The sequence below is a fragment of the Nitratireductor basaltis genome (assembly GCF_000733725.1).
Taxonomy (GTDB): domain Bacteria; phylum Pseudomonadota; class Alphaproteobacteria; order Rhizobiales; family Rhizobiaceae; genus Chelativorans; species Chelativorans basaltis.
The window spans coordinates 739327-795236 of sequence record NZ_JMQM01000001.1; the positions used below are offsets into that span (position 1 = coordinate 739327).

The 55910-nt window shown below is 59.6% G+C and carries 55 protein-coding genes, 1 tRNA gene, 1 other RNA gene and 1 pseudogene (2 of these 58 only partly in view); 36 read left to right on the forward strand and 22 right to left on the reverse strand.

Translation table 11 applies throughout. The annotated features are described in order from the left end of the window. The 8 genes from ftsA to EL18_RS03550 all read left to right on the forward strand — a co-directional run. Positions 1–1048, forward strand: partial view of a cell division protein FtsA gene (gene ftsA, locus EL18_RS03515; protein WP_036479820.1) — the 3' portion only. The gene continues 260 nt to the left of window position 1, outside the view; 1048 of the gene's 1308 nt are visible here — the last part of the coding sequence; its start codon lies off the left edge, out of view; the stop codon is at positions 1046–1048. A 63-nt stretch (positions 1049–1111) separates the two neighbouring features. Further along, positions 1112–2818, forward strand: coding sequence for a cell division protein FtsZ (ftsZ, locus tag EL18_RS03520; RefSeq protein ID WP_036479823.1), 1707 nt, complete (start codon positions 1112–1114; stop codon positions 2816–2818). 274 nt (positions 2819–3092) lie between these two features. Further along, positions 3093–4043: a UDP-3-O-acyl-N-acetylglucosamine deacetylase gene (lpxC, locus tag EL18_RS03525; protein WP_036479826.1), complete on the forward strand. Its 951-nt coding sequence runs from the start codon at positions 3093–3095 to the stop codon at positions 4041–4043. A 212-nt stretch (positions 4044–4255) separates the two neighbouring features. Then, the gene (locus EL18_RS03530) at positions 4256–5065 is read left to right on the forward strand and encodes an outer membrane protein assembly factor BamD (RefSeq protein ID WP_425277144.1); all 810 of its coding nucleotides are present in this window, start codon (positions 4256–4258) and stop codon (positions 5063–5065) included. Positions 5066–5075: 10 nt separating this feature from the next. Next, positions 5076–6740 carry a DNA repair protein RecN gene (recN, locus tag EL18_RS03535; RefSeq protein WP_036479832.1) on the forward strand — a complete coding sequence of 555 codons (1665 nt, stop codon included), beginning with the start codon at positions 5076–5078 and terminating at the stop codon, positions 6738–6740. Positions 6741–6817: 77 nt separating this feature from the next. After that, a complete protein-coding gene (ligA, locus tag EL18_RS03540; RefSeq protein ID WP_036483892.1) occupies positions 6818–8929 on the forward strand; it encodes an NAD-dependent DNA ligase LigA in 2112 nt (703 codons plus the stop codon). 91 nt (positions 8930–9020) lie between these two features. Further along, on the forward strand, positions 9021–9749 hold the full coding sequence (locus tag EL18_RS03545; protein WP_036479835.1) for an AzlC family ABC transporter permease: 729 nt from the start codon (positions 9021–9023) through the stop codon (positions 9747–9749). Next, on the forward strand, positions 9746–10042 hold the full coding sequence (locus tag EL18_RS03550) for an AzlD family protein (RefSeq protein ID WP_036479838.1): 297 nt from the start codon (positions 9746–9748) through the stop codon (positions 10040–10042). The genes EL18_RS03545 and EL18_RS03550 overlap by 4 nt, the downstream gene beginning before the upstream one ends. Positions 10043–10075: 33 nt before the next feature. On the opposite strand, the gene EL18_RS03555 is transcribed toward EL18_RS03550, so the two are convergent. Continuing rightward, positions 10076–11899 carry an aminopeptidase P family protein gene (locus EL18_RS03555; protein WP_036479840.1) on the reverse strand — a complete coding sequence of 608 codons (1824 nt, stop codon included), beginning with the start codon at positions 11897–11899 and terminating at the stop codon, positions 10076–10078. On the opposite strand from EL18_RS03555, the gene EL18_RS17900 reads away from it, so the two are divergent. Together EL18_RS17900 and EL18_RS18030 are read left to right on the forward strand one after the other, a co-directional pair. Continuing rightward, complete coding sequence (locus tag EL18_RS17900; RefSeq protein ID WP_161781964.1) at positions 11887–12030, forward strand: hypothetical protein; 144 nt, start codon at positions 11887–11889, stop codon at positions 12028–12030. The genes EL18_RS03555 and EL18_RS17900 overlap by 13 nt on opposite strands. A 102-nt stretch (positions 12031–12132) precedes the next feature. Further along, positions 12133–12306, forward strand: a complete 174-nt coding sequence (locus EL18_RS18030; RefSeq protein ID WP_036479843.1) for a hypothetical protein — start codon at positions 12133–12135, stop codon at positions 12304–12306. A gap of 78 nt (positions 12307–12384) precedes the next feature. Here the strand turns inward: EL18_RS18030 and EL18_RS03565 are convergent, their stop codons facing one another. From EL18_RS03565 to EL18_RS17905, 3 genes are read right to left on the reverse strand one after another with little or no spacing between them, the layout of a single operon-like run. Then, a complete protein-coding gene (locus EL18_RS03565; RefSeq protein ID WP_036479845.1) occupies positions 12385–13257 on the reverse strand; it encodes a 50S ribosomal protein L11 methyltransferase in 873 nt (290 codons plus the stop codon). A 9-nt stretch (positions 13258–13266) separates the two neighbouring features. Beyond that, entirely contained in the window at positions 13267–13845 is a 579-nt protein-coding gene (locus tag EL18_RS03570; protein WP_036479846.1) for an SCO family protein, read from the reverse strand. 29 nt (positions 13846–13874) lie between these two features. Further along, a complete protein-coding gene (locus tag EL18_RS17905) occupies positions 13875–14033 on the reverse strand; it encodes a hypothetical protein (protein WP_161781965.1) in 159 nt (52 codons plus the stop codon). A 105-nt stretch (positions 14034–14138) separates the two neighbouring features. On the opposite strand from EL18_RS17905, the gene EL18_RS03575 reads away from it, so the two are divergent. Both EL18_RS03575 and EL18_RS03580 read left to right on the forward strand, forming a co-directional pair. Further along, on the forward strand, positions 14139–14771 hold the full coding sequence (locus EL18_RS03575; RefSeq protein ID WP_036479849.1) for a DapH/DapD/GlmU-related protein: 633 nt from the start codon (positions 14139–14141) through the stop codon (positions 14769–14771). A gap of 494 nt (positions 14772–15265) precedes the next feature. After that, positions 15266–15742: a hypothetical protein gene (locus EL18_RS03580; RefSeq protein ID WP_036479851.1), complete on the forward strand. Its 477-nt coding sequence runs from the start codon at positions 15266–15268 to the stop codon at positions 15740–15742. Between the two features lie 33 nt (positions 15743–15775). Here the strand turns inward: EL18_RS03580 and EL18_RS03585 are convergent, their stop codons facing one another. From EL18_RS03585 to EL18_RS03600, 4 genes are all read right to left on the reverse strand, one after another. After that, positions 15776–18265 carry an ATP-dependent helicase gene (locus tag EL18_RS03585; protein ID WP_036479853.1) on the reverse strand — a complete coding sequence of 830 codons (2490 nt, stop codon included), beginning with the start codon at positions 18263–18265 and terminating at the stop codon, positions 15776–15778. A gap of 141 nt (positions 18266–18406) precedes the next feature. Continuing rightward, entirely contained in the window at positions 18407–18598 is a 192-nt protein-coding gene (locus EL18_RS03590; RefSeq protein ID WP_036483895.1) for a hypothetical protein, read from the reverse strand. A gap of 154 nt (positions 18599–18752) precedes the next feature. Beyond that, entirely contained in the window at positions 18753–20384 is a 1632-nt protein-coding gene (locus tag EL18_RS03595) for a chloride channel protein (protein WP_036479856.1), read from the reverse strand. 5 nt (positions 20385–20389) lie between these two features. Next, a complete protein-coding gene (locus EL18_RS03600; RefSeq protein ID WP_036479858.1) occupies positions 20390–20839 on the reverse strand; it encodes a thioesterase family protein in 450 nt (149 codons plus the stop codon). Positions 20840–20999: 160 nt separating this feature from the next. Between EL18_RS03600 and EL18_RS03605 the strand changes: the two genes are divergently transcribed. Then, the gene (locus EL18_RS03605; RefSeq protein ID WP_425277145.1) at positions 21000–22409 is read left to right on the forward strand and encodes an FAD-binding oxidoreductase; all 1410 of its coding nucleotides are present in this window, start codon (positions 21000–21002) and stop codon (positions 22407–22409) included. Between the two features lie 81 nt (positions 22410–22490). Then, positions 22491–26339: an AsmA family protein gene (locus EL18_RS17225; RefSeq protein ID WP_280113663.1), complete on the forward strand. Its 3849-nt coding sequence runs from the start codon at positions 22491–22493 to the stop codon at positions 26337–26339. Here EL18_RS17225 and EL18_RS03615 read toward each other — a convergent pair. The 3 genes from EL18_RS03615 to EL18_RS03625 are packed head-to-tail and all read right to left on the reverse strand — an operon-like array spanning position 26333 to position 27284. Next, the gene (locus tag EL18_RS03615) at positions 26333–26560 is read right to left on the reverse strand and encodes a ribbon-helix-helix domain-containing protein (RefSeq protein ID WP_036479862.1); all 228 of its coding nucleotides are present in this window, start codon (positions 26558–26560) and stop codon (positions 26333–26335) included. The genes EL18_RS17225 and EL18_RS03615 overlap by 7 nt on opposite strands. Further along, positions 26557–26748 (reverse strand): DUF4169 family protein, encoded by a 192-nt coding sequence (locus tag EL18_RS03620; protein ID WP_036479865.1) that lies wholly within the window; start codon positions 26746–26748, stop codon positions 26557–26559. Before EL18_RS03620 ends, EL18_RS03615 begins: the two co-directional genes overlap by 4 nt. An 11-nt stretch (positions 26749–26759) precedes the next feature. Continuing rightward, the gene (locus tag EL18_RS03625; protein ID WP_036479867.1) at positions 26760–27284 is read right to left on the reverse strand and encodes an SspB family protein; all 525 of its coding nucleotides are present in this window, start codon (positions 27282–27284) and stop codon (positions 26760–26762) included. Positions 27285–27569: 285 nt separating this feature from the next. On the opposite strand from EL18_RS03625, the gene EL18_RS03630 reads away from it, so the two are divergent. After that, positions 27570–28778, forward strand: a complete 1209-nt coding sequence (locus EL18_RS03630) for a multidrug effflux MFS transporter (protein ID WP_036479870.1) — start codon at positions 27570–27572, stop codon at positions 28776–28778. A gap of 94 nt (positions 28779–28872) precedes the next feature. On the opposite strand, the gene ssrA is transcribed toward EL18_RS03630, so the two are convergent. Continuing rightward, positions 28873–29228: a transfer-messenger RNA gene (gene ssrA / locus EL18_RS17460) on the reverse strand. A 138-nt stretch (positions 29229–29366) separates the two neighbouring features. Here ssrA and EL18_RS03635 point away from each other — a divergent pair. From EL18_RS03635 to EL18_RS03675, 9 genes are all read left to right on the forward strand, one after another. Beyond that, positions 29367–29681, forward strand: coding sequence for a DUF2853 family protein (locus EL18_RS03635; RefSeq protein WP_036479872.1), 315 nt, complete (start codon positions 29367–29369; stop codon positions 29679–29681). 139 nt (positions 29682–29820) lie between these two features. After that, positions 29821–30615: a thymidylate synthase gene (locus EL18_RS03640; protein ID WP_036479874.1), complete on the forward strand. Its 795-nt coding sequence runs from the start codon at positions 29821–29823 to the stop codon at positions 30613–30615. 11 nt (positions 30616–30626) lie between these two features. Further along, complete coding sequence (locus EL18_RS03645) at positions 30627–31031, forward strand: HEPN domain-containing protein (RefSeq protein ID WP_161781966.1); 405 nt, start codon at positions 30627–30629, stop codon at positions 31029–31031. Further along, positions 31010–31405: a hypothetical protein gene (locus tag EL18_RS03650; RefSeq protein WP_152552951.1), complete on the forward strand. Its 396-nt coding sequence runs from the start codon at positions 31010–31012 to the stop codon at positions 31403–31405. Before EL18_RS03645 ends, EL18_RS03650 begins: the two co-directional genes overlap by 22 nt. Positions 31406–31419: 14 nt before the next feature. Beyond that, a complete protein-coding gene (locus tag EL18_RS03655; RefSeq protein WP_036479881.1) occupies positions 31420–31923 on the forward strand; it encodes a dihydrofolate reductase in 504 nt (167 codons plus the stop codon). 152 nt (positions 31924–32075) lie between these two features. After that, on the forward strand, positions 32076–33185 hold the full coding sequence (hflK, locus tag EL18_RS03660) for an FtsH protease activity modulator HflK (RefSeq protein ID WP_036479883.1): 1110 nt from the start codon (positions 32076–32078) through the stop codon (positions 33183–33185). Beyond that, positions 33185–34138: a protease modulator HflC gene (hflC, locus tag EL18_RS03665; protein WP_036479884.1), complete on the forward strand. Its 954-nt coding sequence runs from the start codon at positions 33185–33187 to the stop codon at positions 34136–34138. The genes hflK and hflC overlap by 1 nt, the downstream gene beginning before the upstream one ends. A gap of 18 nt (positions 34139–34156) precedes the next feature. Further along, complete coding sequence (locus EL18_RS03670; protein WP_036479886.1) at positions 34157–34342, forward strand: DUF2065 family protein; 186 nt, start codon at positions 34157–34159, stop codon at positions 34340–34342. 106 nt (positions 34343–34448) lie between these two features. Then, positions 34449–35930, forward strand: coding sequence for a DegQ family serine endoprotease (locus EL18_RS03675; protein ID WP_036479889.1), 1482 nt, complete (start codon positions 34449–34451; stop codon positions 35928–35930). 5 nt (positions 35931–35935) lie between these two features. Here EL18_RS03675 and EL18_RS03680 read toward each other — a convergent pair whose 3' ends face one another. Continuing rightward, positions 35936–36493, reverse strand: coding sequence for a GNAT family N-acetyltransferase (locus EL18_RS03680; RefSeq protein ID WP_036479891.1), 558 nt, complete (start codon positions 36491–36493; stop codon positions 35936–35938). After that, entirely contained in the window at positions 36490–37377 is an 888-nt protein-coding gene (serB, locus tag EL18_RS03685) for a phosphoserine phosphatase SerB (RefSeq protein ID WP_036479893.1), read from the reverse strand. The genes EL18_RS03680 and serB overlap by 4 nt, the downstream gene beginning before the upstream one ends. A 27-nt stretch (positions 37378–37404) precedes the next feature. Between serB and miaA the strand changes: the two genes are divergently transcribed. Both miaA and EL18_RS03695 read left to right on the forward strand, forming a co-directional pair. After that, entirely contained in the window at positions 37405–38301 is an 897-nt protein-coding gene (miaA, locus tag EL18_RS03690) for a tRNA (adenosine(37)-N6)-dimethylallyltransferase MiaA (protein WP_036479895.1), read from the forward strand. A 105-nt stretch (positions 38302–38406) separates the two neighbouring features. After that, on the forward strand, positions 38407–39198 hold the full coding sequence (locus tag EL18_RS03695) for a GGDEF domain-containing protein (RefSeq protein ID WP_036479897.1): 792 nt from the start codon (positions 38407–38409) through the stop codon (positions 39196–39198). A gap of 91 nt (positions 39199–39289) precedes the next feature. Here the strand turns inward: EL18_RS03695 and EL18_RS03700 are convergent, their stop codons facing one another. Next, on the reverse strand, positions 39290–41056 hold the full coding sequence (locus EL18_RS03700; RefSeq protein ID WP_081871079.1) for an ATP-binding protein: 1767 nt from the start codon (positions 41054–41056) through the stop codon (positions 39290–39292). Positions 41057–41383: 327 nt separating this feature from the next. Here EL18_RS03700 and EL18_RS03705 point away from each other — a divergent pair, with 327 nt between their 5' ends. The 3 genes from EL18_RS03705 to EL18_RS03715 all read left to right on the forward strand — a co-directional run bounded on the left by EL18_RS03705 (position 41384) and on the right by EL18_RS03715 (position 44489). Next, positions 41384–43186 (forward strand): acetolactate synthase 3 large subunit, encoded by a 1803-nt coding sequence (locus EL18_RS03705; RefSeq protein WP_081871080.1) that lies wholly within the window; start codon positions 41384–41386, stop codon positions 43184–43186. 59 nt (positions 43187–43245) lie between these two features. Further along, the gene (gene ilvN / locus EL18_RS03710; RefSeq protein WP_036479904.1) at positions 43246–43818 is read left to right on the forward strand and encodes an acetolactate synthase small subunit; all 573 of its coding nucleotides are present in this window, start codon (positions 43246–43248) and stop codon (positions 43816–43818) included. Between the two features lie 74 nt (positions 43819–43892). Next, on the forward strand, positions 43893–44489 hold the full coding sequence (locus EL18_RS03715) for a LysE family translocator (RefSeq protein ID WP_036479907.1): 597 nt from the start codon (positions 43893–43895) through the stop codon (positions 44487–44489). 12 nt (positions 44490–44501) lie between these two features. On the opposite strand, the gene EL18_RS03720 is transcribed toward EL18_RS03715, so the two are convergent. Next, entirely contained in the window at positions 44502–45452 is a 951-nt protein-coding gene (locus tag EL18_RS03720; protein ID WP_051913736.1) for a cation diffusion facilitator family transporter, read from the reverse strand. Next, a complete protein-coding gene (locus EL18_RS03725; RefSeq protein WP_036479910.1) occupies positions 45449–45928 on the reverse strand; it encodes a hypothetical protein in 480 nt (159 codons plus the stop codon). Before EL18_RS03725 ends, EL18_RS03720 begins: the two co-directional genes overlap by 4 nt. Positions 45929–45966: 38 nt before the next feature. Here EL18_RS03725 and EL18_RS03730 point away from each other — a divergent pair, with 38 nt between their 5' ends. Beyond that, positions 45967–47094, forward strand: a complete 1128-nt coding sequence (locus EL18_RS03730) for an ATP-dependent DNA helicase (protein ID WP_036479913.1) — start codon at positions 45967–45969, stop codon at positions 47092–47094. Here EL18_RS03730 and EL18_RS18150 read toward each other — a convergent pair. Further along, positions 47095–48065: pseudogene (locus tag EL18_RS18150) on the reverse strand (DUF3179 domain-containing protein). Between the two features lie 75 nt (positions 48066–48140). Beyond that, the gene (locus tag EL18_RS03740) at positions 48141–48542 is read right to left on the reverse strand and encodes a SpoIIAA family protein (protein ID WP_036479916.1); all 402 of its coding nucleotides are present in this window, start codon (positions 48540–48542) and stop codon (positions 48141–48143) included. A gap of 116 nt (positions 48543–48658) precedes the next feature. Here EL18_RS03740 and EL18_RS03745 point away from each other — a divergent pair, with 116 nt between their 5' ends. From EL18_RS03745 to ilvC, 3 genes are all read left to right on the forward strand, one after another. After that, on the forward strand, positions 48659–49405 hold the full coding sequence (locus EL18_RS03745; RefSeq protein ID WP_036479919.1) for a pyridoxine 5'-phosphate synthase: 747 nt from the start codon (positions 48659–48661) through the stop codon (positions 49403–49405). Between the two features lie 263 nt (positions 49406–49668). Then, positions 49669–50340: a TetR/AcrR family transcriptional regulator C-terminal domain-containing protein gene (locus EL18_RS03750; RefSeq protein ID WP_051913738.1), complete on the forward strand. Its 672-nt coding sequence runs from the start codon at positions 49669–49671 to the stop codon at positions 50338–50340. A gap of 52 nt (positions 50341–50392) precedes the next feature. Continuing rightward, positions 50393–51412, forward strand: coding sequence for a ketol-acid reductoisomerase (ilvC, locus tag EL18_RS03755; RefSeq protein WP_036479922.1), 1020 nt, complete (start codon positions 50393–50395; stop codon positions 51410–51412). Between the two features lie 123 nt (positions 51413–51535). Here the strand turns inward: ilvC and EL18_RS03760 are convergent, their stop codons facing one another. Then, complete coding sequence (locus tag EL18_RS03760) at positions 51536–51988, reverse strand: BA14K family protein (protein ID WP_036479924.1); 453 nt, start codon at positions 51986–51988, stop codon at positions 51536–51538. Between the two features lie 195 nt (positions 51989–52183). On the opposite strand from EL18_RS03760, the gene EL18_RS03765 reads away from it, so the two are divergent. The 3 genes from EL18_RS03765 (at position 52184) to EL18_RS03775 (ending at position 54493) form a co-directional block, all read left to right on the forward strand. Further along, a complete protein-coding gene (locus tag EL18_RS03765; RefSeq protein WP_036479927.1) occupies positions 52184–53308 on the forward strand; it encodes an endonuclease/exonuclease/phosphatase family protein in 1125 nt (374 codons plus the stop codon). A gap of 26 nt (positions 53309–53334) precedes the next feature. Next, a complete protein-coding gene (locus EL18_RS03770; RefSeq protein WP_036479930.1) occupies positions 53335–54252 on the forward strand; it encodes a PhzF family phenazine biosynthesis protein in 918 nt (305 codons plus the stop codon). A 165-nt stretch (positions 54253–54417) separates the two neighbouring features. Further along, a tRNA-Lys gene (locus EL18_RS03775) sits at positions 54418–54493 on the forward strand. Positions 54494–54535: 42 nt separating this feature from the next. On the opposite strand, the gene EL18_RS03780 is transcribed toward EL18_RS03775, so the two are convergent. Together EL18_RS03780 and EL18_RS03785 are read right to left on the reverse strand one after the other, a co-directional pair. Continuing rightward, positions 54536–54862: a hypothetical protein gene (locus tag EL18_RS03780; protein WP_036479933.1), complete on the reverse strand. Its 327-nt coding sequence runs from the start codon at positions 54860–54862 to the stop codon at positions 54536–54538. A 195-nt stretch (positions 54863–55057) separates the two neighbouring features. Beyond that, positions 55058–55910, reverse strand: the 3' portion of a protein-coding gene (locus EL18_RS03785) for a translocation/assembly module TamB domain-containing protein (RefSeq protein ID WP_051913740.1). Its footprint extends 3764 nt past the window's final position; 853 of the gene's 4617 nt are visible here — the last part of the coding sequence; its start codon lies beyond the right edge, outside the window — the gene reads right to left on this strand; the stop codon is at positions 55058–55060.

Here is a 55910-nt window from a genome sequence, read left to right on the forward strand (position 1 = left end):
CATGGCGGGCCTGACGGTCGATTCGCTGATCGTCAATGTTTCTGCCGGTCGTCTGAAGAGCGAAAGCGCGAGCGCCACAATCCGCCTTGGTGGCCATGAAGCAACCCAGTCGGATATCGACCGTGTGCTCGCAGCCGGTGCGCGCCAGGCGCTCAAGGCCGAGCGTGAAGTGGTGCATTCGCTGGCGGTCGGCTTCTCGCTGGATCTTGAGAAGGGCATTCGCGATCCGCGCGGCATGGTTGGTGAAACGCTGGGCGTGGACATGCATGTCCTCACCGCCGATTCGGTGCCGCTGCGCAATCTCGAACTGTGCATCAATCGCTCGCACCTGACTGTTGAACGACTGGTCGCGACCCCCTATGCCTCGGGACTTGCCGCACTGGTCGATGACGAGGCAGAGATGGGCGCGGCCTGCATCGACATGGGCGGCGGCTCAACGACGATTTCGGTCTTCATGGACGGCAAGTTCGTCCATGCGGATGCATTGCCGATTGGCGGCAATCACGTGACCATGGATCTGGCGCGCGGTCTTTCCACGCGCCTTGAGGATGCGGAGCGCCTGAAGGTCATGCACGCATCGGCGCTGCCGGCTACGGCGGATGATCGCGACATCGTCGCCATTCAGCCGATGGGAACGGATGAGAGCGAGCAGCCACTTCAGGTGCCGCGCGCGGTGATGACACGCATCGTCCGTGCGCGCATCGAAGAAACGCTTGAGATGGTTCGCGATCGGCTGAACCAGTCGGGCTACGGAAACATGGTCGGCCGGCGCATCGTCCTGACGGGTGGCGCAAGCCAACTTGCAGGGCTTCCCGAAGCCGCTCGCAGGCTGCTTGGACGAAATGTGCGTCTTGGTCGCCCGCTCGGCGTTGCCGGCTTGCCCGAGGCTGCGAAGGGGCCGGCCTTTGCTGCCCCGATCGGCCTGTTGATTTATCCGCAGGTTGCGGATTTCGAGAGCCGCGGTTCCAAGGGCGGCATATTCACACGTGCGACGGGCACCGGAGGGCGGTTCCAGCGCGTCAGTCAATGGTTGCGAGACAGCTTCTAGCAACCCCAACAAAAGGTGCGGCCGCATGGGCGAAGCGGCGGAGAAGGCGGAAAGGACGAGGAAATGAGCATCAACCTACAAAAGCCGGACATTACCGAGCTAAAACCGAGGATCACCGTGTTCGGTGTCGGTGGTGGTGGCGGTAATGCCGTAAACAACATGATCACCGCAGGACTGCGTGGTGTGGAGTTCGTTGTCGCGAACACCGACGCGCAGGCTCTGACGCAGTCCAAGGCCGAACGCCTCATCCAGCTGGGTGCCGCTGTCACTGAAGGTCTGGGCGCGGGCTCCCAGCCGGAAGTCGGCCAGGCCGCGGCGGAAGAATGCATCGACGAGATCATGGATCACCTGTCGAGCACCCATATGTGCTTCGTTACCGCCGGCATGGGCGGTGGCACGGGCACCGGTGCTGCTCCCGTCGTGGCACGCGCTGCCCGCGAGAAGGGCATCCTGACGGTTGGTGTTGTCACCAAGCCGTTCCACTTCGAAGGCCAGCGCCGCATGAAGACGGCGGATGCGGGCATCGAGGAGCTGCAGAAATGCGTCGATACGCTCATCGTCATTCCAAACCAGAACCTTTTCCGCATCGCCAATGACAAGACCACCTTCGCCGACGCCTTCGCGATGGCCGACCAGGTGCTCTATTCCGGTGTGGCCTGCATCACCGACCTGATGGTCAAGGAAGGCCTGATCAATCTCGACTTCGCCGACGTTCGCTCGGTGATGCGCGAGATGGGCAAGGCCATGATGGGCACCGGCGAGGCCTCCGGCGAGGGTCGCGCGATGGCTGCAGCCGAAGCTGCCATTGCCAATCCGCTGCTCGACGAAACCTCCATGAGGGGGGCGAAGGGCCTGCTGATCTCGATCACCGGTGGCCGCGATCTCACGCTGTTCGAGGTGGACGAGGCGGCAACCCGTATCCGCGAAGAAGTCGATCCGGAAGCAAACATCATCCTGGGTGCAACCTTCGACGAAGAGCTGGAAGGTGTCATCCGCGTCTCCGTCGTTGCAACGGGCATCGACAAGACTGCAGAAGAGATTTCCGCTCCGGCTTCCGCTTCGCGCGCCATCCAGCGTCCGGCTGCACCGCAGGCTTCACAACCTGCTCCCCAGCCGGCGGTCGAGAGCCGTCCACAGCAGCCTGCCGCGGCTCAGTCCGCGCCTGCAGGAGGCACCGTGGTGGGAAACGACCCAGTGGCTGAAGCAATCCGCAGTGCGTCGCAGGATGCACCGCAGATGCAGGCGGGCGCCTTTCAGCCACAGAGCAAACTCTTCAAGCCCGCAGCAGCACCTCAGCAGCCGGTACAGGCAACCCAGCCTGTCCACGGTCACGCGCAGGCCGCTGCAGCCGTAGCACGTCAGCCTGAGCCGGCACCGGCACCGCGTCCTGCTCCTGTTCAGCCGCAGGCGCAGCCTCAGCAGGCTCAGCCGGTTCGAATGCCGCGCGTGGAGGACTTCCCGCCGGTTGTTCAGGCCGAGCTTGGTGCGCAGAATTCGGAGCATGAAGAGCGTGGTCCGATGGGCCTGCTCAAGCGTCTGACGAGCGGTCTTTCGCGCCGTGAGGAAGAGGGGCATGCCGGTCAGCCGCCAGAGCCACGTCTGCGTCAGCAGGCTCCGGAAGCGCGTCGTGCGCCTTCCGAGGAGAGCCAGCTTTACGCACCGCGTCGCGGTCAGCTGGATGATCAGGGACGAATCACACCGCAGGTTCGCTCCAACCAGGAAGATGATCAGCTGGAGATTCCAGCCTTCCTGCGCAGGCAGGCCAACTGATTGCTCTCGCGATGTAACATCATGTAAGACAACGGGCGCGCAAGCGCCCGTTTTTGTTTAGCGAAATATTAGTAATAACAACGTTTTATTAGGGAAGTTTGAAAGCTGTGTGGCGTAACACAGGGTAACGAAGCGTGATTTGGCGCGGTGCGGGTGGAACATTATCTTTCAGCGCAATGAAATAGGCGCGGGGATGATTTGGGGCTTGTCTCCCGTGCTGGTTTAAGGGCCGTCCGCAGGCAGAAGCTAAAGGCAGAACGATACGGACGTGCTGATGGGGATCGATTTGCTCGAGTTTCAGACAACACTTTCTTCGGCTGTCAGCCTGAAGGGCATCGGCGTACATTCCGGCAAGTCTGTGACGGTGACGTTCCAGCCGGCAGAAGCTGATACCGGCGTAATATTCCAGCGTGTGGACCAAGACGCCCAGGGCCGTCTCATTCCCGCACTCGCATCGGAAGTTGGCGAGACCGATCTCAGCACCAGTCTTGGAAATCCGGCGGGCGACCATGTCGCCACGGTGGAGCATCTGATGGCAGCAGTGGCGGCCATGGGTGTCGACAACGTGCTGGTCGAGATCGACAGTCCGGAAGTCCCGATCATGGACGGCAGCGCGTCGGCTTTTGTGGAGGCATTCACTCAAGCAGGCATCCGCCAGCTGTCTGCAAAGCGGCGCTATATCCGCATCCTCAAGCCCGTTCGCATCGACAGCGGCAGTTCCTGGGCGGAATTCCGTCCCCATGACGGCACGCGCTTCGAGGTCGAGATCGACTTCGACAGCCCGGCGATCGGTCGCCAGGCCTTTGCTGCGGATCTGGATGCTGAATGCTTCTCGAAGGAGATCGCGCGGGCGCGGACCTTCGGTTTCATCAAGGATGTCGAGCGCCTCTGGGCTGCCGGTTATGCCTTGGGCTCTTCGCTCGAAAACTCGGTCGTGATCGGTGAGGACAACAAGGTCATCAACATGGAAGGCCTGCGTTATCCCAACGAGTTCGTGCGTCACAAGATGCTTGATGCCATTGGCGATCTTGCTCTTGCCGGTGCCCGCTTCATCGGTTGCTTCCGCTCATATCGTGGTGGGCACCGTCTCAATGCCGCAGCACTTCGTCACCTCCTGACCGACCGCTCGGCTTTCCAGATCGTGGAGACGACGCGGCGCGAGCGTGGACGTGCGGCGGAGATGATTGCGGTCAATGCGCCGGTTTTCGCACCCTGGGTGCTCTGATATTATCGGCCCACAAACTCTCGTAGATACTGGCAGTTTCTGCTGAAACTGCCATAAATTTGCGCCATTGCCAGCCGATAGCGTTGCCGCGCGCGGCCATAATGATTTATGAGTGCGTGCATATCGTGAACCGACTGCGCTTAAGGGGCGGATTTTTCATGACTTCAGGACGCATTGCCAGCCGAGGCCGCAAGCCGACCCTGCCGCTCATCATGAGCGCGGTTGCGCTTCCATTGGTGCTTGCTGGCTGCCAGGGGGAGAAGGATCTCGACCTTTCGACCTATGTCGAGACCATCGAACCTGCTGATGCGCTCTACAATCAGGGTCTGGCCAATCTGAACGCAGGGCGTCTGAAGGAAGCGGCAGCCAAGTTCGAAGCCGTTGATCGCCAGCATCCTTATTCTGAATTCGGTCGCAAGGCGCTTTTGATGAGCACCTTCACCAATTACCGCCAGGGCCGTTACTCGGAGGCTGTGAACAGCGGCCAGCGTTACATGACGCTTTATCCGACAAGCGAAGATGCAGCTTACGCGCAGTATCTGGTTGGCCTGTCCTATTTCCGCCAGATCAAGGAAGTGACGCAGGACCAGAGCGAGGCGCGCAAGACCATCGAGGCCATGAACCAGGTGGTCGAACGCTGGCCCGACTCTGAATATGTCGAGGATGCGCAGGAAAAAATCCGCTTTGCCCGTGACCAGCTTGCCGGCAAGGAAATGCAGATCGGCCGTTATTATCTAGAGCGTCGCGAATATATTGCCGCCATCCGCCGTTTCCGCGGTGTTGTCGAGAATTATGCCAATACCCGGCACGTGGAAGAGGCGCTCGCCCGTTTGGCCGAGGCTTATTTCGCCATGGGCATTGCACCGGAGGCTCAGACGGCGACCGCGGTACTCGGCCACAATTTCCCGGAAAGCAAGTGGTACAAGTCCTCCTATCAGCTTCTGCAGTCTGGCGGTCTGGAACCGCGTGAGAACAGGGCGTCCTGGATCTCGAAGGCTGCAAGCGTCATCGTAGGGGGCTGACGGCCGCGCGATGCTTTCGCATCTTTCGATCCGCGATATTGTCCTGATCGAACGGCTGGATATCGACTTTTCGGCGGGGCTTTCCGTGCTCACCGGTGAGACCGGTGCAGGCAAGTCCATTCTGCTTGACTCTCTTTCACTGGCGCTTGGCGCACGTGGCGACGCAGGCCTTGTCCGCCATGGCGCGGATCAGGGGCAGGTCACTGCAGTTTTCGACGTTTCGATGGGGCATCCTGCACGTGAGCTCCTTCGCGAGAATGCCATCGAGGATGAAGGGGACGTCATCCTCCGTCGCGTGCAGAACGCGGATGGTCGCACGCGCGTCTTCATCAATGACCAGCCGGCAAGTGTAGCGCTGATGCGTCAGGTGGGGCGCGTGCTTGTCGAAATTCACGGGCAGCACGACGAGCGAGCGCTTGTGGACACAGCAGCACATCGCGAATTGCTTGATGCATTTGGCGGACATGGCGGTCTTGCCCAGTCCGTTCGTGCTGCATGGAGAGAATGGCGCAAAGCCGAGCAGGAATTGCAGCGTCACCGTGCTCGCGTCGAAGCGGCTGCGCGCGAGGCCGATTTCCTGCGCGCCTCAGTCGAAGAACTGGCAAAGCTCGATCCGCAGCCGGGTGAAGAAGAGCAACTTGCCGAGGAGCGCGCGGCAATGATGCGCGCGGAGAAGACCGCTGCTGATATCGCCGACGCACAGGAGGTGTTGGGTGGGCAACAGTCGCCGATTCCAACGCTGGCAAGCCTGTTGAGGCGCCTGCAGCGCAAGGCAGATGAAGTGCCGGGGCTTCTGGACGATATCATCCAGTCACTGGACGAGGCGCTGTTGTCGCTTGATGGCGCGCAGAGTGCAGTCGATGCGGCAATGCGTGCCACCGAGTTCGACCCTCAAAGGCTTGAACAGGCCGAGGAGCGGCTCTTTGCGCTGCGTGCGGCGGCACGCAAGCACAATGTGATGGTGGATGATCTGCCCGCTCTGCGTGACCGCATGGACAATGATCTGGCCGATCTCGATGCGGGCGAGGAGCGTCTTGGTGCGCTTGAGCAGGAAACCGTGGAGCGTCGCGCCGCCTATGACCGCCTTGCGGCAGAGCTTTCGTCCGCGCGCAAGACGACCGCTGAGACACTCGCCGAGACGGTCATGGCCGAACTGCCGGCGCTGAAACTGGAGCGCGCACGCTTCATCGTGCAGATCGGCAGCAATGCGGACGAGCCTCTGGCCGAAGGCATTGATACGGTCGAGTTCTGGGTGCAGACCAATCCCGGCACTCGCCCGGGGCCGATGATGAAGGTTGCTTCAGGTGGTGAGCTTTCACGCTTTCTTCTGGCTTTAAAGGTCGCTCTGGCGGATCGTGGATCTGCACCAACGCTTGTGTTCGACGAGATCGACACGGGTGTGGGCGGGGCGGTCGCCGATGCCATCGGGCAGCGGCTGGCACGATTGGCGAGCCGCATACAGGTGCTTTCCGTCACGCATGCGCCGCAGGTGGCTGCACGCGCCAACACGCATTACCTCATCGCCAAGGCCGGCAGCCAGGAGCAGGTGACAACGCGTATTCGCGTGATGGAGCCGCAGGAGCGGCAGGAAGAAATTGCCCGCATGCTGGCCGGAGCCACCGTTACCGAAGAAGCGCGGGCTGCTGCGACAAGGCTACTTCAGGAGAATGTCTGAAGCATTCATTGCTGCGCTTGAGCGGGCAGGGGGCATGGCTCTATGTTGGCGCGCCAACGAATCCGGATATTCATGTCATGACCACTGCAGATATTCCCGTCGATGATCTGACGGAGGCTCAGGCCGCTGATGAACTCAAGCGGCTGGCGGAAGAGATTGCCGAGCATGACAGGCGCTATCACACGGAAGATGCGCCGACGATTTCGGATGCCGAATATGATGCGCTGCGGCGGCGCAATCTTGCGATCGAGCAGCTTTTTCCCGCGCTTGTGCGCCCCGATTCTCCTTCGGCCCGCGTCGGTGCACCGGTCTCGGAGAAGTTCGAGAAGATCCGGCACAAGGTGCCGATGCTCTCGCTCGACAATGCCTTCAACGATGGCGACGTGGTGGATTTCGTGGGGCGTATCCGCCGCTATCTGAAGCTTGACGCGGATGCTCCCATTGCAATGACGGCCGAACCGAAGATCGACGGGCTTTCGCTGTCGCTGCGCTACGAAAACGGCAGATTGGTGAGCGCCGCCACGCGCGGTGACGGGCAGGTTGGCGAAAACGTCACCGCCAATGCGCGCGCAGTGACCGACATTCCCAATGTGCTGGATGGCGATCCGCCCGGTATTCTGGAAGTGCGCGGCGAGGTCTACATGACCCATCGCGACTTCCTTGCGCTCAATGAGCGGCAGGCAAAGGAGGGCAAGCCGACCTATGTCAATCCGCGCAACACGGCGGCAGGTTCGCTTCGCCAGCTTGATGCGTCCATCACGGCACAACGTCCGCTGAAATTCTTCGCCTATGCCTGGGGGGAGGTGAGTGAACTCCCCGCCGATACGCAGTTCGAGATGGTGGAGAAACTTCAGGCCTTCGGCTTCAAGACCAATGACATGACCCGGCTATGCGAGAGCGCGGACGAGCTCATTGCGCATTACCGCAGAATAGAGGAAGGCCGTGGCGGCTTGCCCTATGACATTGACGGGGTGGTCTACAAGGTGAATGACCTCGCCTTGCAGCAGCGGCTGGGCTTCATCTCGCGCACGCCGCGCTGGGCGATTGCCCACAAGTTCCCGGCGGAGAAGGCGACGACCATTCTGCGCGGTATCGACATCCAGGTGGGCCGCACCGGCGCACTGACGCCGGTGGCGCGGCTTGAGCCGGTGACGGTGGGTGGTGTCGTGGTGACCAACGCCACTCTGCACAATGCCGAAGAGATCGAGCGTCTGGGCGTGAAGATCGGCGACACGGTGACGGTGCAGCGCGCCGGCGATGTCATCCCGCAGATTTTGGGTTATGTCGAGGACAAGCGGCCTGACGATGCGGTCGAGTTCGAATTCCCGCAGGTCTGCCCCTGCCATCTGAAAACGCCGGTGGTGCGCGAGGGCACGGCGGCAGGATCTGAAGGGGTGGTGCGTCGCTGTTCGGGCGAGTTTGCCTGTCCGTTCCAGCGCATCGAACATCTGCGCCATTTCGTTTCGCGCAAGGCCTTCGACATTGACGGCCTGGGCGAGAAGCAGATCGAGTTCTTCTTTCATGATGAGGACCTGCCGGTGAAGAGCCCGGCGGACATCTTCACGCTGAAAGAGCGCGATGAAGCCAATCTGAAGAAGCTGAAGGCCAAGGAAGGCTGGGGCGCGCAGTCCGCCGCAAAGCTTTTCGATGCGATCGAAGCGCGGCGTGAGATGCCGCTGGACCGGATGATCTACGGGCTTGGCATCCGCCATGTCGGCGAGCAGACCGCGAAGACGCTTGCGCGCGGCTATGGCTCCTGGAGCGAGTTTTACGACGCGGCACTTGCCGTAGCCGGTGGTGACCTTCAGGCGCGCGAGGAAATGGATGCGCTTGATGATGTCGGTGATGCCGTCATCGATGCGGTGGCCACCTATCTGGCGGAAGCGCACAATCGTGAGCTTGTCGACGCGCTTGCCGCACAGGTGAGGGTGGTCGACGCGGAGAAACCTGCCGCGAATTCGCCGGTTTCCGGCAAGACCATCGTCTTCACCGGTGCTCTTGAACGCATGTCGCGCGATGAGGCCAAGGCAATGGCCGAACGGCTCGGTGCGAAGGTCGCCGGCTCTGTTTCCAAGAAGACGGATCTTGTGGTAGCAGGGCCCGGTGCGGGCTCGAAGCTGAAAAAGGCGGGCGAGCTCGGCATCGAAGTGATCGACGAGGCCACCTGGTTTGATCGCTACATCGACTGAAACCCTGGTTCAGTTTTGCTCACACTTGGCTCAAAGCTTTTGATGTGACTGGTCAACATTGCTGACCTATGCTGGTCCTTTCGGAGGAACCATGACAATCGACAGCATCGCCATGGCCAAGGGGCCGGGCGAATTCATGCGAGGCGTGCAGCGGGGCATTCCCGTGCTCGTCGCGGCAGCTCCATTCGGACTGCTGTTCGGCACCATCGCCCATGAGAACGGCTTCAGCACCTTTGAAGCGGTGCTCATGAGCGCGACCATTTTTGCCGGCGCGAGTCAGATGGTGGGGCTTGATCTGTTCGGCACGAAAGTGGCGCCGTGGCTGATCGTATTGTCCATCTTCGCCGTGAATTTTCGCCATGTGCTCTATTCGGCAACCATTGGCCGGCATCTGTCACACTGGTCGCTGCCGGAGAAGATCATCGGCTTTTTCTTCCTGATCGATCCGCAATTTGCGGAAGCCGAGAGGCGCGTGGAAGAACGCAAGCCGATCACCTTTGCCTGGTATATGGGGCTGGGGCTGCCGATCTATCTTTCGTGGGTCATAGAATCCTGGCTGGGTGCATTGTTCGGGCGCTTCATCCCCGACCCTCATGCGCTGGGCATCGACTTCCTGTTGCCGATCTATTTTCTTGGCCTCGTGATGGGCTTCCGCAAGCGGGCGATGTGGCTGCCCGTGGTGGCCACGAGTGGCGTGGCTTCCATCGTGGCTTTCCATCTTGTCGGCTCGCCATGGCATGTCTCGATCGGAGCCATGGCCGGTGTGGTTCTGGCAGCCTTCATCACGCCCGCAAGGTCAAGCCAGGAGGACGAGACATGACCACGACCGTCTGGATCATCCTGGCCGGGGCTGTCATGACCTATCTCACCCGCGCCGGTGGGCACATGGTGCTGTCACGCTTCTCCCGCATCCATCCACGGGTTGAGGCGGGGCTGAATGCCGTTCCTGCAGCGGTTCTGACGACACTTGTAGCACCTGCTGCCCTGCAGGGCGGCGTGCCGGAGCTGACGGCGCTGGCCGTCGGTGTGCTTGTCGGCTGGTTCACCGGGCTGATGCCGATGTTCTTTACTGCCGCGGCGGTGCTCATTCTTCTGCGCAATGTAATGGGCTGAGACGTGGCGCTCTTGCGCCACCGCCCTTACGTCTCACAGCGGAGCAGTCGCCGCTTCAAGCCAGGTCCTTGTCTCTTCGTCAACGAGCGGCGCAATCTCCTGCATTACGCGGGCGTGGTACTCATCAAGCCAAGCGCGCTCCTCTGCACTCAATAGCTCCGGGGCGATCAATTTTCGATCGATCGGAGCAAGGGTCAGCGTTTCGAAACCGTGCATCGGAATGTCGCCACCTGCGATCTCTTCGGCAGGCGTGACGGCGATGAGGTTCTCGATACGGATGCCGTAGTGGCCGGGCTTGTAGTAGCCAGGCTCATTTGAGATGATCATGCCGGCATGAAGCTTTTCCGTGCCGCGGCGAGAAATGCTCTGTGGGCCTTCGTGGACAGCCAGATATGAACCAACGCCGTGGCCTGTGCCGTGGGCGTAGTCCAGACCATGCTGCCAGAGTGCAGTGCGCGCGAAAGCGTCAATATCAACGCCCCTTGTGCCTTCCGGGAAGCGCAGACGCGTGATGGCGATCATGCCCTTCAGCACCAAGGTAAAGCGCTGGCGTTGTTCGTCGTACGCCTGGCCAAGCGCGATGGTGCGGGTGATGTCGGTCGTGCCATCCTCGTATTGGGCTCCTGAATCCAGAAGCAGAAGCTCGTGGGACGAGAGCTTGCGGCTCGATTGCGTGTTCACCCGGTAATGGATGATAGCGCCATTCGGCCCGCTGCCGCTGATCGTGTCGAAGGAGATGTCCTTCAGCGGCATCTGGAAGTGCTCTCCGGTTTCGCGGCGAAATGCCTCCAGCTTCTCGACCACTGCGATTTCGTCCAGCTCCTCGGGCGTCTGCCGGTCGAGCCATGCAAGGAAGCTGGCAACAGCCGCACCGTCGCGGTGGTGCGCGTTGCGGGAGCCGACGAGTTCGACTGCGTTTTTGATCGCGCGAGGCAGGCGGGTAGGGTCTTTGAAATCCTCCACATTGCGGCCTGCAGCTTCCACAATTGCCCGTAGCTTTTCAGCGGCAAGCGCTGGATCAAGGCCGATGCTGGCTTCGGAAGAGGCGAGCGCGGTCAGCTCGCTTTCCAGCATTTCAGGCAGATGAAGGTCCGCCAGCTGCGTAAGATAGGCCTTTGTTTCGATGGAGAGCTTGCCGGGATGGAGAAACAGCTTTGGCCGACCGTGAGCAGACAGGATTGCAAATCCCAGCGCGAGCGGTGTGTGCGGCACGTCGCTGCCACGAATATTGAAGAGCCAGGCGAGTGAAGAAGGGTCGGTTAGCACCGTGTGTGCAATATTGGCCTCACGCAGAACCTCACCAATCCGGTCCAGCTTCTCGCCGGCCGTTTCACCAGCATATTGCAGCGGGTGGATGGTTAGAGGTTTCACCGGAGGAGCAGGGCGGTCCTGCCAGACCTTGTCCACCAGATTGGCAACGGGGACGAGTTCCACGCCACGTCTGACAAGTGCCTCGCGCATGGAACGCATCTCCCCGATGGTGTGAAGCCAAGGGTCGAAGCCAATGCGCGCATCACTCGGGAGACTCGCTTTCATCCAGGAGCGGGGCGGGTTTGTCACCAGACTTTCGATCTGGAAAATGTTGCCGTCCGTCTGTTCTGCTGCCTGCAGGGTGTAGCGCCCGTCAACGAAGAGGATGGCGCTGTCGCGCAGGATAAGGGCTGCGCCAGCCGAACCCGTGAATCCGGTCAGCCATGACAGGCGCTCGGAGCAGGGAGCCACATATTCGCCCTGATGCTCATCTGCACGCGGCACGAGGAAGCCCGTCAGATCGAGAGCTTCAAGCTGTTCGCGCAGGGCAGACACACGTGAGGCAGCCTGCGCGCTGTCGGATGCGGAATCGAATGTCTGAAACATGGTTTCCCGGTGATGACCTCAAAGAACGCGGCACCGTAAACCTGCTGATGCTTAGGGGCAATGCACCAGATGATGTTGGGAAGCTGGACTATATTGCAGCGCAACAATTGTCTTCGCATATGCAAAAATGAGATGGCTCCCATTCCCAATATGCGCTGGTGGGCCGACCGCGGAAACCTTACATTCCAAAGCGTGGAGGACAGAAAGTTTCTCTTAAGGATTGGAGACCTCACATGGCCAAGCGCAATTTCTTCCGTGGTGCAGTGGACGCACTGGTGGCTGCTCGTCAGAAGCAGGTCAGCCGCTACGTAAACGGTGCGCTGCTCATGCTCGACGACGACACGCTCAAGGCTCACGGCTACACCCGTGAAGAGCTTCGCCGCAACGGCAGCACCTACATGTACTAAGGCTCTATCAGCCTTTATACCTGATGCGATGGGCGGCTCGAGGCCGCCTTTTGCATTTCTGGTGGGGGCGTTTGTGCCTCAGCGCTTTAGATGAATCGTTACCCAACCTTCGCGATGTATCGTCGAGACATGGCGAAAGCCCTGGTTCACATATGCTGCAACGACATTGTTGCGCTGACGGTCCAGAATTCCGGAAAGGATAGCTGACCCGCCGGACGCAAGGTGGCGGGCCATCTGGGGCGCCAAGCCCATCAACGGACGCGCCAGAATATTTGCCACAATCAGGTCGAACGGTCCGCGTTGGGAAAATATGCGGTGGTGGAAGCCGGGTGCGGTGACCGTTTCAACCCGTCCGGCAACCTGATTGAGTCGGACATTCTCCGCAGCAACACGCGTTGCGATAGGGTCTATGTCGGTCGCGAGAACAGGAATGTGGCTGAGTTTGGCCATGGCTATGGCGAGAACCGCACTTCCCGTTCCCAGATCCAGCGCGTTGCGTGGGTTCTCCCGGCGCATTACCTGTTCGATGGTCTCCAGACAGCCCGACGTTGTGCCGTGGTGGCCCGTACCAAACGCCTGACCCGCCTCTATATGGACCCCGATTTCGCCGGGGCGCTTCTCGTCGCGATCGTGGGCACCGTGCACGAAGAAACGGCCGGCCCGCACGGCGTGGAGACCTTCCAGTGAATGCGAGACCCAATCTATGTCGGGCAGTTCCTCGCGGCTGATCGCGGGGATCTCGCCCAGTGAATGCAGCAGGGCGCGCATTTTTCCCTCCGCGCCATCCGCATCGCCATCTGCATATACCGAAACTTCCCAGATATCCTCGTCTTCACTGATCTCCATGATGGCAAGGGGAAGACCTTCCTCCTCCAGCCCCTGGTCGAGAAGCGCATAGATCTGTTCGAGGTCCTGCTTGGGACCGCGCAGGTGCAGGCGTGTCTGCGGCATGTCGTGTTATCAGCCTTCGTTTATGAGGCGGCGCAGCTTCGCGATCGCCGTTTCCGGGTTCTCCTCATAAGCGATGGTGCCGAAGAAATCACCCTTCCGGTCAAGAAGCATTACGGAGGCGGTGTGATCCATGGTGTAATCGCCGTCCTCAAGCTCGACCCTCCGGCTGAAAATGCGGAAACCCTTCACCATTTCGGCGACCTTTTCCGGTTCACCCGTGATTGCTTGGATGCGATCGGAGAAGTTGCCAACATAAGCCTTGAGGATCTCCGGCGTGTCGCGCTCGGGATCGACGGTCACGAAGTAAACATCAAGGTCCTCTGCTTCCGCGCCGAGTTGCTCGAGCCAGCTCTGCATCTCGAAGAGCGTGGTGGGGCAGACATCAGGGCAGTGCGTGAAGCCGAAGAACAAGGCCGTGGGACTGCCCTTGAAGGCTTCCTCGGTGACAGGTTCACCATCCTGGTTCACCAACTGAAATGGCGTGCCGAATGAAACCACTTCTGGTTCGCTGCGGTACCACTGATAGGTCATGTAGCCGACGGCTGCAGCCATGACCACGATTATGGCAATGAGAATCGCACGCATCATTTTTCAATTATCCGGAACAGTTTTTCAGGTCAGAAACAGAAGGGCAGGCCGTTCTGCGTGAGTGATATGAGCAGGGACTGGCCCTGGTTCTGCCAAAGCGCAACCCCGGCACCGCCAAGCGCTGCAAATGCGGTCAGCAGCGCGGCTGCACCGAGATAGTAAGAAGGGCGGGTGCCATCAGCGTTCATGGCGTGAGATTAGCCTTCGCCAATGATTATGCAAAGTAGCATTGTGTCGCGGCATATGCTTCAGCATTCACAGTTTGTTCAGTGGCCGCGAGGTGGGAAGCGTTGATGGAAAACGAGGATCTGAGATTTACCGATCCGCAGCCGAGGATACACAGCACGGCCACGCTGAAGGGCTGCAAGCTCGGGCGCTACAGCGCAGTCGGCGAGCGCGTGGTCCTGCGCGATGTGCAACTGGGTGATTTTTCCTATTTCGAGAGGCATGCCGAAGCGATCTATTCCACAATCGGCCGCTTCTGCTCGATTGCCGCAAATTCGAGGATCAACGCGCTTGAACATCCGATGGAGCGTGTAACCACCCACAAGATCACCTACCGGCCGAACGAATATTTTCGCTATCTGGGCGTTGATGGCGCGTTCAGGCAGAGGCGGCAATCGCGGTCCGTGAGCGTCGGGCACGATGTCTGGATAGGGCACGGGGCCGTAATCATGCCTGGCGTGAGCATAGGTCATGGGGCCGTTGTCGGTGCCAATTCGGTCGTGACCCGGGATGTCGATCCCTACACCGTCGTGGCAGGCGTGCCGGCGACGAAGCTGCGTGACCGATTCGCGCCTGATATCGCAGAGCGCCTTATGGCGCTTGGCTGGTGGGATTGGAGCGATGATCGCCTGTTCGATGCGGTGCCCGACATGCAGACGCTGGGGATCAGCCAGTTTCTGGACAAGTGGGAGAAGAACTGACCTTTGCCCGTCAGTTTTCACTGGGGGTCCCCTTCCGCCCGGAACGAGGCGAAAGGGGATTTCCTGGAGGCAGGAGTTCAGCCCGAAAATCTTGCTGAAGCGGGCAAAGACTATGATGCATATCGTAAATGAAATGTGAAGCCCGATTTCTACCCTAGGGTGTGTTTGGGGGTAGCCCTGCCAATCAACATCATCTTGTGGCAAGGGCAGAAAAACGCTGGGGTATATGACAGATAGGGTATGTGACAGAGCGAATTGCGCGTGTACGAGTTACCCGTCCGTTTACGCGTCTCCTTCGCGATGATCATCATGTATGCGCGATTGATAACTGATAAAAAACAGTTTCTTACGTGTTTTCTGAATGGCTTCTCCCAAAGCTGGAGAGGCGCAACTGTTGCCGCTGTTTATTCGCTTTTCGCGTGTGTTGACACCCGTGGCTCATATATTGCCATATATAATCAAAACCGCATGAGGCGGACTTGAGGGGACAAGACATGCACAAGCAGTTCGATGAGTTGAAGAAGCAACTTAACGAGCTTTCCGAGACCTTGAACCGCTTTGAATCCGAGGCGGTGCAACTGCGCATTGTCGAGCTTCTGTTCAAGCAGCAGGATGGTGATGGTCTGTCCGAAAACGGCAGTGTCTATCAGGCGGGGCCTGGCGCACAAGGCATCGAGTGGATCGGAGATCGCGGTGACATTCTGCATCGTGGCCGCCCACGGCGTGGGCGCAAGACCGCGCCAAGCGCCAGTGGTGCCGTGGCAGCGCTGAGCGATCTACTCAAAGGCGAATTCTTCAACGAACGTCGTACCATTGGTGACATTGTGAAGAGATGCGAGACCGAACTGGGCATGCGCTACAAGTCTAACGCCTTTTCAGGCCCGTTGTCCCGCTATGCCAAGAGTGGCGTCCTGCTGCGCGAGAAGAATGACGAAGGCAAGTTCGTCTACTTCAAGGCGCCAGCAGAGTAGGGAGGGGCTTTGCGGCCCTTTGCCTCGTAGATCCTATACGGGGCTCACGAAACCATCCAGAACGCGTTTCTGACCGGCTTTGTCAAAGTCGATGGTGAGCTTGTTGCCGTCGATCGCGGCGATGTTGCCGTTGCCGAACTTCATGTGAAAGACACGGTCGCCGACCTTGAAGGCAGAGGGGGTGTCGGAGACGGACTTCGCGACCAGTTCGCCCTCGATTGTCCGGCCTTTCACCGAGCCGCGCCCCGCGCCATAGCCGGAATCCGCCTCGCCATAGCCGATGCGCTCGACCTGATGGCCGGAGCGGGTGCCCCAGTTCCGGTCGGTCGCGCTGTTTCGGTTCTTCTGCGCCCGCTGCCAGCCCGGCGTTGCATAGGTGTTGGAGAAGCTGCCCTGATCATCGAAGCGGGAGCGGCCATAGGGATTTGGTCGGCCGATCTGGCCATCGGGCCGGCCATAGCCACCATAGGCGCTGCCGTCCTCGCAGACCTCGACATGGGCTTCCGGCAATTCATCCAGAAAGCGTGAGGGCATGGTGGTCTGCCACAGTCCGTGGATGCGCCTGTTGGAGGCGAACCACAGATGCAGGTTCTTCTTGGCGCGGGTCAGGCCGACATAGGCGAGGCGTCGTTCTTCCTCGAGCCCCGTCCGACCACCTTCATCAAGTGCACGCTGATGCGGGAACAGGCCTTCTTCCCAGCCGGGCAGGAAGACGGTGTCGAATTCCAGACCCTTGGCGGAGTGCAGCGTCATGATGCTGATTGCATCCATTTCTTCATCGCGCTCGGCGTCCATGACGAGTGCAACATGTTCGAGGAAACCGCGAAGACTTTCGTATTCCTCCATGGAGCGGATGAGCTCCTTGAGATTTTCAAGCCGACCGGGCGCTTCCGCGGAACGGTCATTCTTCCACATGTCGGTGTAGCCGGATTCCTCAAGGATCAGCTCCGCAAGCTCGGTGTGGGAGGTGCGGTCAAGCATGTCCTGCCAGCGCTCGAAATTTTCCACCACGGTGCGCAGTGCCGCGCGCGGCTTTGGCTTCATCTCTTCGGTGCCGACCAGGTCGCGGGCAGCCTGAAGCATGGGCACCTGACGCATGCGGGCAACGTCGTGGATCTGCCGGACGGCTGCTTCGCCAAGGCCGCGCTTGGGCACATTAACAATGCGCTCGAAGGCGAGATCGTCGGCTGGCTGTGCGACGACGCGGAAATAGGCCATCGCGTCGCGGATTTCCTGCCGCTCGTAGAAACGCGGGCCACCGATGACACGGTAATTCAGCCCGAGCGTGACAAAACGGTCTTCGAATTCGCGCATCTGAAAGGAGGCACGCACCAGGATCGCCATGTCGTTGAGTGCGTGCTTCTTGCTCTGCAGTGCCTCGATTTCCTCGCCGATGGCGCGGGCTTCCTCCTCGGAATCCCATGATGCGTGAACCTGCACCTTGGGTTCGTCGGGGTCTGCCTGTTCGGTGAAAAGCGTTTTTCCCAGCCGGCCTTCATTATGGGCGATCAGGTGAGAGGCAGCGCCGAGAATATGCGAGGTCGAGCGGTAATTGCGCTCGAGCCGGATCACGGTTGCGCCCGGGAAGTCCTTCTCGAAGCGCAGGATGTTGTCCACTTCTGCGCCGCGCCAGCCATAGATCGACTGGTCGTCATCACCCACGCAGCAGACATTGACAGACTGGCCTTGGCGCTGGGCGAGCAGGCGCAGCCACATATATTGGGCGGTGTTGGTGTCCTGATACTCGTCCACGAGGATGTAGCGGAAGCGCTTGTGGTATTCCTTCAGCACATCCGGATATTCGCGGAAGATGCGGATCGGATGTAGCAGAAGGTCGCCGAAATCCACCGCATTAAGCGTTAGAAGGCGGTTCTGATAGGCCGCATACAGCTCGCGGCCCTTGCCATTGGCAAAAGCGCGCGCATCGCCCTCCGGAATTTCCTTTGGCGTCAGGCCCTTGTTCTTCCAGCCGTCGATCATCTGCGCGAACTGGCGCGCGGGCCAGCGCTTGTCGTCCAGCCCTTCAGCCTGGATGAGCTGCTTGAGCAGGCGGATCTGGTCGTCCGTGTCGAGAATGGTGAAGGAGGATTTCAAACCCACCAGTTCGGCATGGCGGCGCAGAAGTTTCACACCGATCGAATGGAAGGTGCCAAGCCACGGCATGCCCTCGATCGCTTCACCCACAAAAACGCCGATGCGCGTCTTCATTTCGCGTGCGGCCTTGTTGGTGAAAGTCACAGCCAGGATCTGCGAGGGATAGGCCTTGCCGGTCGCAAGGATGTGCGCGATGCGCGTCGTCAGAACGCGGGTCTTGCCCGTTCCTGCACCCGCCAGCACAAGGACAGGGCCCTCGGTGGTCTCCACGGCCTGGGCCTGCTCGGGGTTCAGGCCATCGAGATAGGCCTGTCGGGGAGCGGCACGGGCCGCCATGGCGCGCGCGGCAATGCCGCCGGCACGGGGAGCAGGTGCGGGTGCTGCATCTTCTTCGTCGAAGAAGGGGATATCATCAGGTGAACCGGACATAGGCTCCGCATATGGTGATTCGAGGTGCCAAGGGCAAACGTTTTCCTTTTGTACCGGTTCAGGTGGCAAGGTTAAAGGGCAGTACGCAGCACGAATGGCCCGAATTTCACGCCCGGGCGCTCGTTCTTGTGGAGCGACGGGCTATTGGCGCAGTTGTGCTGCGCGCTGAATGATCGCGCGACCGTAGATCAGGTCCATGGGTATCGGAGCATTTGAACGGCTAAGCTGGTAGAGCTCGTCATCGAGGCGCTTGAAGGCGCGCCAGAAGTCGTAGCTCGAGAAGGCTGGATCGTGGGCCAGCCGCTCGGACATCTCCTTCACATCGATCCTCACGAATGCCTCCTGCCGGTGCAGTTCCCGCGCCGGATACGAATCATTAACCGCAAGGAGGAGGATCATGCCGTGAGGCGTTAACCATCAAGTTTCTGGCAAGCCAAAGCTGTGCAAAGGATTTCATGGTCAATGGCAGGTAAAGAAGCATCTTGCCTTAACGATGTTCTTCCTCGCTGGCCTGTACCAGGGCGCGGTTATAGGCCCGCAGGGCATGAATATGGGTTGCCCAGGCAATGATGCGGGTTTCATCCCTCGGATCCACAACCGGCAGACGGTTGTGTCCGCCCTTGTCGAAGGCGCGCAGAGCCGCCTCCAGCGTATCGGTGGGTTTGAGGCTGGGCGACTTGTCGGGATCATAACCTTCAGGTTCGGCGTCGTCGGGCAGGGGATCCATGAAATCCATGACGCGCTTGTTCTGACCGAGGGCGCGGTGCGGGCCTTGCTGCAGGAAAAGCCCACGGGTTTCCAACTGCCAGTGGAACCAGGAATGGCCATGGATGGCCTGAGTGATGCCGTGAGCAACCGCAACGCAAAGCAGGAGCGCGATGGAAAGCGTGTAGCCGCCGGTCAGTTCGAATACGATCACCGTGGTCGATATGGGAGCGCCAAGCACAGCGCCTGCGACCGCACCCATGCCGAGGATGGCGTAAAGGCCTTCGCTGGAGGCAAGCTCGGGAAAGACCGAGGCCGCGATTATGCCGAAGGAGCCGCCTGTCAGAGCGCCCAGATATAACGCGGGCGAGAAGATGCCGCCGCCAAAACGCGTCCCAAGCGTGATCGCGGTGGCGATCGTCTTGACCACAATGAGCGTGAGCATGGTGAGGAGTGGCAGCTTCCGCCAGAGCGCCATGTCGGTGACTTCGTAACCGACGCCCAGCACCTGCGGGAAGAAGACGGCAATGCCGCCAACCGCCAGACCGCCCAGCACCGGCAGGAGCCAATAGCGGATATGGAGGCTGCGCGCGAGGTAGTCGGCAAGGAAGAGTGCAAGCTGGAACAGGATGGCGACCACCGCAGCCGTTACACCGAGCAGTGCGAAGGCCGGAAATTCCCAGAATGAGGTGATCTGGTGATGGGGAATGAGAAATGCCGCAGCATCACCGAACCACAGGCGCGAGGCCACGCCCCCTGCCGTTGAAGCAATCACGATGGGCACGAAGGAGCGCATGGCGTAGTGCCCGAGTATGACCTCATGCGCGAAGAGCACACCTGCGATCGGCGCGTTGAACGAGGCGGAGATGGCGCTCGCCACGCCTGCGGCCAGAAGTGTGCGCCGGCACCATTCGGGCAGATTGGCACGCCAGGCGAGGGCCGTGGCCAGAACCGCTCCCAAATGCACGACGGGGCCTTCGCGGCCCGCACTGCCTCCAAAGCCAAGCGAAAGGACGGTTACGGCCGATGAAAGCAGTCCGTCGCGCAAATGAAGGCGGCGACCGGTAAGGGCGCGCGCCTCTATGACATCGGCAACGGCGCCGGTGCGGCGTGCGGTTAATAGTGGCAGGAGACCGCCGACGATCAGGCCGCCAATGACGGGACCGGCCATGATCCAGTACCAGGGAAGCGTGAGCGCTGCGGAATAGACGTGTTCGCTGCGGGTACCCAGCCACAGAAGCTGAACGAAACCGATGCCTTCGCGGAAAAGTATCGCGGCAACGGCTACGCCAAAGCCGATGATCAGGGCCAGCAGCCAGACATAGGGCTGGCGCGTGCCGGTAAAGGCATGGAGGTTGGGGGCCACCCAGGAATGCACGATCTTTGGCAGTTGCCTGATGATTTCCGGTGTCATGGCGATTACCGGCGCGCAATGGAAATGGAACGGCCCGCACGCTCGGGGGGCGGGAGGTCGGCATGCTCGCGCTGCATGGTTTCGATGATGCTGGCAATATCGTGGGGGAAGGGGCTTACCTTCGGCCCGTTCATGTCGACATGCAGGCTCATGCACTCGCACGCGGCTGCAAGCCAGCCGTCCTCGTGGTGAATTTCCTGATAGAGATGGAGGCGCTTTTCGTCGTGATCGAGCAGGCGGGAGCTCACGCGGACCCTATGGCCGAGATGCAGTTCGCGGATATAGCTGAGATGAATTTCCGCGGTGTAGATCGTCAGGCGGCGCTGCAATGCGTAGTCCGGCCCCATTTTCATTTCCAGAAACAGTTCGTCTGCCGCGCGGTCGAAGAGGACTGTATAATAGGCCATGTTCATGTGGCCGTTATAGTCGATCCAATCCTTCTCCACCTCGAACATGCTGGAGAGATGCGGGGCAGCCAATCTCGTTCTCCTTACCTGAACAAAAGGGCGATGCGTTGCCACATGGGGGCAGGATTGGGATTGAAAAGCAACAGCTTCGGCTCCACAAGGGCAGGTGTCGGATATAGCGGAGGAAATCATGGCCACTGCACAGGCAATGCCGATGCAAAGGGCAGTGAATGATGTGAAGGCGGTTTGCGAGGCCCTTGCGACGCGCTTTGGCGAACGTTTTCAGACCGGGCGGGCATTGCGTGAGCAACATGCCCACAGCACGACCTATATCGCAGCCGAGTTGCCCGATGGCGTTTTTTTTGCCGAGACTGCCGAAGAGATCCAGGATGTGGTGCGGCTGTGCGCGGAGCATCGCGTGCCTATCATCCCATTTGGGGTTGGCTCATCGCTCGAAGGCCATGTGAACGCGCCCAAGGGTGGCATTTCCATCGACATGTCGCGCATGAACCGCATTCTCGAGGTCAATGCCGAGGACATGGATTGCAAGGTCGAGGCCGGCGTCACGCGCGAAGAGCTCAACCACTATCTGCGCGATACCGGCTTGTTCTTCCCGATAGATCCGGGCGCCAATGCCACACTTGGCGGAATGGCGGCGACGCGCGCCTCGGGCACGAATGCCGTGCGCTATGGCACCATGCGGGAGAATGTCCTCTCGCTTGACGTGGTGATGCCGAATGGCGAGCTGATCCGCACTTCCTCGCGAGCGCGGAAATCGTCTGCCGGCTATGATCTGACGCGTCTGCTGGTCGGATCGGAAGGTACGCTCGGGATCATCACGGCGCTTTCGGTAAAGCTGCACGGCATACCGCAAGCGATTTCCGGCGGGGTTTGCCCTTTCCCCAGCGTGGAGGCTGCATGCCAGGCGGTGATCCTGACGATCCAGATGGGTTTGCCGGTCGCGCGCATCGAGTTCATCAACGCGCTGGGCATGCGTGCCCTCAACCAGTATTCCAAGCTCGACTATGCGGAAGGGCCGTGTCTCTTCCTGGAATTCCATGGCACGGATAGCGGCGTGGCCGAGCAGGCCGAGACATTCGGTGAAATCGCGGCGGAGTTCGCAGGCGGTCCGTTTCAGTGGACGAAGGCGGAGGAAGAACGCCAGAAGCTATGGAAGGCGCGGCACGACGCCCATTGGGCGTGTATCGCATTGCGCCCTGGTGCGAAGGCGCTGTCGACGGATGTGTGCGTGCCGATTTCACGCCTTGCCGAGTGCATCGTGGAGACCGAGGCCGATATCCGGGAAAGCGGCCTTGTGGCTCCGATCATCGGTCACGTGGGGGACGGAAACTTCCACGTGCAGGTGCTGATGGATTTGAGTGATGCCGAAGAGGTCGAACGCGCTAAAGCCTTTGTTTCGCGACTGAATATCCGCGCGCAGGACATGGGCGGCACCTGTACCGGTGAGCATGGGATCGGGCAGGGCAAGCGCGCTTATCTTGAACGTGAACATGGCAGAGGCGTGATGTTCATGCAGGTCATCAAGCAGGCGCTTGATCCGCTCGGCATCATGAATCCGGGCAAGGTGCTGCCGGATGACGCAGGACAGGATCGATAAAGAGCCACTTTATCGACGCACAAAAAGGCTTATCCTTACAATATCATAAGCCAATCATTCAGGAGCCTTGCACTGGCCCGTCTGTTCGTTGCCATCGGTGGTTTGATCGTGCTGCTTCTGACAGCCGCATTGTTCGCGCCGCTCTTCATTGACTGGGAGTCCTATCGCGCCGATTTCGAGCGTGAAGCGGGGCGCGTCCTTGGCCGTGAGGTGCGCGTGGCGGGTGAGGCTCGTGCCACCCTGCTGCCGTTCCCGTCGGTCACCTTTACCGATGTGCAGGTCTCGGGTGGGCCTGACGGGCAGCCTGCCATGACGGTGGATGCCTTTTCCATGGATGCGGAGCTTGCGCCATTTCTCAGCGGTGAGCTTCTCATCTTCGACATGCGGCTCGACCGCCCACGCGTGAATATCACGCTTCGGGAAGACGGACAGATCGATTGGGCCATTCGGCCCCAGACCCGTTTTGACCCGTCGCAGGTGACGCTTGAAAATGTATCGATCACCGATGGCAGCGTCGTTCTGAACCAGGCTGCCGGCGCGCGTTCGGTAACGCTGACCGAGATAGATGCCTCACTTTCTGCACGAACGCTGGCCGGACCCTGGCGCGTCAACGGCACGATGTCGGTCAACGATGTGCCGGTTGACATGTCGGTTTCGACGGGTCGGGCCGGTGAAGACGGTGCCATGCGACTGCGGGTGGTCTTGGAGCCGCAACAGGTGCCGATGGTACTTGAGGCAGATGGTCAGGCCGTTCTTGACGCTGGCGTGGGTCTCTACTCCGGCACGTTCCAGATGCGGGCAAGACCGCGCGACGACACGGTGGAGGAAGAACGTCGGGCGGCAGAAGCCAATCGCGTTGCAGGCGCGTTCGAGCTTCGCCACGACGAGCTTCAGATACCGGAATTCCGCTACGCCACCGGCTCCGTCTCCGATCCCTACACGGCCAGCGGCAATGCATGGCTGAAACTCGGCGAGGAGCCATCCTTCTATATCGCTGCCGATGGTGCGCAGATCCGGATTGGCAGCGGAGAGGCTTCGGCCGCCTCTGTCGAGGACATGACTCTGGCCGATCGGCTGGATGACGTCGTCGGATTCATCGAAGCTTTGCCGCGGCCGGAGATACCCGGGCGCATAGCCGTCAGCCTCCCTGCCATCGTCGCCGCGCAGACGACAATCCGCGAAGTGGAGGTAAGGGCTGAGCCGGCGCAGGAGGGATGGCAGCTTCAGTCTTTTGCAGCCACATTGCCAGGGCGCACGCGGATCGAAGCTGCCGGGCTGGTCCGTGTTGGCGAAGAGCCTTCGTTCAACGGGAACATGCTGCTTGCAATCGGGCAGCCATCCGGATTCGCCTCATGGCTTGCGCGCGATGTGGATGAGGCCATACGCCAGCTCCCATCTGCGGGTTTCAGTGCCAGTGTGAACCTTGATGCGCAGCGCCAGGAACTTGAGGACCTTGAACTCATTCTCGGATCCACGCGTTTCACGGGTGAAGCGAAGCGTCTCTCGCCTGAAGATGCGCGTCCTTCTCTTTCGCTCAACCTCAAAGGAGATGGGCTTGATGCAAAGGGACTGAGCGCGTTCACCGCGATATTCCTCCAGCCAGACGGCAGCAATCGCTTCAGCGAGCATGATGCGGATATGGAACTTGTTGCGGGTCCAATCGAATTTGGCGGCTTGGATCTGGAGGAGGTGGACACGGCTCTTCGCCTTCGTGAGGACCGGCTGGAGATTGATCGCCTTTCGGTGAGGGCAGATGGCGGATTGCGCCTCAGCGCGACAGGGCGCATCGAGGGGCTCGGCGCTGAAGCTTCCGGGAAGGTTGATGCCACCATACTGGCTGACGATCTTGCGCCATCGCTTGCAATGGTATCACAGCGATATTCCGAGGATTCACTCCTGCGGAAGCTGGCTGATCGCGTGCAGGCCAATCCGGGTCTACTGGGTGACAGTGAGATCGATCTCGTCGCTGTCCTGGCGCGCGATGGCGAGGGTCCGGGCCTGGCTTTGACCGCGAATGGTGAAGCCGGAGGAACCCGTTTCAGCGCATCTTATTCGGGGCGCGGAGAACTTGGCGATCCTCTGGGCATGGAGGTGGATGCCAGTCTTTCTGCGCGCAATGACGATGCGGCCGTGCTCTATGCGCTGGCAGGCCTGCCAGTCCTGCAGATCGATCCGATCGGGCGGGCGGAACTTGAGGCAACTGCGTCAGGCATTCCCGATGAACAGATGCGTACCCGGATCAGCTTGCGCGGGCAGGATCTCGAGGGGCTGTTCGACGGCAGTACGACACTGACGCGAGGCTCGGCAGACTATCGCGGGAAGCTGGTTCTGAAGGCGCAGGATCTTGAGCCCTGGCTTGCCACTGGTGGCATCGTTCTCCCAGGCTTCGGTTCGGGCTTGTCAGTCGAGCTTGCAAGTGAAGTTCAGGTTTCGGCAGAGCGGGCAGAGTTCATCGAACTCCAAGGAAGCATCGCCGGCGTTCCCGTGGGTGGTAACGTGACGGGCACGCTCCAGAACGGAAAGCCGAAATTCACGGGATCCCTGAAGGTCGGTGCGCTGGATCTGGTGAGTTTCGCGGAAATGCTGGCAGGAAGTGAAGCAGTCTTGCCTGATGAGGACGGCGGCTGGCCGAGCGCTCCACTGGCTCAGCAGACAAATATGCCTTTTCTGGCTGATCTGGAAATGCGCGCTGATAGCGCTTCCTTCGCACCGGGACATGAACTGGAGGCGGCCGAGCTTCGTCTGGGTCTGGACGAGGGCGGCATTACTCTTCGTGAGGTCGTCGCTGAATTTGCGGGAGGCCGACTGACCGGTCATCTGGACTTCCAGAACAATGGGGGCACCGGCCTGCTGTCTGCACAGTTTGCGCTTTCCGATGCTGATCTGCGGCAGTTGGCCGGGCAGGACGGCGTAGAAGGCATTGCCAGTATAAGCGCCACATTGAGCGCCAATGGCAAATCGATCGATGCCATGGCCGCCTCTCTTGCGGGGTCGGGCTCCGGCGCATTCAGTAAATTTGTGGTGCATGGTCTCAACCCCTCCGGTTTCGATGCTCTTGTCGCTGCCGCTGAGCTGGAGGGCCCTTCGATCACGGCTGATGCGGTTGCTTCTTTCGCGCCAGATGTTGTCCGCGATGGGAACTTCGATGCGGGTGAAGTCGAATTCGCTTTCAGCGTGGCCAATGGCAGCGCGCGCATACCGCCGGTCAGTGCCACGGATGGGGGAAGCGTGCTGTCGCTGGACGCCTTAGTGGATCTGGGCCAATGGCGTTTCGCGTCCGCCGGCTCGCTGAAGTATGAGCCTGGCCGCGAAGGCGTGGTGGGATCCGAACCATTGGTCGGCTTGAATGCGCAAGGTCGTCTGGGCAATGTCCAACTGTCGGTGGACAGCGAGCCGTTGGCGCAGTTTCTGACCCAACGCGCGCTGGAACGCGAACAGGCGCGCGTGGAGAACATGCAGGCCGTGTTGCTCGAAAAGCAGCGGCTCAGACGGGAAGTTCGCTTCTTCGAGGAACGCGAAGAGGAGCGTTTCGCGAGGGAAGCGGAGCGGCAACGGCTTGAGGCGGAAGCCCAAAGGGCCAAGGCCGAACGCGAGCGACAGGCATTGGAAGATCAGCGCCGCGCGGCCGAGGAAGCCGCGCAGCGTGCAGAAGAAGAGCGCGCCGCAGAAGAAGCGCGGCAACGTGCTGCCGAAGAGGCCGCCCGCGAAGCCGAGGAGGCTGCGCGCGCCGCTGAAGCGGAACGACAGCGCGAGCAAGAAGCCAAGCGGCGCGAACAGCAATCCCTGGATGTGGAAGAGGGGGGCGTCCAGCGTGAACCCCTTGCACCTCCCTCTGGCAGTGGGACGGATGCCGGGGGCGCCCAGATCTTCCAGGATGACCTTACGATAGATGGCTTTCTGAACATGCTGGAAGGCAAGGAAACTCAGTGAGCTGAAATTGCCTTGCGCAGTTCCTCCAGCACGAAAACGCGCAGGGCTGATGAGAGATTCGTGTCGCGCGGCCTGCCTGCATCGATCTCGGCAATCAATGTTGCAAGCGGCAGATCGCGCCTTGCCGCGATGCCTTCCAGCTCTTCCATGAAGGGTGCTTCAAGAGAGAAGCTGGTTCTGTGACCGTGAATGGTGACCGATCGTTTTCGCGGTCCATTCATGACTTTTCATCATCTGGTTCCAGGCGGTGACCATCCAGATCGGCCGCTTGTTTGCGCGACAGCTTCTCCTGCTCACGCCGCTCCGCCCTGGTGCGCCCGAAGCGAATGCGATTTTCCTGTGCCTGATCTTCACGCTGGGCGCGCGATTTCCGCTTGCGCACTGTCCTGAGATTGATGATCTCGGCCATCGAGGTGCCTGCTATTTCTTGCGGAATGCGTCCAGCGAAACGACCTCTGCGCCCTGACCATCGTTTTCAGCAGCTTCTTCCTCAGCGGCATCGCTCGCTTCGGCATCAACCTTGTGTGCGTGGTCTTTCTGGTCGGCGTGAAGTTCCGTCGGTGCAACGGCCTCACCATCGGCTTCCTCGGACTTCACATCAAATTCGAGTTCGAAATTGACCGATGGATCATAGAAGCCGCGGACAGCTGCAAACGGGATTTCCAGCTTTTCAGGTGTGTCCGCGAAGGAGAGCACGACCTCGAAGCCCTTTTCGTCCACCTTCAGGTCCCAGAACTGGTACTGAAGGACGATCGTCATCTGCTCGGGATAGCGCTCCTTCAGATTGCTGGAGATACGCACGCCCGGTGCATCGGTAAGGAAGGTGATGAAGAAGTGGTGGTTGCCAGGCATGCCCGTGCGCGCCACTTCCTGCAGCACCTTGCGCATGACGCCGCGCAGGGCTTCCTGGGCAAGAATGTCGTAACGGATGCGATCTTCGGGCATTTACTGTTTTTCCTGGGTGCTGCACTTGATATGCACATAGCTCTAATGCGGCGCGCCTGCCTCGTAAACCTGATAAAGGCGGTGCAGTTGCATCAATTATAGCATCAGTCGCTTTTCCATCCTCCTGCCATTGCGTGGCAGGATAGCTGAACAGTTGTGTTCCAGAAGCATTGACCAGTCTGGGTCGTGGAGGTTAATTGCGCCTCCCGCTTATCTGCAGAACCGGCACGGGGAGAGATGCCGGCAATCCCTTGAGCGGGTCCAGAAAACATCCGGAGACATCCTATGTCCGCACACTATTTCCGCACGGCGCTCGTGCTCGGCATTCTTACGGCTGTAGGCCCGTTTGCCATCGATATGTATCTCCCCGCCTTGCCGTCGATCGGTTCGGATCTGGACGCATCCACGGCTGCGGTTCAGCTGAGCCTGCTCATCTTCTTCCTGTCCATGGGAGCATCGCAGATCATCATCGGTCCGCTTGCCGATATTATGGGGCGCAAACCGCCAATCTACTGGGGGCTTGTCATCTTCGCCGTGGGCAGTGTCGGTGCGGCACTCGCCCAGACGGTGGAAGTGCTCATCGCCTTCCGTTTCCTGCAGGGTATCGGTGCTTCTGCGGGAATGGTCATTTCCCGTGCGGTCGTGCGCGACCTGCACACAGGGACGGAAGCCGCCCGCCTTATGTCACTTCTGATGCTCGTATTTTCCGTGTCGCCGATCCTGGCGCCACTGACGGGCAGCATCATCATCGAGCTTGCAGGCTGGCGCGCGGTTTTCTGGACGGTCACCGTGATCGCCGTGCTGGCCATTGTGCTTCTGGCGTTGTCGCTTCCGGAGACCAGACCCGCGCATCAGCGCGGCGGAAGCTCGCTTGCCAGTGCAATGCTTGGCTACGGCTTCCTCCTGAAGCAGAAGCGCTTCATGGGGCTGACTGCGATTGGCGGCTTCGGCATTTCAAGCTTCTTCGTCTATCTGTCGAGCTCGTCCTTCGTGCTGATCGAGCATTATGGGCTGACACCAACGCTCTACAGCGTTTTCTTCTCGATCAATGCGGTCGCCTTCTTCACCATGTCGCAGCTGACGGGCTACATGACCGAGCGCTTCGGGCTTCGCCGCGTGGTGCGCGTGGCGGTCAGCGGTTTCGCGGCGGTCATGGTCACGCTTTGCGCGATCATGTGGAGCGGCTTCCAGCCGCTGTGGCTCATGGCTGCCATGCTCTTCGTGGGATATGGCTTCCTTGGGCTCGTGATACCCACGACCTCGGTACTGGCCATGGATGACCATGGCGAGATTGCGGGTACTGCATCTGCACTCATGGGGACGTTGCATTTCGCCATCGGGGCAGGGGCCATGGCAATTGCAGGGCTGTTCTTCGACGGCAAGCCTTTTCCAATGATTGCGGCAATTGCCAGCTGTGCAGTGCTGGCAGTCCTTCTGACGCAACTGACGCTGGGACGGCCGGAACCGGCGGTAGTTCAGCCGGCCGGCGAATGAGTCCTCTAAGAAGGCGGGAGCGATCCCGCCTTTTTTCATACGCGCAGACTGGTTGGATGCACAGTTTACAATCAGGAAGATCAAGCGGGAGGAAAGTGGAGGCTTCTGTTGCCAGGTGCCTCCGGACCCCGCTTAAGCCTGCGAAGGCTTAAGACTTAATTTGAAGCTGTCGCACTGCTTACGCAGCGAGACGTGCTTCCGCATAGTTGTCGTTTGCAACTACTAGGTTAGCCCGATAACGGTGGTACAATGCCGAGCGAAAGTCCGATCTTTACACCCTCGTCGATCCTGTTTCGCCCCCAGCAAAAGCCGCTTTGGTCGAGCGGTTTTTGGTGGAGGCGCCGGGTACCGCCCCCGGGTCCGATAGGTTTATTGCATCGGCAGTTTATCGCCATAGTCGGTCAAGCCGACGGCGTGAATATAGAGATATGTGACAGGCAATTAAAGGGCTTGGCAGGCAATTTAATGCTGCGGGATTGACTTGAGCGCGTCCATTGCGGAAGGTCCACGCGTGCAGGCTGTGCAGGGGGCACGCGAAGCGAGCATTCGCGGGCTGCAGCAGGCGGTTTGAAAGCTAGAGGGAAAAACATGTCCGACTATCTCGCCGATGTGCGGAAATATGATGCGAATGCCGATGAGGCTATCGTGAACAAGATCGTGCGGCATCTTGGCATTGCGCTGCGCAACCGTGATTCTTCACTTGTCTCATGCAGCGATCCCAGCGAATTGGCGCGGGTTCGTGAAAAGTGGTGCATGAAGAAGCTCGGCGAAACGGATGAAGCCAAATGCGATTCCGCGATCGAGAAGGTTTGCGAGGCCATGTCCGCCGACCGTTCAAAGAGCCGCGTGACCTTCTACTATCTGGTGGCCAAGCAGCTCAGCAAGGAAAGCGTACTCGCCTGATGTCAGGTGAGGCAGCGCGATGGGCTGCCAGCGCATATCGTACAAACAGTCGTTGAAAGGCGCCGCGCGCGCCTTTCTCGTCATCCATGATCGTCTATGATCGTGCCGGATTTTAAGCGAAACATCGAATCGGCAGATCATGCGTCAATATCTCGACCTTCTTGAACATGTCCTGGAAAACGGGGTGGACCGCGGTGACCGCACCGGAACGGGCACACGTGGCGTGTTCGGCTACCAGATGCGGTATGACCTGCAGCAGGGCTTCCCGGTCCTCACCACCAAGAAGCTGCATCTGCGTTCGATCATCCACGAACTGCTCTGGTTCCTGCGCGGCGACACGAATATTGCCTACCTGAAGGAAAACGGCGTTTCGATCTGGGACGAATGGGCTGATGAAAATGGTGATCTCGGCCCTGTCTATGGCGCGCAGTGGCGCTCCTGGCCAAGGCCCGATGGCGGCCAGGTGGACCAGATCGCCAATGTCGTTACCAGCATCCGCAACAACCCGAATTCGCGCCGCCATGTGGTTTCAGCATGGAATCCGGCGCTGGTGGACGAGATGGCGCTTCCGCCTTGCCACTGCCTGTTTCAGTTCCACGTGGCCGAAGGACGTCTTTCCTGCCAGCTTTATCAGCGCTCGGCGGACATTTTCCTTGGGGTGCCATTCAATATCGCTTCCTACGCATTGCTGACGATGATGATCGCGCAGGTGACTGGGCTGAAACCCGGTGACTTCGTGCACACGCTGGGGGATGCGCATCTTTATTCCAACCATTTCGATCAGGCTCGCGAGCAATTGAAGCGCACGCCCAAGCCGCTGCCGAACATGTGGATCAATCCGGAAGTCACTGATCTCTTTGCCTTCACCTATGACGATTTCCGGTTGGAGAATTACGTGGCCGATCCGACCATCCGCGCACCGATTGCGGTATGAACATGCACCGGTTGGAACTACAGAAGATTGCGCTTTCGAAGTTGGACGACGCAGAATTGCTGTTCCAGTCTGAGAGATACTCAAATGCGTATTATTTGTTTGGCTACGCTGCCGAGATCGCTCTTAAGGCAAGAATTGCCCATCGCTTCACGGCGGAAACAATACCAGACAAGCGATTTGTCCAAGCCGTCTATAGCCATGACCTAGACGCATTGGTCAATCTAGCAGGACTGCGGACTGAACTGGAGTGCGCCAGAAAAACATCGCCCCAGTTCGATAGCTACTGGTCGACAGTTTCCGATTGGTCAGAGGCCGCACGTTACGATATGATAGATGTCTTCAATTCGACCGCTATGCGCGACGCGATGGTCGACAAAACGGACGGAGTTTTTCAGTGGCTTCAGAGCTTTTGGTAGAGAGCGAGATAAGGGCAGGGCTGACCCTTGTGCAGGCACTGGATGAGGCTGATTTCGGTGTTTCTGCTGCATTTTGGCTCTACCACGGAGAGCTTGAGAAGTGGAAAATGGTGATCGGCTATTCAGGCCAAAAATCAGCGCTTCAGCAAAAGTACCTGGAGGCCGCAACGATATCAGCTCGATGGCGCGACGCTCACCCGGATAGGCCTATTCTTGATTTGAGTCGCGTGAAAATTACTCATCAGGACGATAAGCTCATCCGGGGATTGCATTCTGCGATCCATGTAGAAGGACTTGGGGAAGTGCGCTTTTCCCGTAATGTGGTGAACGGCATCTATGTTGAAGATGCCATTATTCATCGTCTTGCAGCTTAGTTGTTTCTAGAAACATGAAAATCACACTCGTTGTCGCCATGGCGGAGAATGGCGTGATCGGACGCGATGGTGAGCTGCCGTGGCGGCTGTCCACGGATCTGAGGCGCTTCAAGGCCGAGACGCTGGGCAAGCCGGTCGTAATGGGGCGAAAGACCTGGGAAAGCATTGGCCGTCCGTTGCCTGGCCGCCGAAATGTGGTGGTCACCCGCAATCGTGCATATCAAGCGGAAGGGGCCGATGTCGTTGGCTCGCTCGAGGAAGCGCTGGAACTTGCCAAGGCGGATGCCGCACCGGAAGTGGCCGTCATAGGCGGTGGCGAGATTTTCAGGCAGGCGCTGGAAATAGCAGATAGATTGTCGGTGACTCATGTTCTTGCCGATATCGACGGCGATGCGCATTTTCCACGGATCGACGAGCGTTTGTGGACTGTCGTTTCGACCGAGGAGGTGCCGGCCGGAGAGAAAGACGACTATGCCACGCGCTATGTTGTCTATCAGCGGCAAGGTGAGGCCAACTGAGCCTTCGCCTGTTAACGATCACGTCGTTTTGCGCGCAATCTTTCACTTCCAACCCTTCCTGCGTGCCATCGCCTCGTTGAAAGGGTGAACCTGCGCACCTATAACAACAGCCGGGTGCCGGCTTCTGTCGGCCACAAGCAAAAGGAACAAGAATGCCCTGGAACAATCAGAGTGGCGGTCCCTGGGGGGGCGGCGGCGGAAATGGCGGCGGTCCTTGGGACCAAGGCCCGCGTGGCCCACAAGGCCCGCAGAACAATCCGCCGGATCTTGAGGAAATCATCAAGCGCGGTCAGGACCGGTTGAAGAATGCCCTGCCAGGTGGCGGGCAGACCAGCCCTGCGCTTTTCGTGCTGATCCTGATCGCTCTTGCAGGTCTCTGGGCGTTCCAGTCCGTCTATACTGTGCAGCCGGACGAGATTGCCGTTGAACTTCGCTTCGGTGAGCCGAAGGAAGAGTTCTCCGAGCCGGGTCTGCACTTCCACTGGTGGCCGATCGAGACGGTCGAGAAAGCTTCCATCGCAGAGCGTCTGGTCGATATCGGCGAGATGCGCGCGGGTGGTTCTTCCGGCCTGATGCTCTCGGGCGACCAGAACATCGTGGATGTGAAGTTCTCCGTTGCCTACCAGGTTGCTGATCCTGCAGCCTATATGTTCAACGTCGCCAATCCGGATGAGATGGTGCGCCAGGTGGCCGAAAGCGCCATGCGTGAAGTGGTTGGCCGCCGTCCCGCGCAGGACATTTTCCGCGATGACCGTCAGGGCATTGCCGAGGAAGTCCGCGAAATCATCCAGAACACGCTGGAAGAATATGGTGCCGGTCTGACGGTCAACGCGCTGTCGATCGAGGATGCCGCACCGCCACGCGAAGTGGCAGATGCATTCGATGAAGTGCAGCGTGCCGAGCAGGACGAAGATCGTTTCGTCGAGGAATCGAACCAGTATTCCAACCAGAAGCTGGGCCAGGCCCGTGGTGAAGCGGCTGAAATTCGCGAAGAGGCAGCCGCCTACAAGAACCGTGTCGTTCAGGAGGCCGAAGGTGAGGCGCAGCGCTTCATCTCCGTCTATGACGAATACGCCAAGGCTCCGTCCGTAACGCGCAAGCGTCTGTTCCTCGAGACCATGGAAGAGGTGCTTGGCGGGTCCAACAAGGTCATCGTCGAGCCGAACGGACAGGGCGTCGTGCCCTATCTGCCGCTGCCGGAATTGCAGCGCAACAGTCCCTCGTCCAATCAGCAGGGCCAGGCACAAGGGAGCAACAACTGATGTCGAACCGTTTGCCTATTATCGTGGTGACCGCCGCCATCGTTCTGTTCCTGGCGCTGTCTTCCATCTTCGTCGTGAATGAGCGCCAGCAGGCCATTGTTCTTCGCTTCGGTGAAATCGTTGATGTGAAGAAGGAGCCCGGTCTCTACTTCAAGCTGCCTTTCGGCTTCCTGGAAGCTGACAATGTGCAGATCATCGAGGACCGTATCCTGCGCTTCGACCTTGAAGACATCCGTGTTCAGGTCTCCGGCGGCAAGTTCTACGAAGTTGACGCCTTCATCGCCTATTCGATCGAGGATCCACGCCGGTTCCGTCAGGCTGTCTCGGGTAGCGTCGGTCTTGCCGAGCAGCGTCTTCGCACGCGTCTCGATGCGGCGCTGCGCCGTGTCTACGGTCTGCGCGGCTTCGAAGCTGCATTGTCGGAAGAGCGCACCTCCATGATGCGTGAAGTTGCCGAGCAGCTTCGCCCGGATGCCGCGTCGCTTGGTGTTCAGATCGAGGATGTGCGCATCCGCAGAACCGACCTGACCAACGAAGTCTCCCAGCAGACCTATGATCGCATGAAGGCGGAACGTCTCGCCGAGGCCGAGCGCCTGCGTGCGCGTGGTCGCGAAGCCGCAGCACGCATCCGCGCCCGTGCCGATCGTGAGGTGGTGGAGATACTCGCTGCCGCCCAGCGTGAAGCCGAGATCCTTCGCGGTGAAGGCGAAGCCGAGCGCAATGCGATCTTTGCGGAAGCGTTCCAGCGTGACGAAGACTTCTTCGACTTCTATCGCTCGATGGCAGCCTATCGCCAGGCGCTGGATCCGTCTGGCACGACCATGCTGCTTTCACCGGATACGGAGTTCTTCCGCTATTTCGGCAACCCGGCAGGGCGCGGCAGCATGACAGATGCTGCAGAGCCCACGACGAGTGCTCCGGCTGCACCGACAGCACCCGCGCAATCAAACTGACGAAGCGGGAAACGCATCGTGAGTGATTTCATTGCGGCGCTGGGGCTCGTCCTCGTGCTTGAAGGCCTCCTTTATGGAGGCCTTCCTCGTTTCGCCAAGCGGATGGCTGCCGATGTGCTGCGCTTGCCCGAAAGCGTGCTGCGCGGAACCGGCCTTCTCGCCATGGCGCTTGGTGTGTTCATCGTGTGGCTTGTGCGTGGCTGAGGAGCCTGTATGAATTATATCTGTGGCGTGTCTTGGAATTGGCCCGAAACACGCCGCATTTGATGACGATCATCCTATCATGCAGCTTGACCCGGAGATTGCCAGAATGCGTTCGCCCCGCCCGCTTCGCACCTTGAGCCGGGTACTATCCTCTCTGACAGTTGCTTCCTTTCTGGCTGTCGCGGCTGTTCCGTCCGCAGCCCAGACCAAGGGGCCGAACTCCGTTGCCGACCTGGCAGACAATCTGCTGGATGCAGTGGTGAATATATCCACATCGCAGAATGGTGGCAGTGGTCAGGGCAATGTCCCCATGCCCAGGCTCCCGGAAGGGTCGCCATTCGAGGAGTATTTCAACGAGTTTTTCGAGAATGGTCGTCCGCCTCAGCGGCGCCCCGGTCCCGGCTCCTCGCTGGGCTCCGGATTCGTTATCGATGCCGAGGAAGGCATCATCGTTACCAACAATCATGTCATTTCCGATGCCGACGAGATCGTCATCAACTTCGCTGATGGCAGCAAGGTGAATGCGGAACTGATCGGGGCGGATACGAAGACCGATATCGCGGTTTTGAAGGTCGATCCGAAGGCGCATGATCTCAAGGCGGTGCCATTCGGTGATTCCGCTCAGATGCGCATTGGCGACTGGGTGATGGCGATCGGAAATCCGTTCGGTTTCGGTGGCACTGTCACCGTGGGCATCGTTTCGGCGCGCAATCGCCAGATTGGCTCCGGCCCCTATGACGATTACATCCAGACGGATGCCGCCATCAATCGCGGCAATTCCGGTGGCCCGCTCTTCAACATGGATGGCGAGGTCATCGGCATCAACACGGCGATCATCTCGCCGTCGGGTGGCTCGATCGGTATCGGCTTCGCCATTCCCTCACGGCTCGCCATGAATGTCGTGAACCAGCTGCGCGAATATGGGGAAACCCGGCGTGGATGGCTTGGTGTGCGCATACAGCCCGTGACCGAGGAGATCGCCGAGAGCCTTGGGCTGGAATCAGCCAGCGGCGTTCTGGTCAGCGGGATCGACAAGGGCGGACCGGCGGCCGGAGGAAAGCTCGAGGCAGGCGATATCATCATCGGTTTCGACGGCAAGGACATCGACGATGTGCGTGAGTTGAGCCGCAGTGTGGCGGAAAGCCCAGTGGGCGAAACGGTAACCGTGGAGATCCTGCGCAAGGGCGAACGCATGAGCGTGGCGATCGAACTTGGTCGTCTGGAAGAGGGCGAAAAACTGGCCGAGGCTTCTGCAGAGGAAGGCGAAGGAGAGGCGGTCGAGGTCGAAAGCGCGCAGCTTCTCGGCATGACGATCGCGGAACTCACAGACGAACGCCGGGCGGAATTCGAGCTTTCCGAAGAGGCAAGCGGTGTCGTTGTCACGGAAGTCGAGGAGGGGTCGGTTGCAGCGCGCGAGGGCGTGCAGGCCGGAGACGTGATCGTCGAGATCGCGCTGCAGTCCGTGTCGTCACCGCAGGAGGCCCTGGATCAGATCGAGAGCCTGAAGGAGCAGGGCCGCAAGAATGCGCTCCTGATGCTGGCGTCGAAGAGTGGCGAGCTGCGCTTCGTGACCTTGCGGATGAATTGATCGGCCTAGAGCCTCTCCCATTCTTCCGCTTTCAGGCGGTAGAGCCGGTGGCGCTTCAGGTGCGGATGACTGTCCGGGACTGCCGGGTGGTCAAACGCCTTGCCATCCAGCTCCCTCATCCCGATGCGCTGCATGACAGCGAGTGACGCAAGATTGTCGTGAACGGCGAAAGAGTGGATCTCGGCCAGCTGCAATCGGCGAAACGCGAACACCAGCCAAGCATTGGCAGCCTCTGTCGCAAATCCCTTGCCCCAGGCTTCCGGTATGAGGCGCCAGCCAATCTCGTGACTTGAATCCGGCAGAACAGGCAAGTCTTGCACTTTCCGGATACCGGTGAAGCCGATCACCTGGCCGTCATCCTTGCGCTCCAGCGCGGCAAGGCCATAGCCGAGATCGCTGATCTCGCGGCTCAGGCCGTCCATCATTTCATCAGCTTCGGCACGATTGCGGCGGAACGGGAAGAATGACATCACCCTGTCATCACTGTTGATGCGATGGAACAGCGCGCGGTCGCTCTCTTGCCAGTTGCGTATCAGGAGACGTTCTGTCTGCAGCAGGCTCACAGTTTGAAATCTACCCTTCGGTAGCCCTGAAGGTAGAGCAGGGCAGTCAGATCGCCGTGATCTATGCGAAAGGGTGCGGCTTCGGCAACGGAAGGCTTGGCGTGCAATGCAACACCGGTTCCCGCTACCTGAAGCATGTCGAGATCATTCGCACCATCGCCAACAGCAATGACATCGCGTGAAGTGATGCCGAGTTGGTTGGTGATTTCGGCCAGTGCCTGCGCCTTGGCGGCGCGGCCAAGGATAGGCTCTTCGACCAGCCCCGCCAGCTTGTCGCCGTCTTCGACCAGCCGGTTCGCGCGATGCTCCCTGAAGCCGAGCTTGGCTGCGATGGCGCCGGTGAATATGTCGAAACCGCCTGATACCAAGGCGGTGTGTGCGCCTGCATCATTCATGGTAGCGACGAGCTCGCGTCCTCCAGACGCCAGGGTGATGCGGTTCGAAATCACGCTGTCGATGACCTTCCGGTCGAGGCCCTTCAGGAGACCCACACGCTCGCGCAGAGCGGGTTCGAAAGCGATCTCGCCGTTCATCGCGCGCGCCGTAATGGCAGCGACATGATCCTTGAGCCCGACTTCTTCAGCCAGTTCGTCGATGCATTCCTGATCGATCATGGTTGAATCCATGTCGGCGATCAGCATTTTCTTGCGCCGCGCGGCACTCTCCTGGACCGCGACATCGATCGGATGGCCGGCCACGATTTCCCGCAAGATGTCCAGCACCTTGGCTGCATCTGCTCCATCGCCAAGCACGAGGTCACAAGCCACATTCTCACAAAGCCAGTTCACCTGACTTGCATCCAGGGCAGCGGACGCCTTATTCGCTATGTCTGCCTTGAGCGCGGCCTGTTCTGGATGCGAGATGAGGGTGGCGACGAGAGGCATGGCAGGTTCCGGGAGTTTTGAGCGGCGATGAAAGACGTGACCCTGATAGCGGGGCCGACAGCCAGCGGCAAGTCAGGTCTGGCGCTCAGACTGGCCCGGGAGAGTGGCGGGGTCATCGTCAACGCCGATTCCATGCAGGTCTATGGCGTTCTTTCACTCCTTACGGCCCGGCCCCAAGCTGATGAACTGAAGCAAGCGCCTCATCGGCTCTATGGCCACAGGGATCCAGGGGAACCTTATTCTACGGGTGAATGGCTGCGCGAGGCAGAGGAGATCGTGCGGACGCTCGGACGCGAGCGGCCGCTGATTTTCGTTGGCGGCACCGGCCTTTATTTCCGCGCACTGTGCGAGGGTCTGTCGCCAATGCCGACAGTTCCACAGGAGTTACGGGAAGCTCTGAGAGAGGCGTTGACGCAGGAGGGACCGAAAGCCCTGCACTCCAGGCTGTTGGAGCTTGATGCTGAAACTGCCCGACGACTGGAGCCGGGGGACGGTCAACGCATCCTGCGGGCTCTTGAGGTGCTGCAGGCTTCGGGCAGATCCATCGGTTACTGGCAGTCACAGAAGGGGGTGCCGGTGATCGACGGCAGTGCTGCGCGGAAAGTGGTTCTCGAGCCTGACCGAAGAGAACTGAGAGAGCGGATCGCTCTGCGGTTCAATGCGATGGTCGAGGAGGGGGCGATTGATGAGGTGAAGCAGCTGCTTTCGTTGGATCTCCCGCCGGACATGCCGGCAATGAAAGCGATCGGTGTGAGGGAAATCGGAGACTTTCTGGCAGGTCGCTTGACCTTGGAAGAAGCGGTGCAACTTTCCACTATCGCTACGAGCCAATATGCAAAGCGGCAGTCGACCTGGTTTCGTGGCCAATTGGGTGCGCAATGGCGTGTTTACAGGTGCTTTGGCGCCGGGGTTTACCCTGAGTAAATTTTGTGGAAAAAAGTTCGCAAGTCGAACCGTTTGTGGGCGCGGATTAACCTCCCGTAAGGTGGCTGCGTGAGACAACCGCTGAAATAATGGTTTGGGTGGGTCATGCGTTTCCACAAAGCGGAATCGGCTTTCTTCGTATTCATCGCACTGGTGCTCGGTGCGGGCGCGCTCCTGTTCTTTGCCTATGGAATATTGCGCACCAATGCGAATGCGGTTCCGCCCATCGGTGATCCCGAACAACTCAGCGAGTTCGGCCGTCTGATCTTCACGACCGGCGTGCTGCTGGCGACGGCAACCGTTTTCGGCCTCTTTTTCATATATCCCCTCATCCGCACCCAGGTGCGCGAGGAAGGCAAGCTGCGTGCCATGACCCGCTCCTTGAGCGAGCGTTCGGAGTCCCTGGAACATGCAGCTCTGACGGATGGATTGACGGGGACGCAGAACAGACGCTTCTTCGATGGGGCGCTGCGCGAATATCTGCGGGAGTTCGGGCGCATCCAGAAACCGATCGGGCTGATGGTGCTCGATCTGGACCATTTCAAGCAGGTCAATGACACGCATGGACACGATGTGGGCGATGAGGTTCTGCGCCAGGTCGCAGCCTGCCTGCGAGACATGACGCGTTATCACGACGTCGTTGCCCGCCTTGGTGGCGAGGAGTTCGCGATCGTTGCGCCCAATATGAGCCAACAGGCACTGGTCAAGCTTGCAGAGCGCATCCGTACCGCAATATCCAATCTTTCCATCGAATCCGGCAATGTGCGGCTGCGCGTGACGACGAGTGTCGGACTTGCCATCTGGGACGGCAAGGAAACGGCTGACGAATTCTATCGTCGCACGGACAAGATGCTGTATCAGGCAAAACGTCTAGGGCGTAATCGGGTGTGCGCCTGACGGAAGCCCTTGGCTTCCAGAAACCATCCGAACGAGAAAAGGCCCGGCGATAGCCGGGCCTTTTTCACTTTCTTCGATAGCCGGATCAGCTTCAGCGGCTGAAATAGCTGAAGCGTGGAGCGCCGTTCTGGAGGCTGTCATCGCTCATGACCGGCCCTCCCGTCTTGTTTTCGAATGCGTCGGCTGGACTGCCGCGACGCCCGGCGGTGCGCAGGCGGTTGACGATGCCGACCAGATCGACCTCTTCCGGCGTGCCGTCGATGCTCTCCAGCTTCTTGTCCTTCACGCCAGGCAGGAGGCTGCGGGGCAGCTCTTCGAATTTCATGCGCATGGTCGTGGCCACACCGTCGCCGAAGGCAATCGCCTCGCGCTGTCCCATCGAGGACAGGAAGGAGAGGGAGGATGCGGAGGAGTCGGCGATGGCCGAGCGAATGATGGCCTGATCCTGCTCGTTGGCCAGTCGCATGGCGAATACGGTCGAGCACTGCGAAAGGACCGTTGGGTCCAGATCGCCAGGGCGCTGCGTGATGACTCCGAGGAAGCAGCCATATTTGCGGCCCTCCTTCGCAATACGCGCGAGCGCATGGCGCGTCGGGGCGAAGCCCAGCCGGCTGTCAGCAGGCATGTAGCGATGGGCTTCTTCACAAAGCATCAGGAGCTTCAGCCGTCCCTCGCTCCATAGTGCGAGATCGAAGGCCAGACGCGCGATGACCGAGCAGACCGAATTGACCACTTCACCGGGCAGTCCGGACATCTCAAAGCAGGTGACCGGACGGCCATCGCCCGGGATGCGGAAAAGGTGGCCGATCGTCTGGTGGATCGTGTCTTCGATCAGTCGGGATGTGAACATGAAGCGATAGCGCGGGTCATTAATCGCAGCTTCCAGCCGGATCCGCAGCTGGCGGTAATGGGGTCGCTCAACCTTCTGGTCGAGCTGGCCCATCCGGTCCTCGAGTTCACGCAGCAGATCCGCCATCCGGTAGGGGATGGGCGTGTCGGCCGTGATGTCCGTCTTCTCGGAAGCCCGACGCAACGCGCTCAGGCCACCCGGATCACGATAGTGATGCTTGGACTGGGTGATGAGATCGCGAAGCAATTCCACTTCTTCTTCAACCACCTCGCGGCCGCGGAAAAGGACTTCCACAAACTCCTCCAGGCGGAACAGCCAGAAGGGCAGTTCCAGAGTGTTCGTGTCGATGCGCACGCTGTATTCGGGCAGTGCCGAGGCGAATTCGTTGTGGGGGTCGAGGATCATGACCCGCAGGTCAGGCCGCGATTCGACCATCTTGCGAAGGAGCAGGGAGACGGCTGTGGATTTGCCGACGCCGGTGGTGCCCACCACCGCAAAGTGGCGGTTGAGCGTTTCATCGACGGCCAGGCACGCATCGATGGAATGATCCTGCGAAAGCTTGCCAATCGTCACCGAGCGGCGACCGCCCAGATCATAGATGGCGCGCAGGTCGTGCGAGCGGATGCGATGGGCGAGAGCGCCGATATGCGGATATTCGGTTATGCCGCGATCGAAATAGGCGCGACCGGCTTCATCCCGTACCTCGCCGATCAGTTCGACGCAGATCATGATCGGGTTGGAATTGTCTTCCGACCAGCAGCGCTCGGGCCTCTCAATTGCGTAGATCAGCCCAACAGTCCGGGTGCTGCCCAGATTGATCGAGATCATCTTGCCGACTGTCCAGATGCTACCTGTCTCGCCGGCATCGCTGCCGACCGTGGCGGCTATGACCGCTCGCGCACCATCACATTGCACCACATGGCCAAGCACGCGCGATGACGGCTGGTCGTTGCGACGGCGCTCCTGTGATGTCGCTTCGCCCTGTCTGGTTGTCGCATCTAGATACATTGCATGCCCCTTTACCCCGTTCAGCCAGATTATTGGCGCCGGGGTTAAGGTGAGGTTTGCGCCTATGGTTGCCGAGTGCTTAACCCGGGTCGGAGCATCTGCGCGTCGCTCCGGAGCAGAAGGGCATTTGTAGGTTGACCGGCGCAATTTTCGGTCTTATTGTCCGCGCCATGATGAAGAAAATTCTTATCGTAGTAGGAACGCACATGGGCAAGGCGGCGTAGCCGCCGGGCGAGAGCCACTCATGTGCGAAAGACAGGCTCCCACCGGGGGCCTTTTTTATTGGCCAGACGACGACGCAATCAAGAAGAGACGGGATCGGGAAAGATGGATACGCGAGCGCCAAAAGCACAAGCCGCAGAAGCGGGCACCAGAGAGATGACGGGCGCTGAAATGGTCATCCAGGCGCTGAAAGACAATGGTGTCGAGCATATATTCGGCTATCCGGGTGGCGCTGTTCTCCCCATCTATGACGAGCTTTTCCAGCAGGACGAGGTTCAGCACATCCTCGTGCGTCACGAGCAGGGCGCGGGGCATGCCGCGGAGGGCTATGCCCGTTCAACCGGCAAGGCCGGGGTCATGCTCGTCACTTCGGGTCCAGGTGCTACAAATGCGGTGACACCACTGCAGGATGCACTGATGGATTCCATCCCCCTGGTCTGCATCACTGGTCAGGTGCCGACCACCCTTATCGGTTCCGATGCGTTCCAAGAATGCGACACTGTGGGTATCACCCGTCCCTGCACCAAGCATAACTGGCTCGTGCGTGACGTGAACGAGCTTTCTGCCGTGCTTCACGAAGCCTTCCATGTGGCACAAACCGGCCGTCCCGGTCCCGTCGTCGTCGATGTGCCCAAGGATGTGCAGTTCGCTACCGGTCTCTACACGCCGCCGCAGACGGCTCCGCGTACCAGCTATCAGCCGCAGGTGCAGGGCGATCAGGAAAAGGTTCGCGAGGCTGTCGCGCTCATGGCTTCGGCCAAGCGTCCCGTCATCTATTCGGGCGGCGGTGTCATCAATGCCGGGCCGGAAGCAAGTCAGCTTTTGCGTGAACTCGTCGAATTGACGGGTTTCCCGATCACCTCCACGCTGATGGGGCTTGGTTCCTATCCTGCTTCCGGTGAGAACTGGCTGGGCATGTTGGGCATGCACGGCACCTATGAGGCCAATTTGTGCATGCATGATTGCGATGTCATGCTGTGTATCGGTGCACGTTTTGACGATCGCATCACGGGCCGGCTGGATGCCTTCTCGCCGAACTCCCGGAAAATCCATATCGACATCGATCCCTCGTCGATCAATAAGAATGTTCATGTCGACATTCCGATCATCGGCGACTGCGGTCAGGTTCTGGAGGATCTGGTCCGTCTCTGGCGGGCGGGTGCCAAGGCAGACAAGAAGGCGCTGCAGCCCTGGTGGGAGCAGATCGAGAAATGGCGCGCACGCAATTCCCTGGCCTATCAGCACAACAATGATGTGATCATGCCGCAATATGCCATCGAGCGGCTGAGCGCACTGACCAAGGATCGCGACACCTACATCACCACAGAGGTCGGCCAGCATCAGATGTGGGCTGCCCAGCATTTCGGTTTTGAGCAGCCAAACCACTGGATGACTTCCGGGGGGCTGGGGACCATGGGCTACGGTCTGCCCGCAGCTCTTGGCGTGCAGGTTGCACATCCCGATGCGCTCGTCATCGATATCGCAGGTGATGCGTCGGTTCTGATGACGATCCAGGAGATGAGTGCTGCAGTTCAGCACCGGGCCCCGATCAAGATCTTCATTTTGAACAACCAGTATATGGGCATGGTACGGCAGTGGCAGCAATTGCTTCATGGCAACCGCCTGTCCCATTCCTATACGGAGGCGCTGCCGGACTTCGTGAAGCTGGCGGAAGCTTATGGCGCACATGGCATTCGTTGTGAGAAGCCGGGCGACCTCGATGATGCCATTCGCGAGATGATCGAGGTCGACAAGCCGGTCATCTTCGATTGCCGCGTGGCCAATCTCGCCAATTGCTTCCCGATGATCCCGTCGGGCAAGGCGCATAACGAGATGCTTCTGCCCGACGAAGCAACGGACGAGGCAGTGGCGAATGCGATTGATGCGGAAGGCCGATCCCTGGTCTGAGGGAATTACAGAGTCATTTGAATCGCTTGCGCGAGTGAACTGAAAAAGAGATTCATCGAATGAATGCACAACTTCAGCCTACCGGTTCGGCCTATTTCATCACCAAGGAAACCGAGCGCGATGAACGGCGCACACTTGCAGTGTTGGTCGATAACGAGCCGGGCGTCCTTGCACGCGTGATCGGTCTTTTCTCCGGCCGCGGCTACAATATCGACAGCCTTACCGTATCCGAAACCGAGCACGAGAAGCATTTGTCACGCATCACCATCGTGACGCGCGGCACCCCGCATGTCCTTACGCAGATCAAACATCAGTTGGAGCGCATCGTGCCGGTGCACCGTGTCGTTGATCTGTCAGAAGTCGCTGAAGAGCGTGGTCATGATCGTGCCATGGAGCGTGAGCTGGCACTGGTGAAGGTGCGTGGCAAGGGTGAACAGCGGGTGGAGGCCCTGCGTCTGGCGGATGCGTTTCGTGCGCAGGTGATCGATGCCAATACCGAGCACTTCATCTTCGAGATTACGGGACGTGTTTCCAAGATCGAGCAGTTCATCTCGATCATGACACCGCTTGGCCTCGTTGAGGTCTGCCGTACCGGTGCTGCCGCCATGAACCGCGGTCCGGAAGGCATGTGAGGCTGCTGTTGCCCCTCACGCTCAGCAGATAAACGCGTTTGCTGCCTTGGGTGGCAGTCTGGTCGGGTGTTCCCATGGAACTGGAAGTCATATCGGCGCTCCTGGTGTTCTCCTTCGTTTCATCGGTAACACCTGGTCCCAACAATTTCATGCTGCTCGCTTCGGGCGTGAATTTCGGTCTGCGGCGAACGCTTCCTCACATGGTTGGCATAGCCTTCGGATTTTGCTCCTTGCTGCTGGCAGTCGGTTTCGGTTTGGGCGCATTGTTGTCGGCTTTTCCGCAGCTTCAGCTTGTCCTGAAGTTCTGTGGCGGGGCCTATCTGACCTATCTTGCCTGGCGCATTGCGACATCGCGCTCGATGGGCAAAGGCAACGATGAGACCCAGCAGCCCCTGACCTTCCTGCAGGCGGCGGCATTTCAATGGGTCAATCCGAAGGCCTGGGTCATGGGTGTGACTGCGATGGCGATCTACACCTCGACCAGCGCTCCCTATCTTTCCGTCGTGATTGTTGCGCTGGGCTTTGTCACCATGGCCGTTCCCACCTTCTATATCTGGGCCGGCTTCGGCGTTGCGTTGCGCGGTTTCCTTTCCGATCCGGTGCGCCTGAAGTATTTCAACATCGTCATGGGCTTGGCGCTGATCGCCACGCTCTGGCCAATGCTGAGCTAAGGGTGGACGCCGTCAGCGCTTGTGGTTGGACGAGGTCGAGGCGAGATCGGCGCTGGAACTTACAGCGCGCGACACTTCCGTAAGTTGCCAGGCGTCCTTGTCGGCAAGCGCTTCCGCGTTTTCCCGTGAGATCGCCTCTTGTGCATCGGGGACGATCACGGCCCTGATGTAACGCCCGGTTTGCCGGATCTGAATGCGGTGGCCGGGATTGCGCTTTTTCAGGCGTGACTGGATCTTCCTGGCGGTTTCGCTGATTTCCGCCGCATCGATCTTGCGTGGCGCGCCGTCCATGAGTTCAGCGAAAGCCGTGCGCAGATTTCGCAGTCCGTCATTCAGTATCGAGAAGGATATGAGGCCTGCGGCGGCCGCATCGGCCCACCAGTATCCAAGGCCGATGCCGATGATGCCGACAATGCCGGCTGCACCGGTCTGCCAGTCAGCCGCATTCATGTCGGCATCCGTGAATAGGATCTTGTCGCGGAGTTCGCGCGCAAGCTTCTTTTTCCTCCGCCCCAGGATCACGGGCGGAATGACGGAGTAGAGCAGGGCTGCCATCATGAACCAGCCAAGCCAGATCTCGTATCCGAAGAGGTGCGTGCTGCCGACGCTTGGGTGCTCACGGCTGACCAATGTCATCACAGCCTCGAAGAGCAGATAGGCGCCCATCGCGGTCAACGCCATTGCGGACGCGAAGAAGCCCAGTGAGCCAGCCCGATGGAAGCCATAGGGATAGAATTCGGTCGGCTCCTTGCGTTCCACCGCGGTTGCAGCGAGGAACAGGATTGGCGGCAGGAGGCTCAACATATCCTCTGTCCAGGCCGATTTCATCGCCTGGCTGGAGCCGACCGCGAAATACATGACGATGACGATGGAGCCGATAAATCCGATCGTCCACCATTCAAGGCGTCGGGCGCGATTGAGCGCCTCGACAATGTCCTCAGGCAGGTCCTGACGATCTCTCATGGGCTTGTACCGATTGCGCGATTGACCTGCAGCAGGAAAGCATTCTCCCCCTTGCGAACCGCAAGCACGGTCTTGTGCCGGTCGCCGCCAATGATGGTGTAGGCCAGGGGGCGGCTCAGGCCGATCTTCCTACCAAATGGTGTGCTCTGTGGAATTGCGCCTGCCAGGAGGTGGATCTTCCCCTGTTCAAGGTCCGAAACCAGTCGGTGTGCCTCGCCTGTTACCCACATGACACGAGCGTTGTAGTGGTCGGCAATTCTGTTGATGATCTCGCTTTCGCGTGGACCGGCTTTATCGCTGCCAATCACTCCGACAACCATTACGGTGCCGCGAATCTCGTCGGAAGTGCCGCGCATGTCGGAAGGAAAGGAACATGCGCTGAGCGCGAACAAGGTGAGCACAAGCGTGGCAACGAGGCCTTTTGTGGTGCCGAGCATCATGCGCGGTGAACGCCGAGCTTCTATGGCAGGTTCCATCGCTTGCATAACCTGGCCGAATCCTGTTCTTCGAAGTCATGGAATTTGCACCCCAGCAAGATGAGGCGCTCCAGGCGGTGGCGCGTTGGCTGCGCGACGGTCAGAGCCAGGTCTTCAGGCTGTTTGGCTATGCCGGTACGGGCAAGACGACTCTTGCGCGCTATTTTGCCGAGCACGTGGACGGTGAGGTGCAATTCGCCGCCTTCACCGGCAAGGCCGCACAGGTTCTCCGTTCCAAGGGCGCAACCAATGCACGGACGATACACTCCCTGATCTACAGGCCACGCGGCGAGGAGCAGGTGGAGGACGAGACCACCGGGCGTACCTCCATGTCGCCCACATTCTCCCTGAACCGTCAAAGTCCTGTCGCCAAGGCGGCGCTTATCGTGATCGACGAGTGTTCGATGGTCGACGAGGCGCTGGGGCGTGATCTGCTGACATTCGGGACGCCGATACTCGTTCTTGGTGATCCCGCCCAGCTCCCGCCGATTTCCGGTGGCGGCTTCTTCACCGAGCATGAGCCCGATTTCCTGCTGACGGAGATCCACCGACAGGCAAGGGACAATCCCATCGTGCGGCTTGCGCTTGATGTGCGCGAGGGCAGGGAATTCATGCATGGTGACTACGGGTCTGCACAGGTCATCTCCAAGGGGCAGGTTGATCGCGAGCTGGTTCTGGATGCTGACCAGGTTTTGGTGGGAACAAACCGCACGCGCCGCCGCTACAATGCGCGCCTGCGCGAGTTGAAGGGCTTCGATGCCGTCTATCCGCAGGCGGGAGACAAGCTGGTATGTCTGCGCAACGATCCTGCAAAAGGGCTGCTCAATGGGTCGCTGTGGAAAGTGATGACTTCGGCGAAGGAGACGATAAAGCCGGGCATCAACCTGCTCGTATCACCCGAAGAGGATGATCCCGATCGCGGTGTCGCCAAGATCAAGCTGCTCAAGGCGCAGTTCGAGGATCCTGATGCGGACATCCCGTGGCAGACCAAGAAGCGGTTCGACGATTTCGACTATGGCTATGCGCTGACCGTGCACAAGGCGCAGGGTTCGCAGTGGGACAATGTCGTGCTGTTCGACGAGAGCTACGCGTTTCGTGACACGCGCCAACGCTGGCTCTACACCGCCATCACGCGTGCCGCGGAACGCCTGACGATCGTTCGCTGATCATTCGGTGATGATCGCTGCATCGGGGTGGAAGGCGTGCGCGACGAAGGCGAATGTCACGTCATGGGGCACATGTTCGCCATTTCTGGTGACACGCACCGTACCCACGTCGCGGCCTTCCGATATCGCTGCACTGTCAAGGGCCGAAGCCACGCCGGCCTGAAAACTGATCTCGTAGCCGTCCGATGAGAAACCGGATCTGCGTATCTTTTCGAGGCTGACTACAATCGGCTCCTTTTCGGTGCGGATGACGACCACGCGGCTCATGGCTGGGATATTGTCGGGCAGGTCACCTTGATAGAGGAAGGGGGCAGCGGCAGTGTCGTAGCCGATATAGGGATTCCTTCCGTAGTCCCTGAAGTTGCGATCTGACGGTACGAGAACCTTCGCTTCGGGATAATTCGCCGCGAAGTCGCCGAACGCGACGATCCTTGAGGGGATGAGCTTCAGGCCGAGCCGGTCAATGCTCCGGCTATGGCTTCGCCGGTGAATTGCTGCCACCAGCTTTCGGTCTGCCGATCATACATGACGAGGTCCGAATGGCGTAGCTTTCCCGTCGTGCCGAATTCGAGAATGCGACCGTCGACGCGTCGGTCGAAAGTGATGGATGCATTGCACAGGGGGCAATAAGTGACGGCCACGGGCATGCCATCGAAAGTGTCGTTCACGATCTCATGCCAGGTGAGGATGCTGAGTGGATAGGCGCGGATTTCGTTGCCGATCTGCAGTTGGATCACAGGCTCGCGCTGATCCAATGTCTTGTTGGCAGAAGCTTTCTCGAAATCGGGAGAATCAATGGACGGGATGCCGTCGCGGGGAGGGCCGCCCGACAGGATCTCGCTCCATTCTATGCTGTTCCTGCTGAAGTCCGTCTTCCACCCTTCGCTTCGCCAGCGATCAGGGTTGGCTGCAGCATGACCGGCGGACAGGAAGATCGCCAGAAGCACCGGAACAACGCGGCTCATCGTCATCACCAGACCTCCCGTGAGGTTGTGATTCAGGTGATCACCTTTCGCTACTCACTGGCCAGTCACGATCACGTGGTTTCATTCAATGGGTCTGGGCTCCGCCCCCAGCCACTTCCAGGCTTCTTCCTGCTCCTCAAGCGCAAAATGCTTCATCTCGATCGAGAGGAAGGGGCGGAAGAAGGCGAGCGTGGTACTCATCCAGGAGGGGCCGCCGACAACGGCATATTTGCGGATATGCTTCAGAGCGCTGGTCTTGCCAGCAATGGTGCCTTCGCGAAAGGCCGCGGTCCAGTCAAAGCCTTCGTAATGGTGGATCAGGACAAGCAGATCGATCTTGTCGTGAACGACATAGATGCCATCAAGAAGACCGTAGAGATTCTCGACATCCGCCGCGGTAATGTGCCCAGTCACCTCGAATGCCACGGCGTCTTCGCGGGACGTCTCGATGCGTTTGACGTGAGGAATTTCCTGGTGCTGCATCGCGTCGGACCCTTCGCCTGGCTCGCTTCCTGTACATGATGGTAACGATGGCTGGCTCTCTCGCGTTCCGCGTAAAGCACGTATAGGTTCGCCAGCACTTAATGCATGAGGATGCCATGGCTGCCAAACTTTCCGTCAATCTGAACGCCGTCGCGATGCTGCGAAACAGGCGCGATCTGCCCTGGCCAAGTGTAACGGGACTGGGGCGAATTGCATTGCAGGCTGGCGCTCACGGCTTGACGGTTCACCCGCGCCCTGACCAGCGCCATATACGTCTCAGCGATCTGCCTGAAATCCGAGCGCTGATCGATGACGAGTTTCCTGAGGCCGAGTTCAACATCGAAGGTTACCCGACGGAGGACTTCCTGGCACTGGTCGAAGAGACGCAGCCCGAACAGGTTACTTTGGTGCCCGATGACCCGACCCAGGCGACATCGGACCACGGTTGGCCGTTCCAGGCTTCAAGAGAGCTTCTCACGCCTGTCGTGAAGCGGCTCAGAAGCCAGGGGATGCGCGTTTCGCTCTTCTGTGATCCGGATGCGGGTGAAGAGGACCTCGCCATCGCGCGCGAGATCGGGGCTGATCGCGTGGAGATCTACACCGGGCCGTACGGCGGCTGTTTCGATGATTCCGAAAAGGCAGGCAAGTCGCTGAAAGAAATAGAGAAAGTCGGCCTGACGGCAAGCGTGGTCGGTCTGGGCGTCAATGCCGGTCATGATCTGACCGTCGCAAATTTGCCGCCATTGGTCCGCGCACTTCCCAATCTTGACGAGGTCTCGATCGGGCATGGTCTGACCGCAGATGCGCTTGAACACGGAATGGCGAAGTCGGTCGAGCGCTTTCTGGCCGCTTTGAAGGGCTAGTGTGAGCAGGAAAAATGGCGGCACTGTCAAACAGTGCCGCCAGCATCTTGGGAGGAAAATGGATAGGATAAATGCTGTCTGAAATAGTTGAGGAGGCCTCAAGTCACTATACTTATGGTTGTACGCACCAATTCTTAACAATTGGTTAATTGCAGAGATTTCCCGAACGAGAAGTAGCGCCTTTCAACGAGATGCATTTTTTCGTCTCCGCCTCTTGCCCTTGATGAATGCCTGTGGCAGAACCGTACCGTACGGTACTGTTAATGGATGGGGCGGGCGAAGTGCCTGAGAATACGAACCACAGCGATGAATACACTCCGCGGCAGCAGGCGGTGCTGGAATCGGCACTTGGTCTCCTGGTAGCCGGTGGTGAAAAGGCACTGACCACGGCCGGTGTTGCGCGGGCAGCGAGCTGCTCGAAAGAAAGCCTCTACAAGTGGTTCGGCGACCGCGAGGGACTTCTTGCGGCCATGATTTCCTATCAGGCCAGCAAGGTGCGTACCTTCACCGACGATGGCGCCGCAATGGATGCGCAGCGTTACCGGGCCTATCTTTTGGCCTTCGCGAAAGATCTGCTGAATGTGCTTGCAGGAGATGTCTCCCTTGCTCTGAACCGTCTGGCTATCGGTCAGGCGAGCCAGGAGGGCAACAGCCTTGCCCAACTGCTTATCGAGAGGGGACGCAAGCGCATCGATCAGCGTGCCGGTGCGCTTCTCGAGGCGGGCAAGCGTAGAGGTCTGATCCACTATGATGACCGCGATGACACCTATCATGTCTTCTATGGCCTGATCGTGCGCGACCTGCATGTGCGCATGCTTCTGGGCGATGCCGGAGCTCGGCAGCCGCAGCGTTTCGACGAGCTTGCCGAGGCAGCCGTCACCAAGTTTTTCGCGCTCTATGCGGCGCGGGAAGAGGAGAGGGTGGCCCGCCTTTAGGCAGGCTGCCGGAGCGATTTCTTTTTAGTTCAAGTTCAAGGAAGGAAACGAAATGCGAGTCTATTACGATCGCGACGCCGATCTCGGCCTGATCAAATCCAAGAAGGTTGCCATCATTGGCTATGGCAGCCAGGGTCGTGCGCATGCGCTGAACCTGAAGGATTCGGGCGCCAAGGACATTGCGGTGGCGCTGCGTGCAGGTTCTGCGACGGCCAAGAAAGCCGAGGCTGACGGCTTCAAGGTCATGACCGTTGCCGAGGCTGCCGGTTGGGCAGACCTGATGATGATGGCAACGCCAGACGAACTGCAGGCCGGTATCTACAATTCCGAAATCGCTCCTAACATTCGTGACGGCGCTGCAATCGCCTTCGCCCACGGCCTCAACGTCCATTTCGGTCTGATTGAGCCGAAGAAGACCGTCGATGTTCTGATGGTCGCACCGAAGGGCCCTGGCCATACGGTTCGCGGCGAGTATGAGAAGGGCGGCGGCGTGCCTTGCCTGGTTGCCGTTCATCATGACGCATCGGGCAATGCGCTCGATCTTGGACTTTCCTACGCTTGCGGTGTCGGTGGCGGTCGCTCCGGTATCATCGAGACGACGTTCCGCGAAGAGTGCGAGACGGATCTGTTCGGCGAACAGGTCGTGCTTTGCGGCGGTCTCGTCGAGCTGATCCGCGCCGGATTCGAGACGCTCGTTGAAGGTGGTTACGCACCGGAAATGGCTTACTTCGAGTGCCTGCACGAAGTGAAGCTGATCGTCGACCTTATCTATGAGGGCGGTATCGCCAACATGAACTATTCCATCTCCAATACGGCTGAGTGGGGCGAGTATGTCACGGGTCCGCGCATCATCACCGAGGAAACAAAGGCCGAGATGAAGCGCGTCCTCAAGGACATCCAGAGCGGCCGCTTCACCGCCGAGTGGATGCAGGAATGGCATTCGGGTGCAGCACGCTTCAAGGCTACCCGCCGTCTCAATGACGAACATCAGATCGAGGAAGTTGGCGAGAAGCTTCGCGGCATGATGCCATGGATTTCCAAGAACAAGCTGGTCGACAAGGAAAAGAACTGATCTTTCAGTTCCTTGCGCGCTGCATCTGATGATGTGATTCAGGTGCGGCTCCAGGCGCAGACTTTAAAATAAAGCCCGGCGCATTGATGCGCCGTGCTTTTCATTTTGCAGATGTTCAACCCGTCACCGCGGCCAGTATGGCGAGCGGCACTGACGGCGAGGACCGTTATAGGGCTGGAACGTGTTGTCTGCCGTGCGGTAAGAGCGGTACCGGTTGTGGCACCAGTTCACATGGGCACGGGTCAGTCGCACGCGCGGAGCCGGGCGCACATAGCGCGGGCGCGCATAGTACGGGCGGTCATAGTAGGGGCGGCTGTAACCGGGCGTTCCAAACTCGAAGTAGATCCCGGCGCGCGGGCGCGAGTGATGGCGACGCCAGTGCTTGCGATTATGGTGACGTCGGGCATGTCGATGCTTGCGGCGGGTGTCATGCACCTTCTGCACCAGGGTCTCACCGCTTTCGGCGGTCTTTACCGGCTGCGAAACCACGCCAAGTGCCGAGGCGCCAGCCGGTGTTGCTGCCATGCCGATGCTCAGAAAACCTGCAACGGCCATCGCGGAAAATATCGATTTCATCTCTCATCTCCAGTCTTCTTAAGCGACGGCCCAAGCCCAAACCGCCAGGGAATGAACGCAATTTCACATATGCTCCATGAATGGCGCATGAACATAAAGGTTGCAGCTTGAGGCAGATTTGGCGCGGTTTTGAGGCAGAAGCTGCGGTCGTGGTCGCGCCTTGTCTTTGCGTTTTACAGCAGGCATAGCTGCTGCATGACCTTACGCCTTGCCACCTTCAATGTCGAAAATCTCATGAACCGGTTCGATTTCTCCGGTTACAGGAATGATATTCGGCAGGACCGCGCTCTCGCGCTCTACGACATCAAAAGCGAAGACGAGTACAAGGCGCTGGAAAGCGCTCGCATGGTTGCGCATACGGACGACGCGCGACAGCTGACCGCACTCGCCATCGCGGCGACGCGGGCGGACATCATCTGCCTGCAGGAGGTTGACAATCTCGCCGCGCTCAAGGCCTTCGAATACGGCTATCTCTTCAAGATGATAGGCGAGGGGTACCGCGAGAAATATTCCAGTCAGGGCAATGACGGGCGCGGCATTGATGTTGCCATCATGATGAGGCCGGAAACCGCTGACGGCCAACCGATAGAATTTGTCGGCATGAACAGCCATGCTCATCTGACCTTTCGGGATCTGGACCTTCACAACGAGGACCTGGCCGAACTCGGCATAGAGCCGGATGAGCGCATCTTCAGGCGCGATTGCCTGGAGGTCGATCTGCGCATTGGCGGCAGCGACTTCAGCATTTTCGGTGCGCATTTCAAGGCTATGAGCCCGCCGCGGAACGGTATGGACGGGCGCACGGCCAGCATGCCGATCCGTGTTGCCGAAGCACGCGCGATCCGCCACATCATCAACGAACGCTATGGAGCAGACGAGGCGCGCAAACGTGACTGGGTGATCTGCGGTGATCTCAATGATTACCGGGAGCGCGTGGTCATCACCGGCGACATGTTCGACGGCTATGCCTTCGAGCCGGTGCGGGAGAGCGCGCTCAACAGCATCGACGTGCTGACCGAAGATGGTTTCTGCGTGAATGTGGTCGAGCGGCGTCCAGTGCTAGACCGGTGGACGCTCTACCACACGCGCGGCCCGCAGGAACGCCATCTGTGCCAGCTAGACTACATGCTGCTGTCACCGGCTCTTGCGGAGCGGTCTACCGGTATTCCCGACATCGTGCGGGGCGGACAGCCGTGGCGCACGCCCTTTCCTGCCGGTCAGGAGGCGGAGCGCTATCCGCGGACCGGCTGGGACCGGCCAAAGGCATCCGATCACTGTCCGGTTGCAATGTCTCTCACTTTGGCTGCCAATCGCAGCTAGCCCATCTCTTTGCCGAAGGATGCGTGATGAAGAACCGTTCCTATGCCATTTACGACGTGTTCACGGACAAGCCTCTCAGCGGCAACCCGCTGGCAATCGTCTATGACAGCGAGGGCCTGTCGGATGATGACATGCAGCGTATTGCGGGCGAGTTCAATCTCTCGGAAACGGTCTTCGTCCTGCCTGCGGAGAATCCGATCCATTCCGCGCGTGTCCGCATTTTCACACCCTGGCACGAACTGCCCTTCGCGGGGCACCCGACTGTTGGTACCGCCATTTCGCTGGCAATGCGAAGCGATGCACTGAATGCGGCAGGCCAGTCTGCGATCATTGTTCTGGAGGAAAAGGTCGGACCTGTACGTTGCGCGGTCAATCTGAGCGATGGTGGTTGCTTCGCCGAGTTCGATCTGCCGCGACTGCCTCGAAAGTTCGATGCGGCACCTTCGGCAGAAGCTGTCGCGGCCGCATTGGCGCTGCCTCATAACGAGATCGGGTTCGAGAACCACAAGATCAGCGTCTGGTCCGCAGGCGTCCCATATGTACTCGTGCCCGTGGCCAATCTGGGCGCAGCCGCGCGCGTGAACATGAATGCGCAGCTTTGGCGCGAATTGGCTCCCTCGCAAGATGGGATTCTTGCCGAGGCATATGTCTATTGCCGCGAAACGGTGGGGCATGAGAACGCGTTTCATGCGCGGATGCTTGCCCCGCTCTCAGGCATAACGGAAGATCCCGCCACCGGTTCGGCCGCGGCGGCATTCGCAGGCGCTGTTCACGCTTTCGATGCACCGGTGGACGGTTCGCACCAATTCCGGATCGAGCAGGGGCTGGAGATGGGACGTCCTTCCCTAATTCGCCTGGAGATGGATGTGGCCGGCGGTGCCATCGACGCCGCGCGAATTGGCGGCAGTGCTGTGGAAATCGCGAGCGGTACACTGCGCTTTTGACGCGTTTACCCACCACGGCTGCATGCGCGTAAGAGTCGGTTGAGAAAAAATTGCGCCTTCGTGAAAAACACTGTCATCAAGGGGTTGCACGAATGCGTCATACGGGATAATGACCCACTCACTCCGCCGCGACCATCGGCGGGGGCTCTTTGGAGACAAACGGTCGGGTGATTAGCTCAGTTGGTAGAGCAGCTGACTCTTAATCAGCGGGTCGTAGGTTCGATCCCTACATCACCCACCACTCTCCGCCTTTCAGCAAAATCTCGGGTGCCGACGCGGCGTTTCAGCCCTTGCCGCGTATCAGGTCTTCCTGCGGAATGTGTTGCACCACGCCGCGCTCGCCACTTGTACCCTGTTCGATCTCTTCCACGCGATAGAGTTTTTCGTCACGAAAGGCGCTGGCCATCTTCGTCGAGGTGCCGTCGCCGGGTTTTGCAGCGATGTCGAGGAAGTCGAGTTCAGCTTCCGCGGCAACTATGCGCGCGTCGGCGGGGGAGTAGGCGCACACGGTAACGATCCCTTGGGAAGGCGCAAGGTCCCAGTTCGGGTCCGTTGCCGGTGCATCCGGTATGAGGCGATAGAGCGAAAGCTCGGGTTTGGGGGAAGACATCGGCCGCTCCTTTGATCTGCTTTTCAAATGTCCAAGAACCGGTCGCGGTTCCCGCACGGAAAAAACTGAAAAAAGTTTGGAACCTTCTCACGTGCAGGCGGTTAGCACGATGACGGCACGCGCTTCCCCGCCCCCAACCCCCACACACCTGCGTGCCGTGTGCCGGCTTATGCCGGCATTTTTTTTGGCTGCAGCTCAGTAGTCTTTTTCGAAGAAGATGCCCACGGACGAATCCCCGTCGGAGCCGACGGAACCTCGGGCCTTCAGGTCTTCGGTGATGTCGAGATTGATCGTGCCGCGTGTGCTGCCACCGGCACCTGCTTCCACACCAAGATAGATGTTTTCCTGAACATAGCGTCCGGCACGCACAGCCGCATTGCCCTCGCTGTCGGTCACGACATCCAGATCGTCCAGACCGGTCGCATTGCGCAGCGAGCCCAGCAGAGAGGAATTTCCGCCACCTGCAAGTTCAGCCGCCGCCGCGGCCAGCTGTGCCAGCTGCAGTGGTGAAAGCTCGCCCACACTTCGCTTGAAGATCAGGCGGGCGAGCACTTCGTCTTCCGGCAGGTCTGGCTGTGAGGAGAACGTAATCTCCAGGTCGGAAACGCGTCCTGTCACATTGATGAAAACGAGAATGTCGCTCCCGCGTGAGCGGGCGACGAAATCGAGGAACGGATCGAGATCTCCGACGAGCGTCACCGTACCTTCGTCAAAGGTTATGCGCTGGCCGAGAATGCCAAGCCGCCCGCGAATGAGGCGAAAGGCACCTACAGGGCGCACGGAGGTGACGGGACCGGTCAGGCGGACGGAGCCGCCAAGCTCCGCATCCAGTCCGCGTCCGCGCACAAAGATGCGGGCAGGGGCATTAACGGTTACATCGAGACGCATCACGCTCGGGCGCGAGGAAGGCATCGGCGTACCGTCCTCCGCACGTGCACGCTGTAGCGTCTGCCTCACTGCCGCAGGCGCATTTTCATGGCGCACACGAAGCTGTGCCGCGTCGCTGCCCATGCCGTCAGGAACGAGTATTTCGGCCCGTGCAATGTCG

Excerpts from the sequence above, each read along its gene's own strand:
- ftsZ (WP_036479823.1), top strand. The coding sequence starts at position 1,112 with ATGAGCATCAACCTACAAAAGCCGGACATTACCGAGCTAAAACCGAGG.
- lpxC (WP_036479826.1), top strand. The coding sequence starts at position 3,093 with ATGGGGATCGATTTGCTCGAGTTTCAGACAACACTTTCTTCGGCTGTC.
- EL18_RS03530 (WP_425277144.1), top strand. The coding sequence starts at position 4,256 with ATGAGCGCGGTTGCGCTTCCATTGGTGCTTGCTGGCTGCCAGGGGGAG.
- recN (WP_036479832.1), top strand. The coding sequence starts at position 5,076 with ATGCTTTCGCATCTTTCGATCCGCGATATTGTCCTGATCGAACGGCTG.
- ligA (WP_036483892.1), top strand. The coding sequence starts at position 6,818 with ATGACCACTGCAGATATTCCCGTCGATGATCTGACGGAGGCTCAGGCC.
- EL18_RS03545 (WP_036479835.1), top strand. The coding sequence starts at position 9,021 with ATGACAATCGACAGCATCGCCATGGCCAAGGGGCCGGGCGAATTCATG.
- EL18_RS03550 (WP_036479838.1), top strand. The coding sequence starts at position 9,746 with ATGACCACGACCGTCTGGATCATCCTGGCCGGGGCTGTCATGACCTAT.
- EL18_RS17900 (WP_161781964.1), top strand. The coding sequence starts at position 11,887 with ATGTCTGAAACATGGTTTCCCGGTGATGACCTCAAAGAACGCGGCACC.
- EL18_RS03555 (WP_036479840.1), bottom strand. The coding sequence starts at position 11,899 with ATGTTTCAGACATTCGATTCCGCATCCGACAGCGCGCAGGCTGCCTCA.
- EL18_RS18030 (WP_036479843.1), top strand. The coding sequence starts at position 12,133 with ATGGCCAAGCGCAATTTCTTCCGTGGTGCAGTGGACGCACTGGTGGCT.
- EL18_RS03565 (WP_036479845.1), bottom strand. The coding sequence starts at position 13,257 with ATGCCGCAGACACGCCTGCACCTGCGCGGTCCCAAGCAGGACCTCGAA.
- EL18_RS03570 (WP_036479846.1), bottom strand. The coding sequence starts at position 13,845 with ATGATGCGTGCGATTCTCATTGCCATAATCGTGGTCATGGCTGCAGCC.
- EL18_RS17905 (WP_161781965.1), bottom strand. The coding sequence starts at position 14,033 with ATGAACGCTGATGGCACCCGCCCTTCTTACTATCTCGGTGCAGCCGCG.
- EL18_RS03575 (WP_036479849.1), top strand. The coding sequence starts at position 14,139 with ATGGAAAACGAGGATCTGAGATTTACCGATCCGCAGCCGAGGATACAC.
- EL18_RS03580 (WP_036479851.1), top strand. The coding sequence starts at position 15,266 with ATGCACAAGCAGTTCGATGAGTTGAAGAAGCAACTTAACGAGCTTTCC.
- EL18_RS03585 (WP_036479853.1), bottom strand. The coding sequence starts at position 18,265 with ATGTCCGGTTCACCTGATGATATCCCCTTCTTCGACGAAGAAGATGCA.
- EL18_RS03595 (WP_036479856.1), bottom strand. The coding sequence starts at position 20,384 with ATGACACCGGAAATCATCAGGCAACTGCCAAAGATCGTGCATTCCTGG.
- EL18_RS03600 (WP_036479858.1), bottom strand. The coding sequence starts at position 20,839 with ATGTTCGAGGTGGAGAAGGATTGGATCGACTATAACGGCCACATGAAC.
- EL18_RS03605 (WP_425277145.1), top strand. The coding sequence starts at position 21,000 with ATGCCGATGCAAAGGGCAGTGAATGATGTGAAGGCGGTTTGCGAGGCC.
- EL18_RS03615 (WP_036479862.1), bottom strand. The coding sequence starts at position 26,560 with ATGAATGGACCGCGAAAACGATCGGTCACCATTCACGGTCACAGAACC.
- EL18_RS03620 (WP_036479865.1), bottom strand. The coding sequence starts at position 26,748 with ATGGCCGAGATCATCAATCTCAGGACAGTGCGCAAGCGGAAATCGCGC.
- EL18_RS03625 (WP_036479867.1), bottom strand. The coding sequence starts at position 27,284 with ATGCCCGAAGATCGCATCCGTTACGACATTCTTGCCCAGGAAGCCCTG.
- EL18_RS03630 (WP_036479870.1), top strand. The coding sequence starts at position 27,570 with ATGTCCGCACACTATTTCCGCACGGCGCTCGTGCTCGGCATTCTTACG.
- EL18_RS03635 (WP_036479872.1), top strand. The coding sequence starts at position 29,367 with ATGTCCGACTATCTCGCCGATGTGCGGAAATATGATGCGAATGCCGAT.
- EL18_RS03640 (WP_036479874.1), top strand. The coding sequence starts at position 29,821 with ATGCGTCAATATCTCGACCTTCTTGAACATGTCCTGGAAAACGGGGTG.
- EL18_RS03655 (WP_036479881.1), top strand. The coding sequence starts at position 31,420 with ATGAAAATCACACTCGTTGTCGCCATGGCGGAGAATGGCGTGATCGGA.
- hflK (WP_036479883.1), top strand. The coding sequence starts at position 32,076 with ATGCCCTGGAACAATCAGAGTGGCGGTCCCTGGGGGGGCGGCGGCGGA.
- hflC (WP_036479884.1), top strand. The coding sequence starts at position 33,185 with ATGTCGAACCGTTTGCCTATTATCGTGGTGACCGCCGCCATCGTTCTG.
- EL18_RS03675 (WP_036479889.1), top strand. The coding sequence starts at position 34,449 with ATGCGTTCGCCCCGCCCGCTTCGCACCTTGAGCCGGGTACTATCCTCT.
- serB (WP_036479893.1), bottom strand. The coding sequence starts at position 37,377 with ATGCCTCTCGTCGCCACCCTCATCTCGCATCCAGAACAGGCCGCGCTC.
- miaA (WP_036479895.1), top strand. The coding sequence starts at position 37,405 with ATGAAAGACGTGACCCTGATAGCGGGGCCGACAGCCAGCGGCAAGTCA.
- EL18_RS03695 (WP_036479897.1), top strand. The coding sequence starts at position 38,407 with ATGCGTTTCCACAAAGCGGAATCGGCTTTCTTCGTATTCATCGCACTG.
- EL18_RS03700 (WP_081871079.1), bottom strand. The coding sequence starts at position 41,056 with ATGTATCTAGATGCGACAACCAGACAGGGCGAAGCGACATCACAGGAG.
- EL18_RS03705 (WP_081871080.1), top strand. The coding sequence starts at position 41,384 with ATGGATACGCGAGCGCCAAAAGCACAAGCCGCAGAAGCGGGCACCAGA.
- ilvN (WP_036479904.1), top strand. The coding sequence starts at position 43,246 with ATGAATGCACAACTTCAGCCTACCGGTTCGGCCTATTTCATCACCAAG.
- EL18_RS03715 (WP_036479907.1), top strand. The coding sequence starts at position 43,893 with ATGGAACTGGAAGTCATATCGGCGCTCCTGGTGTTCTCCTTCGTTTCA.
- EL18_RS03720 (WP_051913736.1), bottom strand. The coding sequence starts at position 45,452 with ATGAGAGATCGTCAGGACCTGCCTGAGGACATTGTCGAGGCGCTCAAT.
- EL18_RS03725 (WP_036479910.1), bottom strand. The coding sequence starts at position 45,928 with ATGGAACCTGCCATAGAAGCTCGGCGTTCACCGCGCATGATGCTCGGC.
- EL18_RS03730 (WP_036479913.1), top strand. The coding sequence starts at position 45,967 with ATGGAATTTGCACCCCAGCAAGATGAGGCGCTCCAGGCGGTGGCGCGT.
- EL18_RS03740 (WP_036479916.1), bottom strand. The coding sequence starts at position 48,542 with ATGCAGCACCAGGAAATTCCTCACGTCAAACGCATCGAGACGTCCCGC.
- EL18_RS03745 (WP_036479919.1), top strand. The coding sequence starts at position 48,659 with ATGGCTGCCAAACTTTCCGTCAATCTGAACGCCGTCGCGATGCTGCGA.
- EL18_RS03750 (WP_051913738.1), top strand. The coding sequence starts at position 49,669 with ATGGATGGGGCGGGCGAAGTGCCTGAGAATACGAACCACAGCGATGAA.
- ilvC (WP_036479922.1), top strand. The coding sequence starts at position 50,393 with ATGCGAGTCTATTACGATCGCGACGCCGATCTCGGCCTGATCAAATCC.
- EL18_RS03760 (WP_036479924.1), bottom strand. The coding sequence starts at position 51,988 with ATGAAATCGATATTTTCCGCGATGGCCGTTGCAGGTTTTCTGAGCATC.
- EL18_RS03765 (WP_036479927.1), top strand. The coding sequence starts at position 52,184 with ATGACCTTACGCCTTGCCACCTTCAATGTCGAAAATCTCATGAACCGG.
- EL18_RS03770 (WP_036479930.1), top strand. The coding sequence starts at position 53,335 with ATGAAGAACCGTTCCTATGCCATTTACGACGTGTTCACGGACAAGCCT.
- EL18_RS03780 (WP_036479933.1), bottom strand. The coding sequence starts at position 54,862 with ATGTCTTCCCCCAAACCCGAGCTTTCGCTCTATCGCCTCATACCGGAT.